The 56,155-nt window shown below is 65.3% G+C and carries 51 protein-coding genes (1 of these 51 cut by a window edge); 19 read left to right on the top strand and 32 right to left on the bottom strand.

All coding sequences use genetic code 11. From position 1 onward, the window contains the following. Window positions 1–119 carry the 3' portion of an acyl-CoA dehydrogenase family protein gene (locus AC1D1Y_RS02705; protein ID WP_477681001.1) on the top strand. The gene continues 997 nt to the left of window position 1, outside the view, so only the last 119 of its 1,116 coding nucleotides appear in the window; its start codon lies beyond the left edge, outside the window; its stop codon occupies window positions 117–119. A gap of 15 nt (window positions 120–134) precedes the next feature. Here AC1D1Y_RS02705 and AC1D1Y_RS02700 read toward each other — a convergent pair whose 3' ends face one another. Next, the gene (locus tag AC1D1Y_RS02700) at window positions 135–692 is read right to left on the bottom strand and encodes an HNH endonuclease (protein ID WP_436153452.1); all 558 of its coding nucleotides are present in this window, start codon (window positions 690–692) and stop codon (window positions 135–137) included. Window positions 693–854: 162 nt separating this feature from the next. Here AC1D1Y_RS02700 and AC1D1Y_RS02695 point away from each other — a divergent pair, with 162 nt between their 5' ends. The 4 genes from AC1D1Y_RS02695 to AC1D1Y_RS02680 all read left to right on the top strand — a co-directional run bounded on the left by AC1D1Y_RS02695 (window position 855) and on the right by AC1D1Y_RS02680 (window position 6,008). Continuing rightward, window positions 855–1,964 (top strand): bifunctional riboflavin kinase/FMN adenylyltransferase, encoded by a 1,110-nt coding sequence (locus AC1D1Y_RS02695; protein ID WP_477681000.1) that lies wholly within the window; start codon window positions 855–857, stop codon window positions 1,962–1,964. A gap of 108 nt (window positions 1,965–2,072) precedes the next feature. Then, on the top strand, window positions 2,073–4,904 hold the full coding sequence (gene ileS, locus AC1D1Y_RS02690; RefSeq protein WP_477680999.1) for an isoleucine--tRNA ligase: 2,832 nt from the start codon (window positions 2,073–2,075) through the stop codon (window positions 4,902–4,904). Further along, window positions 4,904–5,404 carry a signal peptidase II gene (lspA, locus tag AC1D1Y_RS02685; protein WP_477680998.1) on the top strand — a complete coding sequence of 167 codons (501 nt, stop codon included), beginning with the start codon at window positions 4,904–4,906 and terminating at the stop codon, window positions 5,402–5,404. Before ileS ends, lspA begins: the two co-directional genes overlap by 1 nt. A gap of 16 nt (window positions 5,405–5,420) precedes the next feature. Next, a complete protein-coding gene (locus tag AC1D1Y_RS02680) occupies window positions 5,421–6,008 on the top strand; it encodes a hypothetical protein (RefSeq protein ID WP_477680997.1) in 588 nt (195 codons plus the stop codon). 18 nt (window positions 6,009–6,026) lie between these two features. On the opposite strand, the gene AC1D1Y_RS02675 is transcribed toward AC1D1Y_RS02680, so the two are convergent. The 8 genes from AC1D1Y_RS02675 to AC1D1Y_RS02640 all read right to left on the bottom strand — a co-directional run bounded on the left by AC1D1Y_RS02675 (window position 6,027) and on the right by AC1D1Y_RS02640 (window position 15,320). Then, entirely contained in the window at window positions 6,027–6,989 is a 963-nt protein-coding gene (locus AC1D1Y_RS02675; protein ID WP_477680996.1) for a tripartite tricarboxylate transporter substrate binding protein, read from the bottom strand. A gap of 63 nt (window positions 6,990–7,052) precedes the next feature. Further along, window positions 7,053–8,660 carry an alkaline phosphatase D family protein gene (locus tag AC1D1Y_RS02670; protein WP_477681046.1) on the bottom strand — a complete coding sequence of 536 codons (1,608 nt, stop codon included), beginning with the start codon at window positions 8,658–8,660 and terminating at the stop codon, window positions 7,053–7,055. 16 nt (window positions 8,661–8,676) lie between these two features. Beyond that, entirely contained in the window at window positions 8,677–9,450 is a 774-nt protein-coding gene (locus tag AC1D1Y_RS02665; RefSeq protein WP_477680995.1) for a 5'/3'-nucleotidase SurE, read from the bottom strand. An 8-nt stretch (window positions 9,451–9,458) separates the two neighbouring features. Then, entirely contained in the window at window positions 9,459–10,742 is a 1,284-nt protein-coding gene (locus AC1D1Y_RS02660; protein WP_477680994.1) for an acetoin dehydrogenase dihydrolipoyllysine-residue acetyltransferase subunit, read from the bottom strand. A 2-nt stretch (window positions 10,743–10,744) separates the two neighbouring features. Continuing rightward, a complete protein-coding gene (locus tag AC1D1Y_RS02655) occupies window positions 10,745–11,743 on the bottom strand; it encodes an alpha-ketoacid dehydrogenase subunit beta (RefSeq protein ID WP_477680993.1) in 999 nt (332 codons plus the stop codon). Next, window positions 11,736–12,761 (bottom strand): thiamine pyrophosphate-dependent dehydrogenase E1 component subunit alpha, encoded by a 1,026-nt coding sequence (locus tag AC1D1Y_RS02650; protein ID WP_477680992.1) that lies wholly within the window; start codon window positions 12,759–12,761, stop codon window positions 11,736–11,738. The genes AC1D1Y_RS02655 and AC1D1Y_RS02650 overlap by 8 nt, the downstream gene beginning before the upstream one ends. Next, window positions 12,758–14,086 (bottom strand): NAD(P)H-dependent oxidoreductase, encoded by a 1,329-nt coding sequence (locus AC1D1Y_RS02645; RefSeq protein WP_477680991.1) that lies wholly within the window; start codon window positions 14,084–14,086, stop codon window positions 12,758–12,760. Before AC1D1Y_RS02645 ends, AC1D1Y_RS02650 begins: the two co-directional genes overlap by 4 nt. Window positions 14,087–14,273: 187 nt before the next feature. Then, the gene (locus tag AC1D1Y_RS02640; RefSeq protein ID WP_477680990.1) at window positions 14,274–15,320 is read right to left on the bottom strand and encodes a sugar-binding transcriptional regulator; all 1,047 of its coding nucleotides are present in this window, start codon (window positions 15,318–15,320) and stop codon (window positions 14,274–14,276) included. A 133-nt stretch (window positions 15,321–15,453) separates the two neighbouring features. Between AC1D1Y_RS02640 and AC1D1Y_RS02635 the strand changes: the two genes are divergently transcribed. The 3 genes from AC1D1Y_RS02635 to AC1D1Y_RS02625 are packed head-to-tail and all read left to right on the top strand — an operon-like array spanning window position 15,454 to window position 19,171. Next, entirely contained in the window at window positions 15,454–16,308 is an 855-nt protein-coding gene (locus tag AC1D1Y_RS02635; protein ID WP_477680989.1) for a hypothetical protein, read from the top strand. Further along, window positions 16,308–17,516 (top strand): AGE family epimerase/isomerase, encoded by a 1,209-nt coding sequence (locus tag AC1D1Y_RS02630; RefSeq protein WP_477680988.1) that lies wholly within the window; start codon window positions 16,308–16,310, stop codon window positions 17,514–17,516. Before AC1D1Y_RS02635 ends, AC1D1Y_RS02630 begins: the two co-directional genes overlap by 1 nt. Next, entirely contained in the window at window positions 17,513–19,171 is a 1,659-nt protein-coding gene (locus AC1D1Y_RS02625) for a Na/Pi cotransporter family protein (protein ID WP_477652656.1), read from the top strand. Before AC1D1Y_RS02630 ends, AC1D1Y_RS02625 begins: the two co-directional genes overlap by 4 nt. 17 nt (window positions 19,172–19,188) lie before the next feature. On the opposite strand, the gene AC1D1Y_RS02620 is transcribed toward AC1D1Y_RS02625, so the two are convergent. The 4 genes from AC1D1Y_RS02620 to AC1D1Y_RS02605 form a co-directional block, all read right to left on the bottom strand. Beyond that, window positions 19,189–20,010, bottom strand: coding sequence for an NUDIX hydrolase (locus AC1D1Y_RS02620; protein WP_477680987.1), 822 nt, complete (start codon window positions 20,008–20,010; stop codon window positions 19,189–19,191). A gap of 675 nt (window positions 20,011–20,685) precedes the next feature. Then, a complete protein-coding gene (locus AC1D1Y_RS02615; RefSeq protein ID WP_477680986.1) occupies window positions 20,686–22,047 on the bottom strand; it encodes a DUF1501 domain-containing protein in 1,362 nt (453 codons plus the stop codon). 18 nt (window positions 22,048–22,065) lie between these two features. Then, entirely contained in the window at window positions 22,066–23,511 is a 1,446-nt protein-coding gene (locus AC1D1Y_RS02610) for a DUF1800 domain-containing protein (protein WP_477680985.1), read from the bottom strand. An 84-nt stretch (window positions 23,512–23,595) separates the two neighbouring features. Next, entirely contained in the window at window positions 23,596–24,591 is a 996-nt protein-coding gene (locus AC1D1Y_RS02605) for a quinone oxidoreductase family protein (RefSeq protein ID WP_477680984.1), read from the bottom strand. A 137-nt stretch (window positions 24,592–24,728) separates the two neighbouring features. Between AC1D1Y_RS02605 and AC1D1Y_RS02600 the strand changes: the two genes are divergently transcribed. From AC1D1Y_RS02600 to AC1D1Y_RS02580, 5 genes are all read left to right on the top strand, one after another. Then, window positions 24,729–25,628 (top strand): DMT family transporter, encoded by a 900-nt coding sequence (locus tag AC1D1Y_RS02600; protein WP_477680983.1) that lies wholly within the window; start codon window positions 24,729–24,731, stop codon window positions 25,626–25,628. 122 nt (window positions 25,629–25,750) lie between these two features. Continuing rightward, window positions 25,751–26,194: a hypothetical protein gene (locus AC1D1Y_RS02595; RefSeq protein ID WP_477680982.1), complete on the top strand. Its 444-nt coding sequence runs from the start codon at window positions 25,751–25,753 to the stop codon at window positions 26,192–26,194. 153 nt (window positions 26,195–26,347) lie between these two features. After that, entirely contained in the window at window positions 26,348–26,680 is a 333-nt protein-coding gene (locus AC1D1Y_RS02590) for a hypothetical protein (RefSeq protein WP_477652649.1), read from the top strand. A gap of 404 nt (window positions 26,681–27,084) precedes the next feature. Continuing rightward, window positions 27,085–27,276: a hypothetical protein gene (locus tag AC1D1Y_RS02585; RefSeq protein ID WP_477680981.1), complete on the top strand. Its 192-nt coding sequence runs from the start codon at window positions 27,085–27,087 to the stop codon at window positions 27,274–27,276. 322 nt (window positions 27,277–27,598) lie between these two features. Further along, window positions 27,599–29,590 (top strand): AAA family ATPase, encoded by a 1,992-nt coding sequence (locus tag AC1D1Y_RS02580; RefSeq protein ID WP_477680980.1) that lies wholly within the window; start codon window positions 27,599–27,601, stop codon window positions 29,588–29,590. A 102-nt stretch (window positions 29,591–29,692) separates the two neighbouring features. Here the strand turns inward: AC1D1Y_RS02580 and AC1D1Y_RS02575 are convergent, their stop codons facing one another. The 10 genes from AC1D1Y_RS02575 to AC1D1Y_RS02530 form a co-directional block, all read right to left on the bottom strand. Continuing rightward, window positions 29,693–30,562, bottom strand: coding sequence for an ABC transporter permease (locus tag AC1D1Y_RS02575; RefSeq protein WP_477680979.1), 870 nt, complete (start codon window positions 30,560–30,562; stop codon window positions 29,693–29,695). Next, on the bottom strand, window positions 30,559–31,446 hold the full coding sequence (locus AC1D1Y_RS02570) for an ABC transporter permease (RefSeq protein ID WP_477680978.1): 888 nt from the start codon (window positions 31,444–31,446) through the stop codon (window positions 30,559–30,561). Before AC1D1Y_RS02570 ends, AC1D1Y_RS02575 begins: the two co-directional genes overlap by 4 nt. A gap of 1 nt (window position 31,447) precedes the next feature. Beyond that, entirely contained in the window at window positions 31,448–32,551 is a 1,104-nt protein-coding gene (locus AC1D1Y_RS02565; RefSeq protein ID WP_477680977.1) for an ABC transporter ATP-binding protein, read from the bottom strand. Between the two features lie 157 nt (window positions 32,552–32,708). Next, window positions 32,709–33,863, bottom strand: a complete 1,155-nt coding sequence (locus tag AC1D1Y_RS02560) for an ABC transporter substrate-binding protein (protein ID WP_477681045.1) — start codon at window positions 33,861–33,863, stop codon at window positions 32,709–32,711. A gap of 98 nt (window positions 33,864–33,961) precedes the next feature. Then, window positions 33,962–35,242 (bottom strand): glucarate dehydratase family protein, encoded by a 1,281-nt coding sequence (locus AC1D1Y_RS02555; RefSeq protein ID WP_477680976.1) that lies wholly within the window; start codon window positions 35,240–35,242, stop codon window positions 33,962–33,964. An 11-nt stretch (window positions 35,243–35,253) separates the two neighbouring features. Beyond that, on the bottom strand, window positions 35,254–36,270 hold the full coding sequence (locus AC1D1Y_RS02550; protein ID WP_477680975.1) for a Bug family tripartite tricarboxylate transporter substrate binding protein: 1,017 nt from the start codon (window positions 36,268–36,270) through the stop codon (window positions 35,254–35,256). 18 nt (window positions 36,271–36,288) lie between these two features. Continuing rightward, window positions 36,289–37,404 carry an SMP-30/gluconolactonase/LRE family protein gene (locus tag AC1D1Y_RS02545; RefSeq protein ID WP_477680974.1) on the bottom strand — a complete coding sequence of 372 codons (1,116 nt, stop codon included), beginning with the start codon at window positions 37,402–37,404 and terminating at the stop codon, window positions 36,289–36,291. Between the two features lie 134 nt (window positions 37,405–37,538). Further along, a complete protein-coding gene (locus tag AC1D1Y_RS02540; protein WP_477652640.1) occupies window positions 37,539–38,582 on the bottom strand; it encodes a LacI family DNA-binding transcriptional regulator in 1,044 nt (347 codons plus the stop codon). A 37-nt stretch (window positions 38,583–38,619) separates the two neighbouring features. After that, window positions 38,620–38,994: a hypothetical protein gene (locus AC1D1Y_RS02535; RefSeq protein ID WP_477680973.1), complete on the bottom strand. Its 375-nt coding sequence runs from the start codon at window positions 38,992–38,994 to the stop codon at window positions 38,620–38,622. A 17-nt stretch (window positions 38,995–39,011) separates the two neighbouring features. Further along, window positions 39,012–39,806 carry an SDR family oxidoreductase gene (locus AC1D1Y_RS02530; protein WP_477680972.1) on the bottom strand — a complete coding sequence of 265 codons (795 nt, stop codon included), beginning with the start codon at window positions 39,804–39,806 and terminating at the stop codon, window positions 39,012–39,014. A gap of 70 nt (window positions 39,807–39,876) precedes the next feature. On the opposite strand from AC1D1Y_RS02530, the gene AC1D1Y_RS02525 reads away from it, so the two are divergent. The 3 genes from AC1D1Y_RS02525 to AC1D1Y_RS02515 are packed head-to-tail and all read left to right on the top strand — an operon-like array spanning window position 39,877 to window position 43,025. Beyond that, window positions 39,877–40,443 (top strand): SH3 domain-containing protein, encoded by a 567-nt coding sequence (locus AC1D1Y_RS02525; protein ID WP_477680971.1) that lies wholly within the window; start codon window positions 39,877–39,879, stop codon window positions 40,441–40,443. Window positions 40,444–40,474: 31 nt separating this feature from the next. Beyond that, window positions 40,475–41,521 (top strand): M48 family metalloprotease, encoded by a 1,047-nt coding sequence (locus AC1D1Y_RS02520; RefSeq protein ID WP_477680970.1) that lies wholly within the window; start codon window positions 40,475–40,477, stop codon window positions 41,519–41,521. A gap of 43 nt (window positions 41,522–41,564) precedes the next feature. Then, complete coding sequence (locus AC1D1Y_RS02515) at window positions 41,565–43,025, top strand: tetratricopeptide repeat protein (protein ID WP_477680969.1); 1,461 nt, start codon at window positions 41,565–41,567, stop codon at window positions 43,023–43,025. 19 nt (window positions 43,026–43,044) lie between these two features. On the opposite strand, the gene AC1D1Y_RS02510 is transcribed toward AC1D1Y_RS02515, so the two are convergent. The 9 genes from AC1D1Y_RS02510 to AC1D1Y_RS02470 form a co-directional block, all read right to left on the bottom strand. Continuing rightward, window positions 43,045–43,962, bottom strand: a complete 918-nt coding sequence (locus tag AC1D1Y_RS02510; protein WP_477680968.1) for a DMT family transporter — start codon at window positions 43,960–43,962, stop codon at window positions 43,045–43,047. A 10-nt stretch (window positions 43,963–43,972) separates the two neighbouring features. Beyond that, complete coding sequence (locus AC1D1Y_RS02505; protein ID WP_477680967.1) at window positions 43,973–45,583, bottom strand: gamma-glutamyltransferase family protein; 1,611 nt, start codon at window positions 45,581–45,583, stop codon at window positions 43,973–43,975. A gap of 102 nt (window positions 45,584–45,685) precedes the next feature. Beyond that, on the bottom strand, window positions 45,686–46,666 hold the full coding sequence (locus AC1D1Y_RS02500) for a Bug family tripartite tricarboxylate transporter substrate binding protein (RefSeq protein ID WP_477680966.1): 981 nt from the start codon (window positions 46,664–46,666) through the stop codon (window positions 45,686–45,688). 113 nt (window positions 46,667–46,779) lie between these two features. Then, a complete protein-coding gene (locus tag AC1D1Y_RS02495; RefSeq protein WP_477680965.1) occupies window positions 46,780–48,291 on the bottom strand; it encodes a tripartite tricarboxylate transporter permease in 1,512 nt (503 codons plus the stop codon). A 13-nt stretch (window positions 48,292–48,304) separates the two neighbouring features. Beyond that, window positions 48,305–48,790, bottom strand: a complete 486-nt coding sequence (locus AC1D1Y_RS02490; RefSeq protein WP_477680964.1) for a tripartite tricarboxylate transporter TctB family protein — start codon at window positions 48,788–48,790, stop codon at window positions 48,305–48,307. Window positions 48,791–49,011: 221 nt separating this feature from the next. Continuing rightward, window positions 49,012–50,811: a type IV pilus assembly ATPase TfpB gene (gene tfpB, locus AC1D1Y_RS02485; RefSeq protein WP_477680963.1), complete on the bottom strand. Its 1,800-nt coding sequence runs from the start codon at window positions 50,809–50,811 to the stop codon at window positions 49,012–49,014. A gap of 55 nt (window positions 50,812–50,866) precedes the next feature. Next, window positions 50,867–51,664, bottom strand: coding sequence for a class I SAM-dependent methyltransferase (locus AC1D1Y_RS02480; RefSeq protein WP_477680962.1), 798 nt, complete (start codon window positions 51,662–51,664; stop codon window positions 50,867–50,869). Further along, a complete protein-coding gene (locus AC1D1Y_RS02475) occupies window positions 51,664–52,173 on the bottom strand; it encodes a DNA-deoxyinosine glycosylase (RefSeq protein ID WP_477652627.1) in 510 nt (169 codons plus the stop codon). The genes AC1D1Y_RS02480 and AC1D1Y_RS02475 overlap by 1 nt, the downstream gene beginning before the upstream one ends. Continuing rightward, the gene (locus tag AC1D1Y_RS02470) at window positions 52,170–53,015 is read right to left on the bottom strand and encodes a TatD family hydrolase (RefSeq protein WP_477680961.1); all 846 of its coding nucleotides are present in this window, start codon (window positions 53,013–53,015) and stop codon (window positions 52,170–52,172) included. The genes AC1D1Y_RS02475 and AC1D1Y_RS02470 overlap by 4 nt, the downstream gene beginning before the upstream one ends. 209 nt (window positions 53,016–53,224) lie before the next feature. On the opposite strand from AC1D1Y_RS02470, the gene AC1D1Y_RS02465 reads away from it, so the two are divergent. The 3 genes from AC1D1Y_RS02465 to AC1D1Y_RS02455 all read left to right on the top strand — a co-directional run. After that, window positions 53,225–54,301 carry an extracellular solute-binding protein gene (locus AC1D1Y_RS02465; protein ID WP_477680960.1) on the top strand — a complete coding sequence of 359 codons (1,077 nt, stop codon included), beginning with the start codon at window positions 53,225–53,227 and terminating at the stop codon, window positions 54,299–54,301. Window positions 54,302–54,322: 21 nt separating this feature from the next. Continuing rightward, a complete protein-coding gene (locus AC1D1Y_RS02460) occupies window positions 54,323–55,423 on the top strand; it encodes an ABC transporter ATP-binding protein (RefSeq protein WP_477680959.1) in 1,101 nt (366 codons plus the stop codon). Between the two features lie 10 nt (window positions 55,424–55,433). After that, on the top strand, window positions 55,434–56,155 hold a 722-nt coding region (locus tag AC1D1Y_RS02455; RefSeq protein ID WP_477680958.1), incomplete at its 3' end, for an ABC transporter permease.

Genomic DNA, 56,155 nt, shown 5'->3' with positions numbered 1-56,155 from the left:
ACATCGTGAGCCACTACTTCAAGAAGCTGACCCAGCTGGAAATGACGTTTGGCGACACGCTGCACCACCTGGGCGAGGTATCGAGCCGCATGCAAGAGACGGCCGGCGTATTCGCCTGAGCCGGCCCGGGACCGTCACGCGTGCAGGCGTGACGTTTTCGGGATATGCGCCATCAAAAACTCCATCTGGTCCGCCAGGATGCGGCGGTTGCGCAGGATGAAGTCTTCCCAGAGGCTGGGCACATAAGGCGTGTACAGCAGCGGCATGTGGGCCTGTTCGGGCGTGCGGCTGCTTTTGCGATGGTTGCAGGCGCGGCAGGCCGTCACCACATTCATCCAGGTGTCTATGCCGTTCTGCGCGAAGGGGATGATGTGCTCGCGCGTCAGGTCTTCCTCATGGAAATGCCCGCCGCAGTAGGCGCACACATTGCGGTCACGGGCGAACAGCTTGCCGTTGGTCAGGCCCGGTTTGAGGTCAAAGGGGTTGATGTTGGGCACGCCCTTGGTGCCGATGATGCTGTTGACCGTGATGATGGACTGCTGGCCCGTGATCGCGTTGTGGCCGCCGTGGAAGACCACCACCCGCGCGCCCATCTCCCAGCGCACCTCGTCGGCCGCGTAGTGCAACACGGCTTGTTCAAGGCTGATCCACGACTGTGGCAATCCCTGGGCTGAGAGCTTCAAGACCTTCAAAACGAACCTCCATCAAGGTGGACGACGCATGGAAACGCGGTAGTGGGCTAACTGTGTATCAATATACAGTGAAATCATGAAAAACGCCCCCAAATCCCCCATTAACCACGTTCAAGCCCCGTTTGGCCGGGCTCAGGCGCTACAAAAACGATAATTGCCCCCATGAAAGTTTTCCGTGGCTACCACCATCCCCAGCTGGCCGAACACTGCGCCCTGACCATAGGCAACTTCGACGGCGTGCACCGCGGCCACCAGGCCATGCTGGCACTGCTGAAAAACGAGGCCCAGCACCGGGGCGTGCCCAGCTGCGTGATGAGCTTCGAACCCCATCCGCGCGACTATTTCGCGGCGGTGGCGCGCAAGCCGGAACTGGCGCCGGCGCGTATCGCCACCCTGCGCGACAAGCTCACCGAACTCGCGCGCTGCGGCATAGACCAGTGCGTGGTCCTGCCCTTCAACGCCGCACTGGCCAGCCAGCCGGCCGAGGCCTTTATCCAGGACGTGCTGGTGCGCGGCCTGGGCGTCCAGTACGTGCTGGTAGGCGACGACTTCCGCTTCGGCGCCAAACGCATGGGCGACTACGCCATGCTGGATGCCGCCGGCGAACGCCTGGGTTTTGACGTCGCCCGCATGAACAGTTATGAAATATCGGACCCCCACGCTCGGACCTACCTCGCTGCCCCCCAAGGGGGCGTGCCCGCCTTGGGGCGGCCCGGCGCCGGGCGCAGCACCCGCGTCTCCAGTTCCGCCGTACGGGAGGCGTTGGCCCAGGGCCGCATGGACCGCGTCGCCGGCCTGCTGGGCCGGCCTTACAGCGTCTCCGGCCACGTGGTGCACGGCCGCAAACTCGGGCGCGACCTCGGTTTTCGCACCCTCAACCTGCGCTTTTCGCACTGGAAACCGGCGGCCGGCGGGATTTTCGCGGTGCAGGTGCACGGCCTGGGCGACAAGCCCATCCCGGGCGTCGCCAACCTGGGCATACGGCCCTCGCTGGACCCGGCCGACGTCAACGGCGGGCGCGTGCTGCTGGAGACCCATTGCCTCGAATGGCCCGCCGGCCTTGGGCCCGAGGGGGCATACGGTAAAATCATCCGCGTGGAACTGCTGCACAAACTGCACGACGAACTGAAATACGACAGCCTGGAGAGCCTGAAAACAGGCATCGCCAAGGACTGCGACGAGGCTCGGGCGTTTTTTGCCCAGGCACCGCAGTCGTTTTCAGCCGCCATGCACACGGAAACCAGCCGCCAGACCACGCGCGACCGAATTTAGACGATCTCGTCGCCTCTGGCCCCGCCCTGCTCCCACGGCGGATGGCTTTCCTCCCCACCGTATTGCCGGCGGCCCCGCTTTCCCAGGCCGCCCTAACAAAAGCATCCCATGTCCGAGACCAAAACCGATTACCGCAGCACCCTGAACCTGCCAGACACCCCGTTCCCCATGCGCGGCGACCTGCCCAAGCGCGAGGCCGGCTGGGCCAAGGAATGGGACGACAAAGGCATTTACAAAAAGCTGCGCGACGTGCGCGCCGGCAAGCCCAAGTTCGTGCTGCACGACGGCCCGCCCTATGCCAACGGCAAGATCCACATCGGCCACGCCGTCAACAAGGTCCTCAAGGACATGATCGTCAAGGCGCGCCAGCTCAAGGGCCTGGACGCGATCTACGTGCCCGGCTGGGACTGCCACGGCCTGCCGATCGAAAACGCCATCGAAAAACTGCACGGCCGCAACCTGCCGCGCGACGAGGTGCAGGCCAAGAGCCGCGCCTTCGCCACCGAACAGATCGAGGGCCAGAGGGCCGACTTCAAGCGCCTGGGCGTGCTCGGCGAATGGGACAACCCCTACCGCACCATGGATTTCGGCAACGAGGCCAATGAAATCCGCGCGCTCAAACGCATCATGGAACGCGGCTTCGTCTACCGCGGTCTCAAACCCGTGTACTGGTGTTTTGACTGCGGCTCCTCGCTGGCCGAGTTTGAAATCGAATACGCCGACAAGAAGTCGCAGACCCTGGACGTCGGCTTCAAATGCGCAGAGCCGCAAAAGCTGGCGCTGGCTTTCGGCCAGGCCACGCTTAGCAAGGATGCCTTCGCGGTCATCTGGACGACCACCGCCTGGACCATCCCCGCCAACCAGGCGCTGAACCTGAACCCGGACCTCGAATATTCGCTGGTCGACACCGAGCGCGGCCTGCTGGTGCTGGCCTCGGTGCTGGTCGAAAAATGCCTGGAGCGCTTCCAGCTGGAAGGACGCGTCATCGCCGTCACCAAGGGCGAAAACCTTGCAAAGATCAACTTCCAGCACCCCTTCTACGACGTCGACCCAGGCTACCAACGTTTCAGCCCGGTGTTCCTGGCCGACTACGCGACCGCCGACGACGGCACCGGCATCGTGCACTCCTCGCCCGCCTACGGTGTAGAGGATTTCAACTCCTGCGTGGCCAACGGCATTGCCTATGACGACATCCTCAACCCGGTGCAGGGCAACGGCCGTTATGTCGACGAGCTGCCCATGTTCGGTGGCCTCAACATCTGGAAGGCCGCGCCGCTGGTCATCGAAAAGTTGCGCGAGCACGGCCGCCTCTTCGCCACCCAGGACATCTTGCACAGCTACCCGCACTGCTGGCGCCACAAGACGCCGGTGATCTACCGCGCGGCGGCCCAGTGGTTCATCCGCATGGACGGCGAAACCGCCGGCACCCAGGGCGTGTTCGCCAGCGACAAGGCCGGCAAGACCCTGCGCGAGCTGGCCCTGGCCGCCATCGAGGAAACCAGCTTCTACCCTGAAAACGGCAAGGTCCGCCTGCGCGACATGATCTCCGGCCGGCCCGACTGGTGCATCAGCCGCCAGCGCAACTGGGGCGTGCCCCTGCCCTTTTTCATCCACACCGCCACCGGCGAGCTGCACCCACGCACCATGGAAATCATGGACCAGGCCGCCCGCATGGTGGAGGCCGGCGGCATCGAGGCCTGGAGCAAGGCCAGCGCCGAATCCATCCTGGGCGCCGAGGCGGCCGACTACATCAAGAGCACCGACATCCTCGACGTCTGGTTCGACTCCGGCACCACCCACGACCACGTGCTGCGCCACAGCCACGCGGCGCAGTCGACCTGGCCGGCCGACCTCTACCTCGAAGGCCACGACCAGCACCGCGGCTGGTTCCATTCCTCGCTGCTCACCGCCTGCGCGATGTACGACCGCGCGCCCTACAAGGGCTTGCTCACGCACGGCTTCACCGTGGACGGCAAGGGCCGCAAGATGAGCAAGAGCGAAGGCAACGTCGTGGTGCCGCAGGAAGTCAGCGACAAGCTGGGCGCCGAGATCATCCGCCTGTGGTGCGCCTCGACCGACTACTCGGGCGACCTGGGCATCGACGACAAGATCCTGGCCCGCGTGGTCGACGCCTACCGCCGCATCCGCAACACGCTGCGCTTCCTGATGGCCAACGTCAGCGACTTCGACCCGGCAAAAGATGCCGTGCCGCTGGAGCAGATGCTGGAAATCGACCGCTACGCGCTGAGCCGCGCGGCGCAGCTGCAGGCCGACATCCTGGCGCACTACGAGGTCTATGAATTCCACCCGGTGGTCTCCAAGCTGCAAATCTATTGCAGCGAAGACCTGGGCTCCTTCTACCTCGACATCCTGAAAGACCGGCTCTACACCACCGGCCCCAAATCGCTGGCCCGCCGCAGCGCGCAGACCGCGCTCTGGCGCATCACGCACGCCATGCTGCGCTGGATGGCGCCTTTCCTGAGCTTCACGGCGGAAGAAGCCTGGAAGGTCTTCGGCGCTTCGGAATCCATCTTCATGGAAACCTATGCCGAGCTCCCCGCACCCGACGCGGCGCTGCTGGCCAAGTGGGCGCGCATCCGCGAGTTGCGCGATGCGGTCAACAAGGACATCGAAACCCTGCGCGCCGACGGCAAGGTCGGCTCCTCGCTGCAGGCCAATGTGGTGCTGGAAGTGCCGGCCGAAGACCACGTGTTGCTGGCCGGCCTCGGTGAAGACCTGAAGTTCGTCTTCATCACCTCCGCCATCGAAGTGGCCGCCGCCGGCGCGGTGTCGACCAAGGTGACGCCCAGCAGCGATGCCAAGTGCGAGCGCTGCTGGCACTACCGCGCCGACGTGGGCCACGACCCGGCTCACCCGACGATTTGCGGCCGCTGCACCAGCAACCTGTTCGGCGCAGGTGAAGATCGGAAATTCGCCTGATGCCAAAAACCACCTTCACCCGCTCCCCCAGCTCGCTGCTGCCCTGGCTGGGCCTGGCGCTGATCATCCTCATCGCCGACCAGTTCACCAAGGTGCTGATCCTGGGCTACTACCGCCTGGGCGACTCCACCTATGTGACCAGCTTCTTCAACGTCGTGCGGGTGCACAACACCGGCGCGGCCTTCTCCTTCCTGGCCGAAGCGTCGGGCTGGCAGCGCTGGTTCTTCACCGCCATCGGCGTCGCCGCGGCGCTGTTCATCATCTGGATGCTGCGCTCGCATGCCGGGCAAAAGCTGTTCTCCTTCGCGCTGGCCTGCATCCTGGGCGGCGCGCTGGGCAATGTCATAGACCGCACGCTGCACGGCTACGTCGTGGACTTCCTGCAGTTCCACTGGGCTGGCTGGTACTTCCCTTCGTTCAATATCGCCGACAGCGCGATCACCATAGGCGCGGCCTGCCTGATCCTGGACGAGTTGCTGCGGGTTCGCGGCACCCGGTAAACGCCGGCGGCACGTCATGAAGGCCTCCATCCTCGACCAGCTTGCGGCGGAATGGGCCGGCGAGCCCGCCCTGCATTCCAGGGCGCAGAGCTGGAGCTGGTTCAGGCCGGCCTTCGGCCAGGCGCTGCAAAGCCATGCCGTAGCGCCTTCCACCAGCTGGGCAGTGGATGAAGAAAGCCTGGCGAAGGCGTTTTTTTCCTGGGCTGAGCTGGTCGAGCTGTATGCGCCTTACGAGGCACTGGACGCCGCCGATTTCCGGCATTTCATCCTGGGGCTGCTGCTGCAAAAACTGCTGGAAGCCCAGCCGCCCGTGCTGCGTGATGTACCCGCGGCCGCCGCGGCCATTCCCCTCACAAGCTTTGTGCTGACCTTGCTGCAGGCGCTGCACAAAAACGCCGGCACGGCCGCGCTCACGCTGGATGCGGCCGCCCTCAGCGGCCCGCGCTGGGACAGCTTCCTGGAAAACATCGCCGAAGACAGTTCAACCGCAACCTGTTTTCTCGACCAGATGACCGGCCTGCAACCAGCCTGGCAAAGCCGCTCGCTGATAGAGCACAGGCCGGCCATGCAAAAAGCGCTGGCACTCGCGCGCCAGCGCTCTTGAACCCGGGCACCTCTCGGCTCAACCTAGCTTCATATTGGTCGAGGTGATCAGGTGCTTCCAGCGCTGGTAGTCGGCCGCCACATAGGCTGAGATCGCCGCGCCTTCGAGCAAAGTCGGCTCGGTCGCGTCCTGGCGCAGCCGGGCGGCGACGCCTGGCTGCGCGATCAGCTTGTTGATCGCGGCGTTGAGCTCCGAGGTGATCGCCGCCGGCGTGCCCGGGGGTGCCATCAAGCCCCAGTAGTTGTTGACGTCGAAGTCCTTGAAGCCGAGCTCTTCCATGCCCGGCACGCCGGGAACGCTGGGCGCGCGGTCTTTCGAAGTCAGCGCCAGGGCCTTGACCTTGCCGTCCTTGATGTAGGGCATCAACGCCGGCACGCTGCCGGTCATGAACTGGAGCTGGCCGGCCAGCAGGTCGGTGGTCGCAAACGCAATGCCGCGGTAGGGGATGTGAACAATGGCAGTGTGGGTGCGCTGCTTGAGCAGTTCCACCACCAGATGGTTGATGCTGCCGTTGCCGGCCGAGCCGTAGTTGTACTTGCCCGGGTTGGTCTTGATGTGGTCCATCGCCTCGCGCAGGTTGTTGCCGGGCAGGCTGGGGTGCGAAGCAAACAGCAGCGGGCCCGCGCCCATGATGGCCACCGGGGCGAACTGCGTCGGGTCGTATTTGGGCGTGCCGCCCGAGGCCGCCACCGTGGTGAAAGGCGAGGCGATGAACAGCAGGGTCTGCCCGTCGGGCGGCGCCTTGGCCACCAGATCGGCGCCCACCGCGCCGCCGGCGCCGGTGCGGTTGTCGATCACGAACTGCCGGCCCATGGACTTGCTGAGTTCGGAGCCGAAAAACCTCGCCATCGCATCGCTGCCCGCGCCGGGCGCGAAGGGCACGATGATTTTGCAGATCGCCGAAGGCTGGGCCCGCAGCTGCGCCACAGCGCAAAACGCGGCCAGCCCACCGGCCGCCTGGATCAGGGAACGTCGTTTCATCTTTGTCTCCTAGCTATCTATTTAGTTATCAAATACGGTCACGGAAAAACCTGGCAACTTCGGCTATTGGGGCGCTATGACCTCCGTATGGAGCACGACCCCCTCAAGATCACACAGCTTGACGGTCAGGCAGCGCGAGACGGGATCAATCTCCACCTCGCCAAAAAACTGGTAGCCGGCGGCTGGGCTGGCGCCGCGCACCGGTGAGGCGCGCGAGTAGCGCACCTGGTTGCCGAAAGTCGCATCGGGGTTGAAGGGCCCGTAGGAGCCCGCGTGCAGCGGCCCCGAGACAAACTCCCAGAAGGGCAGGAAGTCCTTGAACACCGCCTGCTCGGGATCGAAATAATGCGCGGCCGTGTAATGCACGTCGGCGCAGAGCCAGACGATGTTGTGGATGGCATTGGTCTTGATGAAGGACAGCAGGCCGGCCAGTTCGATCTCGCGGCCGCTGGGCTCGCCGTCGTCGCCGTTGGCCACGCCCTGCCACTTGACCCGTCCGTCGGCGTCATGGCCGTCGGCGACGTTGGTGCCTATGGGCATACCCGCCGCGATGACCTTCCATTGCGCGGTGGACGCGAGCAGTTCCTGCTGCAGCCACTGGACCTGCGCTTCACCGAGGAAAGCCGTACCTGGGCCCTCGGTCTGCGTGTTGTGCGAATTCGGCCCGCGGTGCGTCTGCATGTCGACGACAAACACGTCGAGCAGCGGCCCGTACTGCACGCGCCGGTACAGCAGGCCGGCGCCGCCGAAGCCTTCGAGCGGCATGGGCGAGTATTCGCGGAAGGCGCGGGCGGCCGTCGCGGCCAGCAGCTTGAGGTCCTTGCCCACATAACGCTTGTCGCGCATCAGGTCCAGCGAGGGCGACCAGTTGTTGACGACCTCGTGGTCGTCCCACATGATGATTTGCGGCACCTCGGCGCAAAACTTCGTGAAATGCGGATCCAGCCAGTTGTAGCGGAAGTTGCCTCGGTAGTCCTCAATGCTTTCGGCGACGCGGGTCTTGGCCAGGGTCACCACATTGGTCCAGCTGCGGCCGCGTTCGTCGTCGACGCGGTGCTGCAGCGGATGGTCGGCGTAAATCGTGTCGCCGCAGTGCACGAAAAAATCGAGTTCGCGCCGGCGTATGGTTTCAAACATTTTCAGGCCGCCCCACTCGGGGTTGATGCCGAAACCCTGGCCGTTGACGTCGGCCGACCAGGCAAAACGGATGGGCCGCGCGGTATCGGGCGCGGAGCGGAAGCTCGAGCGCCGCACCCAGGGCCCGGCATGCGCGGCCTCCAGCCCGTGGGCGGTCACGACCAGCGAAATCGTCGCATTGCGCGGCAGGCCCGAGAGCGCCAGCCGTGTGGTGTAGTCGGTCACTTCGAGTGCCTGCGGCGCGCGCAGCGTGTGCCACGGGCCGGCCTCGCCGTCCGCGCTCCAGGCGATCTCGACGTCGGCCGCATAGGGCAGGCGCGCCCAGACAATGGCCGCGTCGCCGCTGACCTCGCCTATCTGGATGCCGCTGACCTGGCTATCGTCGACCAGCGGCAGGTGCTTCTTGGCGGTGACCGCCGGCCGGGGCCCGACCCGCGCGCGCATGCCGTCCGACAGCTCCTTGAGCGCCAGGGGCAGGTCCAGCGGGCTTGGCAGGTGGCGCAAGACCTTGAGGGGCAAGTCGAAGGGGTTCATGGCCAAAGCGGTCTCGTCATGAGTGGGTGGTGGATAACAGGGCGGCGTCGTTGATGCCGTCCAGCAGCGAGTCTTCCAGGCTAGCGTAGCCATTCCAGCGCAGTCGGTAAACCGTCGCAAACCCTGCTTCGAGCTGCGATTGCTCGTCGCCAGCCAGCGTTGCACCGGCACGGCCCTTGTCGTAGCGCAGGACCGTCGTGTCGGGCCCGGCTTTCTCGGCGCTGATCGCGGCCGCGATCTTGGCCCGGCCCGGCGCCGCATGGCGCAGGGGCGCGGGCAGCACGGCCGGCAGGTTGATGCTGAGCCAGGTGTCGGGATGGTGCCATTCGTCCAGGGTTTCGCCGAAATGCCGCACCAGGCGCTCCAGCCAGGCGGCGACCTCGGGCGCTTCAAAATCACTGCCCTTGGGCGCGGAGAAGCCTATGGCGGGCACACCCCAGAAGCTCGCCTCGCGCGCAATCGCCATGGTGCCCGAGTAGGCGATGTCCTCGGCTATGTTGCGGCCGTCGTTGATGCCCGAGAGCACCAGCGTGGGTTTGTGCGAGTCGGCGAACAGCCAGGCAAAGGCCGCGATCGCGCAGTCGGCCGGTGTGCCCGAGCAGGCATAGCGCCGCACACCCAGGCGAGTCATGGTGAAGGGCTCGTGCAGCGAAATGCTGTGGCCCTTGCTGCTGCGCTTGTCCTGCGGCGCGACCACCCAGACGTCGTCGCTGAGGCTGGAAGCGGCGCGCTCCAGGGCGGCCAGCCCCGGCGAGAAATGTCCGTCGTCGTTGCTGACAAGAATTCGCATGGCCGTTCTCACGTGGGGTGGAGGGAAGATGCGGCGAAAGCCGCCGCGCCCAGCTGCTGCCGCACCAGGGCCGCGACCAGCGGCGCCGCCTCGATCTGCGGCAGATGGCCTGTCGCCGGCAAGGTGTGCAGCGCCACGTTGCCCGGCAGGCCCTCGGCCTGGTGTATCGGCAGCACGCGGTCCAGCCTACCCCAGAGCAGTTTCACCGGCATGACAAGCCCCTCCAGGCGGCTGCGCAAGGACTCGGCCTGGGTGCCGTCGGGCAACAGGCTGGCCGCCATGGCGGTCAGGCCGGCGCGTTTGGTCTCGTTGCCGAGTTCCTGCAGGGCCGTCGCGACAAAAGAGCCGCTCAGGCGCGAGGCGTCGCCGAACAGCTGGGCCAGCCAGGGGCGCAGGCTGGCTTCGCTGTTCGCGCGCAGGATGCCGTCGACAAAAGCGCCATTGATCTCGGGGCCCAGCCCGGCCGGGGCCAGCAGGGTCAGGGAGCGCAGGCGGGAACCGAGCAGGCCTGTGAGTGCCAAGGCCGTGCCGCCCCCCATGGAATGGCCCAGCAGGTGGACTTCGTTGATGCCTTCGCTGTCCAGCCGGTCCAGCACGGCTTGCGCGACGGCGGCGAAATTGGGCGTCTCCGCGCGCAGCGACTTGCCGTGGTTGGGCAGGTCTATGCCCAGCACCGGAAGGTCGCGCAGCTGGTCGGCCAGCAGGCGCCAGGACCCCTGCGAGGTGCCGAAACCGTGGAGCAGCACCAGGGGCGCACCCTCGCGGCGTGAAAACCAGTGCAGGTTCAGGGCGCCTGTGGAAGCCTGGCCTGCGGGGCGTTTGGTGCCGGCAAGGTCGGCGGCCAGCACACGGCCTTCGGGGCCGGAGCCGCTGACTTTGGTCAAATCAATGCCGCGCTCACGCGCGAGGCTGCGGGCCAGCGGTGTGGCGCGCAGCAGCGTGGATATTCCCGCGGCAGCCACTGTGGGCGCAGCTTGAGCGACAACCGGCACAAGCGCTTCAGCCACGGCCTGCGGCGCATCGGGTGCCACACCGGCAGTGGGCACCGCCTCCCCAGGCTGCAGGATCCAGCCGACGATCTGCCCGACCGGCATGGTCACGCCGACCACGCCATCTATGCCTTGCACAATGCCGTCGGCCGCCGCGTCAATCTCCATCGTCGCCTTGTCGGTCTCGATCTCGAACACGACCTGGCCCTTGGTGACGGTGTCGCCGTTCTTCACATACCAGTGCGCGATCTTGCCTTCGCTCATGTCCATGTCGACGCGCGGCAGTATCAGTTCCACCGCCATGCTCAGGCCCTCACCAGCAGTGAACGTTTCACCGCCGCGACAATGTCGGGCACCTGGGGCACCGCGGCTTTTTCGAGTTCGGGGTTGTAGGGCAAGGGGCAGTCGGCGCCGCCCAAGCGGATGATGGGCGCGTCCAACCGGTCGAAGGCCGAACTCTCGGCGATCATCGCGCTGACCTCGGCGCCTATGCCCAGCTGCTTGGTGCCTTCATAGACACAGACCAGTCGCGTGGTCTTGCTCACACTCCTGATCAGCGTGGAATGGTCCAGCGGACGCAGCGAACGCAGATCGACCACCTCGGCCGAAATACCCTGCGCCGCCAGCAGCTCGGCGGCCTCCAGCGCGCGGTGCACCATGATGGCGGTCGCGGCAATCGTGATGTCGCTGCCTTCGCGGCGCACCCGCGCCTCGTGCAGCGGCTCGGTGTAATAGCCTTCGGGCACCGGACCCTTCATCTTGTAGAGCAGCTTGTGCTCGAAGAACATCACCGGGTCCAGGTCCTCGATGGCGGCCAGCAGCATGCCCTTGGCGTCATGCGGCGTCGAGGGCTGCACCACCTTGAGGCCGGGCACGTGGGCAAACCAGGCTTCCAGGCTCTGGCTGTGCTGGGCCGCGGCGCCGGTGCCGGATCCGCTGGGGAAACGCATGACCAACGGCACCGAAGCCTTGCCGCCCAGCATGAAACGCATCTTGGCGGCCTGGTTGACGATCTGCTCCATCGCCAGCGAGGCGAAGTCGGAGAACTGGAATTCATAGACCGGCCGGCGCCCCATCAGGGCAGCGCCCACCGCGACGCCCGCGCCGCCGAGTTCGGAGATCGGCGTGTCCATCACGCGCTCCTCGCCGAAGCGCTGCACCAGGTCGCCGGTGACCTGGAAGGCGCCGCCGTAAACGCCGATGTCCTCGCCCATCAGGAACACGCGCTCGTCGCGCTCCATCGCGATGCCCAGGGCTTCCTGGATGGCCTGCGAATAAGTCAGTTCACGCACTGCTTCAGCCATGGGCGGCCTCCGCCACGGGCGCGGCATAGACAAAATCCGTCAGGCTGGCGATGTCGGGCGCCGGGCTGTCTTTCGCGAACTCCACCGCGTCCTCGATTTCCTGTTCCACGCTTTTCACCAGTGCATCCACTTCATCCTGTTCAATCATTCCGTGCCTGAGCAAGTCCTGCTCGAAGAGCACGATGGGGTCGCGTTCAACCCAGGACTCGATCTCTTCTTTGGTCCGGTAGCGGTTGCGGTCGCTCTTGGAGTGGCCGCGGTGGCGATAGGTCAGGCATTCGATCAGGGTCGGGCCGCCGCCGCTGCGCGCGCGTTCAATCGCCGCGTGCGCCGCTTCGGCGACGTCGGCAAAGCTGTTGCCGTCGACCGTGAGGCCGGGCATGTCGTAGGCCAGCGCGCGCGTGGCGATCTTCTTCACCGCGGTGGAGCGCTCGGTCGAGGTCGACATGCCGTACTTGTTGTTCTCGCAGACAAAGACCACGGGCAGCTTCCAGATCGCCGCCATGTTCAGGCCTTCGTGAAAAGCGCCTTCGTTGTTGGCGCCATCGCCGAAGAAGCAGACCACGACGTTGGGCTTTTTCATCTGCTTGAGTGCCAGTGCCGCGCCGACCGCGATCGGGATGCCGCCGCCCACGATGCCGTTAGCGCCCAGGTTGCCGCCCGCCACGTCGGCGATGTGCATGGAGCCGCCGCGGCCGCGGCAGTAGCCGGTGTCCTTGCCGAAAAATTCGGCGAACATGTATTTGGGTTCCGCGCCCTTGGCAATGCAGTGGCCGTGGCCGCGGTGCGTGGAGGTGATGCAGTCCGCCGCGCCCAGGTTGATGCCGACGCCGACGGCGCTGGCCTCCTGGCCTATCGACAAGTGCATGGTGCCGTGCACCAGGCCGCGCATATAGGCTTGCTCGGCGCCTTCTTCAAAGCGGCGAATCAGCACCATCTGGCGCAGCGCCTTGTGCAGGGCCGCCTTGCCCAGGCGCGTGTAAGCCTCGGGGACAGTGGGTTTGAGCACGGCGTTCATGCGTGCTCCAGCACGCCGTAGACCAGCTCGTCCTGGCGACGGCGCAGCTCGACGATGCGCGAATCCGGGTCGACCGCGACATTCGCGTAGGTCAGCAGCTCGCCCTTGCGGATGTGCGCCGTCACCGTGCCGCGCTCGATCAGGCCGCAAGGCACAGCGTTCTTGGCGCGCGCGTCGCCGGCCGCCATGGCCCAGGCGCGGTAGGTGTATTCGCCGATCGCGTCCAGCCGGTCGCCGGGCTTCAGGTCGCACTTGGCCAGCGCGCAGACCTCGGCCGTGGGCCTGGGCAGCGGCGCCATGTCGGCGCGGCCGTAGAGCACGGCGCGCGCGCAGGTCAGCGGCACTTCCAGGCTGCACAAGTGGTAAGGCCGGTAGAAGGTGTAGTAGGGGCCGGTGCCGAGCTTGAGGTAGTCCATGCGCTCGCGCAGGCGCGGGTGCGCCATCTCGGCGACCACAAACACGCCGGGCGCCACGCCCTTGCCGACGGTGTAGTCGACCACGCCCTTGCGCGTGAGGATGCCGCCGTCGGCGACCGGGCACAGCACCTTGTGCAAATCTTCCAGGGAGGCATTGGGGCCGTGCATGCCGGCAATATCGGGCACCAGCCCGGTCGCGTTGGCGATCGCCGACATCTCGACGGCCGTCTTGGAGCCGTCGACGAACTCGACCAGCATGCGCGGGTTCAGCCCCTTGCCCAGGGCTTCCTCGGTGTAGTCGTCGGGCGTCGCGTCGACGTTGAGCGGGTTGTTCTTGCCCTTGCCGGCGGCAATCACCGGATAGCCCAGCGCCGAGACGAAGTTGATCAGCTCGATGGCCGCGCTCGGCTCGTCGCCCGCGCCCAGCGAATAGATCACGCCCAGGCGATCGGCTTCGTGCTTGAGGTAGGCGCCTATGGTGACGTCGGCCTCGACGTTCATCATCACCAGGTGTTTGCCGTGCTCCATGGCGGTCAGGCCGATCTGCGCGCCGACGGCGGGTTTGCCGGTCGCGTCGACGACCACGTCGATCAGGCCACAGGCGCAGACCAGCTGCGCGTCCTGCGTGATGGCGACGCGGCGCTCGCGTATCGCCTGCTCCAGCGCGCTGGCCGTGTTGACGACGCGGTGCGCGTCGGCGGTGTGGCCGGCCGAGGCCAGCGCGGCGACAGCGGCCGGCACGTTGATGTCGGCAATCGCCGCGACCACGATGCCGCGCATCTGCAGCACCTGGGTCACGATGTCCGTTCCCATCATTCCCGAGCCGATCAGGCCTATGCGCACCGGTTTGCCCGAAGCCTCGAGCCTGAGCAGGTCAGCGGCCAGGCCGCTGGGCGTAAAACCATTCATCCAATACCCCATTTCGTCGATTTGAAAGACCGGTACGGCGCTAGTTCAAATCCCGCGCTTGTGTACATTTGATCTTAATCTTATACTTATGTACATCATGAGCGCAAGCAAAAACCACCGGCCGATGTCGAATCAGCCGCGATTTAGGGGTAATCCCCGAGAGGTGGGAGAAGCCTGGGCCGGCGCTTCAGCCGGCCTGGCCGGCGAGCTTGATCAGCGCGCGAGCGGCATGTTCATCGGTGATCAGCGTGGTGGGCTTGATCAGGCGCAGCGCGCCCAGCAGGGCCTCGGCCTTGCCGACGCCGCCCGAGGCCAGGATGCGCTGCGGCACGGCCTTGAGCGTCTCGACGGGCACCGACATCACGCGGCCCTGGACAGGGTCATTGATGAGTTCGCCCTTGCGGTCGTAATAGTGGAACAGCAGATCGCCCACCGCACCCATTTTGACGACGCGGCGGCGCAGGTCTTCGGGCATCACGCCGTAGCGGTAGGCCGTGCCTTCGGGCGACACGTCGCCGACGCTCACCAGCACGGCGTCCAGCAATTTGGCGTTGTCGAAGACCTCGCCCAGGCCGCAATGGTCGATGAGCGTCTGCCGCGTCTGCGGCGAATCGACGACGGCAGGCGCCGTCATCAAATAGCATTCGGCCTGGAACAGGCTGGAAAACCGCCAGGCGAACTCGGAAGGGTTGAAGCGCCTGACCTTGGTGATGCCGCCCAGCAATGAGATCACGCCGAGGTCGGCAACCGGCGCCTCGCTCATGAAGCGCAGCGATTCATGCAGCGTGCGGCCCCAGCCCAGGCCTATGCGCATGCCGGGGCGCAGCAGGCCGGCCATGTACTGGCCGGTGGCCGCAGCGATGGGAACGGTGGCATCGACATCGGCATCCGACACCGGCGCCACCACCGCCTCGCCCAGGCCGAAGAGTTTTTCGAGCTCGCGCTCCAGCGCGATGCATTCGGGCACACCGGTCTCTATGCTGAACTTGATTTCGTTGCGCTCGCGCAGGTCGGACAGCAGCCGCACCACGGTGACCCGGCCTATGCCGAGCCGCTGCGCGATCTCGTTTTGCGTCATCTCCTCGACAAAATACATCCAGGCCACGCGCAGGCGCATGCGCTTGTTGCGCTGGCTGGGCCCCGCACCCGCGAGCGGCGCGTCCGCTTCGGCCGCGGCGGTTTGCGGCTGCGTGGCGGCTTTGCCTTCGGCTGGGGTTTTCGCGGGTTTGGGCAAGGCGGCTCCTGATTCTGGGGAAGTGACCGATTTGGCCAATTTGGTCAATTTAGGCCGGTTTGGGGTGCAAAATCAGGCTTCAGGCCCTCTCCGTCCGGCTGTCATGCTAACGTAAACCATTGATGGGATTTTCATGACACACAACATATTGCCCACCGCCCGCCCGGCCCGCAGCGTCCAGCCGACGCGCACCGCTGTGCAGCTGGCGCTCAAGGACGAACTGCGCACCTTCGGCTTCAACCTGCAGCGCGGCGCGCACTGGCTGCTGCAGGATGTCGGCAGCAGTCTGGTCAAGCAGGCCGAGCCGCGCAACGAGGCCGGCACGCTGCACAAGCTGCACCACCTGATCGACTCGACGGCCCAGGCCACCTTCTCCACGCTGCAGGTCGCGCAGCAAGCCGCGGCCGTCGCCGTGCTGCCGGACGCCGCCTACCGTACCCTGCACTTTGAACTGCAGCCCCTGGCTGATTTTTTCCGGCAGAGCGACGCGAAGAATCCGTCGCAGCATTTCACCAATGCCTTTTACTGGCTGTTGCGCCACGCCCTGGCCGGCAAGGCCGGCAGCGCGCTGATCGCGCGCCAGCAGGCGATCGACGAGGCTTTCTGGCAGGTGCTGGAGCAGCATGCCGGACTGGTCGCCCGCGCGCAGGAGGCCAAAGCCTCGCCGCGCGACCACGCCGCGCTGTGCGCCGCCGTGCTGCGGGCCCTGGTCGCGGCGCGCCCGGTGCGCGACGCCAGCCTGCCGCCCTGGGCCGGCCAGCCGGCGCAGCAGCCCGAAGCATCCACGGCCCTGCCCGAGCTGCTCACGGTCGTGGTCGCCGTCGGCCTGGCGAAAAGCGGCGACAATCCCACCCCCGACGTCGGCGAGCGCCTGCGCCTGGCCGCACAACTCGTCACCGCGCGCCTGCCGCTGCTGGAGGCCGCGCTGCAGCAGCCCGACGACCAGCACCTGACCGCTGAACTCGCTTTTTTATTCCGCCACGCTTGATGCCCCCAGAGTCCTTCCCTTCCTTTCTTGCCGACACGCGCCGACACGCAAAACACTGGCTGTTTGAGTCTGCCCTGCCCCTGTGGTGGGAGCGCGGTGCGGACCATGAGGGAGGCGGCTTCCATGAAAAGCTGGGCCAGGACGGCCAGGCCATCGGCAAGCCGGTGCGCGTGCGAGTGCAGGCGCGGCAAACCTATGTCTATGCCCGCGCCGGCGCCCTCGGCTGGACCGGCCCCTGGCAGGCGGCCATGCGGCACGGCCTGTCTTTCACGCTGTCGCGTTATCCCCGGCCCGACGGCCTGTTCCGCAGCACGCTGGACACCACCGACGAAAGCGTGGACCTCTACGACCAGGCTTTTGTGCTGTTCGCGCTGGCCCATGCCTACGAAGCCGAAGGCCGGCCGCCGGAATTGCTGGACACCGCGCAAACCCTGCTTCGGCGGATCGATGCCGCGTTGGCGCATGAGGGCGGCGGCTATTACGACGGCTTGCCGCATCAGCCCATCCTCAAATCCAACCCGCTCATGCATTTGCTCGAAGCCCTGCTGGCCTGGGTGGCCCTGGGGATTGAGGGCGGGTTCCGCGCGGCGGCCCTGGCGCTGTGCAAGCTGGCCACCACACGGTTGATCAACCCCGCCAACGGTGCGGTCGGTGAACTCTTCACCGCCGGCTGGGCCCCGCTGGGCGAGCCCCATGAGCGCATGTACGAGCCCGGCCACCAGTTCGAATGGGCTTACCTGCTGCTGCAAGCCGAAACTTTGCTGGGTATTGACGCACGCCGCGAAGCCATCGCGCTTGAGGCCTTCGGCCGCGGCTTCGGCATTGATTCCGCGCGGCAAGTCGCATTGTTCGCCGTCAACGAAGCCGGCCACCCCGTGGACCGCCGGGCGCGGCTGTGGGCGCAGACCGAGAGGCTCAGGACTTCGCTGCTGTTCGCCGCGCAAGGTATGGGCGACACGGCCGGGACCGAGGCTTTCCAGGCCGCCGCGGCCGGCAGCTTTGCCGGCTTGATGCGTTTCCTCGCCACCGACGTGCCCGGCCTCTGGCATGAATGGCAGCGGGAAGACGGCGGCTTCGAGCTCGCGCCCTCGCCGGCCTCCTCGCTTTACCACCTGATGACCGGCCTCGAAGGCCTGTTGACTCCCCTGGCTCCCCTGACACCTGCGGCACATCGCCCGGGCCCTGTAGAACGGACAATCACCGCATGAAGCATTTGTTGAATCTCCTGGCGGCCATCGCGCTGCTGGTCTGGGGCACCCACCTGGTACGCACCGGCATCCTGCGCGTTTTCGGCGCCAACCTGCGCCACGTGCTGGCCGTCAGCATCAGCAACCGGCTTGCCGCCGCGGTCTCGGGCATAGGCGTCACGGCGCTGGTGCAGTCCAGCACCGCCACCTCGCTGATCGTCTCCTCCTTCGTCGGCCAGGGCCTGGTCACCCTGCCGCTGGCGCTGGCCGTCATGCTGGGCGCGGACGTGGGCACCAGCCTGATGGCCGTGGTGTTCTCCTTCGATCTGTCCTGGCTGTCGCCGCTCTTCATCTTTGTCGGCGTGGTGCTGTTCATCTCGCGCCAGGACACCAACGTCGGCCGCGTGGGCCGCGTGCTGATAGGCCTGGGCCTGATGCTGCTGGCGCTGCGCCTGGTCACGGCCTCCACCGAAGTCCTCACGCAGGCGCCGGCCGTCAAGGCCCTGCTGGCCTCGCTGAGCAGCGACCTGCTGCTCGAGATCACCGCCGGCGCCTTCCTGGCCGTGGTGTCTTATTCCAGCCTGGCCATCGTCCTGCTCACGGCCACGCTGGCCGCCTCGGGCGTGATCCCCATCGACGTGGCGCTGGGCCTGGTGCTGGGCGCCAACCTCGGCAGCGGCCTGCTGGCCGTGCTGACCACGTTGCGCTCACCCGTGGAAGTGCGGCAGGTGCCCCTGGGCAACCTGCTGTTCAAGCTGCTGGGCATCGTGATCGCCGCGCCCCTGATCGGCCTGTGGCTGCGCCATGTGCGGCCCTACCTGGGTGAGGCGGCCACCGTGGTCGTGTTGTTCCACCTGGCCTTCAACATGCTGGTGGGCGCGGTCTTCATAGGCTGGACGCAGGTGATCGCGCGCTGGGTCGAAAAACTGCTGCCCAAGCCCGAAAAGAACAAGGCCGGCGGCCGGCCCCAACACCTGGACCCTTCGGCCCTGGCCACGCCCTCGCTGGCGATCTCCTGCGCGGCGCGTGAGGCGCTGCACCAGGCCGACGTGGTGGAAAGCATGCTGCTGGGCGTGCTGCAAGTCATACGCAACAACGACCTCAAGCTGGCCGAAGACCTGCGCAAGATGGACGACGCCGTCGACGAGCTGTATTCGTCGATCAAGTACTACCTGACCAAGATCTCGCGCGAGGCGCTGGCCGAAGAGGAAAGCCGCCGCTGGACCGACATCATCAGCTTCACCATCAACATGGAGCAGATCGGCGACATCATCGAACGCGTGCTGATCGACATCGAAGACAAGAAGATCAAGCCGGGCCGCAGTTTCTCGGAAGCCGGCATGGCTGAGATCGTCGAGCTGCATGAACGCCTGGTGGACAACCTGCGCCTGGGCATGAGCGTGTTCCTCAACGGCACGGTGCGCGACGCGCAAAAACTGCTCGAGGAAAAAGCCCGTTTCCGCGACCTGGAGCGCGCCTACGCCACCACCCACCTGGGCCGGCTCTCGGCCAACACGGTGCAAAGCCTGGAAACCAGTTCGCTGCACATCGACCTGATCAGCGAACTCAAGCGCATCAACTCGCACATCTGCTCGATCGCCTACCCGATCCTCGACTCGGCTGGTGCGCTCGCGCCCAACCGGCTGCGTGCTTCCGCGCTGACCGACCAGGTCTGAGAATTTTTTCTAACGCCTCAGGCCGTGAGGCCCATGGCGTCTGAAAGAATCAGCGCCGCTTCGGTCGTGAACTCGCCGCGTTGCAGGGCCTCGAGCAAGTCTCCAGCCTCCATCAGGCGGAACTGCTCGACCTCGCCGTCCTGGTTGTCCGGCGCCATGCCCTCGGGCACGGTGCAGACATACCAGTCGATGTCCTCCACCACATAACCCGCGCCGTTGCCGTCCGTGGCCGGCCGCCGCGTCGCCAGGCGCCCGCCGTAGCGCATGGCCTGCAGTTGGGCCGTGTGCAGGCCGGCTTCTTCCCAGGTCTCGCGCACCAACGCGGTTTCCACCGTATCGACCGCCGACACCATGCCGCCCATCAGCGTGTCCCACAGGCCCGGGTCGTTGGATTTATTGAAGGCGCGCTGCTGCACCCAGAAGCGCCCGTCCGGCGACTGCCCCACCAGGTGCACCGCCAGCGTGGTGATGCCCAAAGGCCGCACCGCCGCGCGCTCCACCGTGCCCTTGCGGTGGCCGAACTGGTCGGGCACCGCGAGCTGCTCGTCACGCCAGGCACCGGCCAGGCCGGCTTCATGCAGCGCGACCGCGATCTTGTTCAGGCTGGTCGTGACGTCCCCCATCACGCGCCAGCCCAGGGTTCCGGGGCGCTCTTCCTTGAGGAGGGGGTGGTCACCGTCGGTCATGGTGTGGAGGGCCAGCTTGTGGAAGAAGCCGGGTTCTACTGAGCCGATCATGGATTCGCCGGCCCACAACGGCACTCGTGGGCGCAGCGGCGGCACGGTTGCGCCTGCGCGGAGGTCGCGCAACCAATGCGGGTTGTGATTTGGGTTTGTCATGGTTCTTGGGGGTGGGTTTTAGTTTACTTCGGTGGGCTTGTTGTGGGTTAGGGGTTTTGCTGGGTTCTGCTGGCCGGGGGTTGCCCGGCGGCAACTCACTTTTCTTTTGCTTCGCCAAAAGAAAAGTAAGCAAAAGAAAAGGCGACCCTGGTTGCTGCGTCCCTCCGCTTCGCTGCGGGCAACCTGCGGTGCTCGGTTCAGGCGGGGTCTCGCTAAACTCGCTACGCTGCGCTTCGCTCAAACAACGCGATCCCTGATCCGCCTGAACCTCCGCTCCTCGGCGCATCCACAAGGGTGGGAGCGGGGAGAARAAATACCAAACAGCCGAATACCAATACCGAATACCTGAAGAAACAAGGACTCGCCGTGGCGAGTCCTTGTTTGTCTTGGTTGTTTCTTTGTCTTTTGTCCCCGCTCCCGATTGCCCCGTCCTGGCTGGGCCGAGGAGCGCAGAGACAAGCGGATCAGGGCTGGCGTTGTCTGAGCGAAGCGAGTTTAGCCAGACCCCGCTTGGCTCGAGCACCGCAGGTTGCCCCGTAGCGCAGCGCAGGGGCCCCAGACTGCGGGTCGCCTTTTCTTTGGTGACTTTCTTTTGGCGAAGCAAAAGAAAGTTACTTGCTGCCGGGCAATCCCCGGCCAGCCGTCTTCAGCGAAGAGCACTCCTCCCAATCCCAATCAAGCCTTATTAAACAACCCATCCAAACGTTTATCCCACTTGGCCCCGGGTAACACCTCGGAAAGTTGCGAATCCCCAAACGCAAAGGTCCCGCGAAGGACCTGCGCCAGCACCGCCCGATAGTCATGATGCGCAGGCAGATCCCGCCCTTCATTAAGCTGAGAAAGACCTGTCCATTGCCCATGCCACCGCCCACCAGCAACCCGACTCCCCATAAGCCACATAGCGTTACCGAAGCCGTGGTCGGTACCACGCGTACCGTTCTCCCCACTGGTGCGGCCAAACTCGCTCATCACCACGACCACATCACCGGGTTCGGAAAAATCCTGCCGTAGTTGCGCAATGCCGCGTGCCAGGTTGCCCAGGTTGTTGGCGAGCTGGCCGGTGGCCGCGCCCTGGTTGGCGTGGGTGTCCCAGCCGCCGGCTGATAAAAAACCGAGCCGCAGCTTGCGGTCGTTGCGCATCAAGGTGCCGAGGTGCTGAGCGTCCAGCTGCAGGCCCACCGGGTCGGCCGCACCGTTGCTGGCCGCCAGCATCTGGGCATTGAGAGCCTGCTGGTTGGCGGGCGTGCCGTCGCGGTCCAGGTTTCTGTCGGCCATACGCCTGGCGTCCTGCGCCATCTTTTCGGCCCTGGCGGTTCTTTGCTCGGTGAGCTCCTGCGCGCTCTGCATGCGGCTGCCCGCGCCTTGGCGGAAGGCTTCGCTGAGCTTGTCGTCGCCGCCGTACAAATCCATCAGCGCCTGGCGGGTCTTGTCGTTGGCCAGCACGCCGGTGCGCTCGGCCGACTGGCCGCGCGGGATCAGCCTGACGGCGGCGGCCTGGCCGGCCAGGATGGCGGGATTGGCCTCGCCCACGCCCAATGCGACCGCACCCGGTGCGGCGCTTTTGCCAACACCCGCCGTGGTGTTGAGCCAGCCGGGCGCGCTGCTGGTCTTGCCGCCTTGCGCGATTTCCATCTGGTACTGCGCGTCGAAGTGCGAACGGTTCGGCGCGGGCAGGCCGGCCGCGGGCACAAAGCTCAGCACGCCTTGTTGCCACAGCGGCAGCAGCGGGGCCAGCGCGGGGTGCAAGGCAAAGGTCTTGTCGAGCTTGATGGCGGTCTGCGCAGTGCCGTCGGGTGCCGCAATCGCGATGCTGGGACGCAGCGCGTAATAGTCCTTGTCGGCATAAGGCACAAAGGCCGAGAGGCCGTCGTACGCGCCGCGCAGGAAAACGACGATGAGGCGCCCGTTGTTCAGGCTCCCGGGCACGGCTTGCGCCCACACGCCGGGCGCGGCCAGAGACAAGGCGGACAAGGCGCCCATACCAAGCAGGCCGCGGCGTTGCAGCAGGTGGGGCGATGAAGAATGGTTTGAACTCATGGGGGTTCTCGCTGCCGTTTATTTACGCATGAAATCGGGGCTTGCCAGCATCAGGCCGGTACGCATTTGCGCAGGCTCCTGCGCGATGCGTTCGCGCGTCGCGACACTGAAAAAAGCATTGAGGTAAGCCGGCTCTACCATGCGCTGGCCCAGGCCCATCGCGTAGTCGGCGCGCCGCGTGAGCGCCTCGGGCGCGAGCCAGGTGTTCGCATCGGTCTTATAGCCGTCSGGCGTTTGCCAGCCGTGCATGGGCTGGCCGGCCTGGGCGAGAAAGCCCAAAGTTTGCACGATGTCGCGGCGCTCCTTCACGCCGCCGGCCGCGGTGAGCGCCGAGCAGGCGAAGTCCAGCGGCGTCTTGAACAGCTGCTTGTCTTTGGCCCAGAATTCCGGCGACTCGATCAAGGCACGCATCACCACGCGGATGTCGCCTTGCGTGTCCGTGAAAGTGGCGGCCAGTTTGTCGACCAGTGCGGCCGGGGGTTTGTCGGCGACAAAAAAACTCACCAGCCGCGTGGCCACGCGCCGCGCGGTCTCGGGCCGGCGTGCCAGGTAGCGTATGGCCTCCTCGCCCTCGGCCACGCTTTGGTTGCCGAAGGTGCGGCCCAGCAGCACCTTGCCTTCCTTGTCGTGCAGGCGCTCGGCAAAGCGGAAGCCTTCGCCGTCCTTGAGGTTGACGGTCCAGCCGGTCAGGATGCGCGCCAGCTCGCGCACGTCTTTCTGCGTATAGCCGCTGTTCACGCCCAGCGTGTGCAACTCCATCAGTTCGCGCGCATAGTTTTCGTTGAGGCCGCGGCTGTTGCTCTGCGCCTGGTCCAGGTAGAAGAGCATGGCCGGGTGTTTGGCGCTGGCCAGCAGCAGGTCTTCAAAACGGCCCAGGGCATTGGCGCGTATCACGTTGACCACATAGTGGCCGACAAAGGGGCGCACCGGGCCCTTGCCGACAAAGACGTTGAGGTGGTTGAACCAGAACTCGGTCATGCGCGCCAGCAGCGGGTTTTCGAGTGCCGGGTCGCTGCAAGACATCAGGCGCCAGGCGGCGGCGTCCTGGGCCATCTCGCGGCTGAATTTTTCATCGCCCGCGCCCGCCGCGGCGGCCATACCGGGCTTGGCGGTTTTTTCACGCGCGATCCTGCGCGCCTCTTGCTCAGTCCGGAAGCTGCGCGCGATGTCGTTGAGCGGTGCGTTGATGCCGGCGAGTTCGGCGGGAAGCGTTGGCGGGCGTTTGCTGGCGGCATAAGCCGCGTCCAGCTGCCGCAGCGCCCAGGCGCGGGGCGAGGCCGCGGCGGCCTGCGCCGAGTCCGGCGTGGGCGCATAGCCCAGCCGCGAGGCGGCGCGCCAGGTGTCGGCCATCCTGGCCGTCGGGGGCGCGGCTTCAAGCTGCCCCTCGGCCTGCGCCGCGGGGCCGGCCAAGGCAGCCAGCAAGGCCGCGAACAGGCCGGCCTGGGTGATCGTCGCTGTGGGCATGTTTTTCTCCTGCGACTCCTTGTAACGCATGCACCGCGGCTTGCGTTGAACGCGGCCCCCGGCTTTACACAGGTTTTTTTCCGCTTACAGCGTCAGGATGGTGCAGCCCGTGGTCTTGCGGGCTTCCAGCGCGCGATGTGCTTCGGCCACGTCGGCCAGGGCAAAGCGCTGGTCGATCGGGATGTTGACCTGGCCGTTGGTCACCATGGCGAAGAGTTCGTCGGCCATTTCCTGCGTGACCTCGCGGGTCGCGATGTGGGTGAACAAGGTGGGCCTGGACACATACAGCGATCCCTTGGCGGCCAGCAGGCCGATGTCCAGCGGCGGCGTCTTGCCCGAGGCATTGCCGAAGTTGGCCAGCAGGCCGAAGGGGCGCAGGCAGTCCAGCGACTTGAGGAAGGTGTCCTTGCCGACCGAGTCATAGACCGCCTTCACGCCCTTGCCGCCGGTAATCTCCTTGACGCGGGCCACAAAATCTTCCTTGGCATAGTTGATCGCGAAGGCCGCGCCCTGCGACAGGGCCAGCGCGCATTTTTCGTCGGAGCCGGCCGTGCCTATCAGCTGCAGGCCCATGGCCCTGGCCCACTGGCAGGCGATCAGGCCCACACCGCCGGCCGCCGCGTGGAACAGCACGAAGTCGCCGGCCTGCAGGCCGCCCTGCGGCTGCGTGCGGCGCAGCAGGTACTGCGTGGTCAGGCCTTTGAGCATCATGGCCGCGCCGGTCTCGAACGAGATTGCGTCGGGCAGCTTGCACACGCATTTGGCCGGCATCACGCGCAGCTCGCAATAGCTGCCGGGCGGTTGGCTGGCGTAAGCCGCGCGGTCGCCGGCCTTGAGGTGGGTGACGCCTTCGCCCACGGCCTCGACGACACCCGAGGCTTCCATGCCCAGCTGCAGCGGCATGGCAAACGGATAGACGCCGCTGCGCTGGTAGACGTCGATGTAATTCAGGCCCACGGCCTTGTGGCGTATGCGTATTTCGCCAGGGCCGGGCTCGCCCACCGTCACGTCCACCAGCGTGAGTTCTTCGGGGCCGCCGTGCTGGTTGATGTGTACGGCTTTGGAGGGATAGGAGGCCATGGGTGTTCCTTGCAGAGGGAGATGTAAAAAACAAAAGCGAAAAGCGTGGCCGCCATGGTGCCATGAATCCGAAGAGGCCGCAGGGACTAAGGCCGGCCCGCACGCGGCAAAAGGTGGCGCTTGGTAAAGTCGACCGCATGACTCAACGCCTGACGCCCGCCACCGCCTCGCTGCTGGTGATCCCTCCGATGCTCTGGGCCGGCAATGCCGTGGTCGGCAGGCTGGTCACCGGCCTGGTGCCGCCCATGACGCTGAATTTCCTGCGCTGGGCGCTGGCCTTTGTGATCCTCCTGCCGCTGGCCTGGCGCCTGCTCCAACCCGGCAGCAGCCTGTGGCCCCACTGGAAGCGCTTCGCGGTGCTGGGCCTGCTGGGCGTGGGCTGCTACAACGCGCTGCAATACCTGGCGCTCAAAACCTCGACCCCGCTCAACGTCACCTTGGTGGCTTCCAGTGTGCCGATCTGGATGCTGGTGGTCGGTGCGCTGTGCTTCGGCCAGGCCGTGTCGCGGCGCCAGGTTGCCGGCGCCGTGCTGTCGATTGCCGGCGTGCTGGTGGTGCTCTCGCGCGGCCAGTGGGAGCTCTTGATGCAGGTGCAGCTGGTACCCGGCGACCTGTATGTGCTGCTGGCCACGCTGGCCTGGGCTTTCTACAGCTGGCTGCTGTCGCAACCGAAGGAGCCCGCGGAAATCCGCAGTGACTGGGCGGCTTTCCTGCTGGCGCAAATCGTCTTCGGCCTGGCCTGGTCGGGCGCTTTCGCGGCCGGCGAATGGGCCGTGACGGACGCGCACATCCAATGGGGCTGGCCGCTGGCCGCGGCCTTGGCCTACGTGGCCGTCGGGCCCGCGGTGATCGCCTACCGCTGCTGGGGCATGGGCGTGCAGCGCGTCGGGCCGGCCATCGCGGGCTTCTTTTCCAACCTCACGCCGCTGTTCGCCGCCCTGCTCTCGGCGGCCTTTCTCGGCGAGCTGCCGCATCTTTACCACGCATTGGCATTTGTGCTGATCGTGGGCGGCATCGTGGTGTCGTCGCGGCGCTGAGGCGCGCGAAAAAGCCGAATCAATGGCTGTCGTTTGCCCGCAGGCCGGTTTTGGATTGACCCGATGTCCGGATCACTGCAGGAGCCAGATTAAATTGCATATTGCGGCATACATTACGCTAGATGGAATCGTTAAATTACAGTCAATTTCCCCAGCCCGAGTCCAACGACGAGGATAGCGTCCAAGGCGCAATTGAGGCACTTCGCAATGCCCACGACCAACAGTCTGCGGAAGAGGCCTGCGACGAATTCCTTTGGGCAATGGGAAATAATCACTCAGGCACTTTTTATCCGGTCGTCCTGGCTGCCTTGCCGCAGATCCAACAAATCCTGAGGGACGGCGACCCCTGGTCTCAACGCGCGGCGATGGAATCACTCATCGACCTTGGCGGGTCGTTCGTTCCGGAAAAAGGACACGAGTTGTACCTTGGGGCCTCAGTTCAAAAAATGCTTCAGGCATTTATCCATTCAATGCGGCCCAAAGTTGCGCTGCTGGCGCAGGGGACTGGCGCAGTCTCCAGGAGCGCAGGCGAGTTGCTCGAGCTCATCGATGATCAAGCCGTCTAACCCCTCCGTCGAAGAAGTGGCCACAGGCAGCCTGCTCACGACCAGCAACGTCGCATCGCAATGATCCCACTCGGCCTCACCATCAAGACAATCTGGCTCGACGAGTACATACTTGAGTTCCAAATACAAGCCGGCAACGACTAGCCATAAACAATGCGCGAACACTTGAAGTCCGACAAGGCTCAGGCCAACGATTCCAACGAATTTAGTCTGTTGGGCTTCGCGGCTTTTCTTGTGGTCGTTTTGCTATTTTTGTTCGTGAGCACCAAAGCCGGAACACGCGGAGTCGGCGTCTACATGATGGTGGGCGCGCTAATCCAGCAATTTTCCGGCCGGATCGAATACGGGTGGGAGGGCCGCCCGCCTTCCGGCTACATCACGGGATGGACAGCCTTGGTGTTGAACCTTATCTTCGGGATGTGCGGCTTGGCCACAGTTATCTGGCCCGACATTGCCATGGGCATTCTGGGGTGGGACAAAAAGTGACGCATTTTGACAGGTGTCGCAGCGGCAACGCCAGGCATTTGGAGCTCGTAATCAACAAGCCCAATCCTCTACCTGCACTCGCCGCCCATGGTTTGATTTTCACAACACATTGCGAAAAACCATCGCATAAAACTTGCCAAGCCCGCGCGGCCTCTTCAGAATCCGTTCCTTGCTTTGAGCCGCCGCGTAACGAATAACCTTGCGCGGTAAACACCTTGAAGCCACCAAGACCCATGACTTTGTTCACTCACACCTGACGCACCCTCCACTGCCCCCGGCTGGATGTGGTGCCAACCATACCCAGCCCTGCGGGCAGTCGGTGTCGTGCCTTCACGTGTGAAGCGCGCTCCGCGAACCCCAGGCTGATTTTTTCGCCGGGGTTTTTTGCTTTCTGGAGCGTGCACATGAGTGCCAAAACATTTTCCCGTGACTTCGCCGACGGCAAGGTCAAGCATTTGCGGCGCATGAAGCAGCCGCTCGCCTTGACATTGCAACTGCCCGCCCCGCGCAACCCCGTGGTGCGGGCCCTCGCCCAGCGTGCCATCAGAACCTGTTTACGGCCTAAACGGGGCCGCGTTGGGGTGCAATCGGGATGAGTGGGTCGCCCGGGAACGCTGCATGGGCTAATGCCCATGCAAGGGCCTGGGTGGCTCAATCGCCCGATTTCACCCCAACCCGGAGGGCAAGCGCCTTCTCGGGCGGTCTGCGGCGTTGCGGCGCTAACCCATAGCGGTGCTATGGGCAGCGCACCGCGCCTTGCATCCCATCCCGAGAAGGGGCTTGCGCGGCCCCGTTTAGGCCGTAAACAGGTTCTCAGCGCGGGCAAACACATTCGCAGCACCGGCGCCAACCGCCGTGCTGAAACCGTGGCCCTGCACAAGGCCCTTAAAAAATTGATTGACTGACATGAAGAACGATATGACAACCGAGACGGTGGCCGCAGCCCGCGTGCCGCCCGAAATCATGCGAGAACGCAGTGCCCACCTGGCACTGGTTGCCGCCGAACTGAAGACCGAGCTGTTCGGCATTGACGACATCATCGACCGGGTGATCGAATCGATCCGCGCCTGGTATGTGCTGCCGCACATCATTCGCCGCCCGGTGATCGTCTGCCTCTGGGGCCTGACGGGCACCGGCAAGACGCAGCTCACGCGCCGCCTGGCGCAAAAGCTGGGTTTTTACGACCGCTTTGTCGAAGTGCAGATGGACGGCTTCAGCAACGGCAGCAGCTGGCGCAGCGCCGACTCCATCAGCGCCATGCTGGCAGAGTCAGGTGTCGCCGAGAGCGAGCCCGGCATGCTGGTGCTGGACGAATTCCAGCGCTTTCGCACCGTCGACGAGAAAGGCAAGGACGCCGCCGTCAAGCGCTACCAGGATGTCTGGCAACTGCTGTCCGACGGACGCCTGCCGCCATCGCTGTCGTTTCTGCAGGAACTTGATGAGTCACTGGCTTTCTCGCAGTACGAGCTTGAACGCGAGGAGCAGGCGGATGAAAAGCCCGCAAAGGATGGTGCTCCACCCAAAAAAATGAAGTTCAAACTCTCGCCCTACCAGGCCCAGGAGTTCAAACAAAGCCTCAAGATCAATGAGCCGCTGCAGGAAGTGATGACCTGGACGCCCCAGCAACTGCAAGAGCGGATGCTGGCGTTCAGGGCATCCACCGACTCGTGGGAAACGGATTACAGCCGCCTGCTTATCATTGTCTCGGGCAACCTGGACGAAATGTACGAAGGCACTGCCAAACGCGTGGAAGACTGCGACACCGACGCAGACATTTTTCATGCACTGACAAAAAAGCTGTCGCTCATCGACGTCAAAAAGGCCCTGGGAGAGCGCTTCAAGCCCGAGCAGATCGCCCGGCTGGGCAACAACCATGTGATCTACCCGTCGCTGAGCCAGTCTACGTACGAGCGGCTGATCCGCAGCACCTGCGCCAAATATGTTGATGAAATGCAGGCGAGCGCCGGGCTGTCGTTTGACCTGCATGAGTCGGTGTACCAGGGCATTTATGCCAACGCGGTGTTTCCGGCCCAGGGCACACGCCCGCTGTTCTCGTCCATCCATGCCATCCTGAGCGCGCCGCTGGTCAATGCCGTGCTGTGGGCTTTCGAGCACGGCGTGCCGGATGGTGCGACGCTGCAGGTCAGCCTGGACACGGCCACACAATCGCTGCGCATCGACCTCGGTCAGGCCGGCGGCCCCGGCATCGCCTACCCGGTGCCGCTGGACCTGAACCAGCTCAAGCAGCGCGCCAGCCCGGACTTCCGCGCCCTGCTGGCCGTGCACGAGGCCGGCCACGGCCTGGCCTACGGCCGGCTGTTCGGCCACGCGCCGCAGGAGGTGAAGATCAACGTGGCCTCTTTCGAGGGCGGCTACAACAGCTATGTGCGCCTGAAAGCCGAATCCCGGCAAAGCTGCCTGGACCGCCTCTGCGTGGGCCTGGCGGGCCGCGCTGCCGAAACCCTGGTGTTCGGCGAGGACGCCAGCACCACCGGCAGCGCAAGCGACTTCAAGAACGCCACCGCCCTGGCCGCGCGCTTTGTGCGCCACTTCGGCTTCGGCAACCGGCTGAGCCGTACCGACGTGACCGACAGCACGGACGAAAACCTCAACACGGACGTAGCACCGACCAACGCCGAGATCGAAGCCCTGCTGGCGCAGGCCTACGCACGCGCGCAGGCGCTGCTCAAGGCCGATTCGGCCCTGCTGCTGCGCATCGTGGACGAACTGCTGGCGCAGGGCCAGGTGAGCAAGGAAAAAATGGCCGGCCTGCTGGGCGTGGGCATTGCGACGGAAGAAAAGATGCTCATGCATTATGCCGAACAGCTCCAGGTGTTCAGCCTGCAGCACGGGCTGATGCAGCGGGTCAGTGGGACGGCGGTGGAGGCTGCCGAACCGGCGCTTGAATGATCTTCCCGGGCAAAAAAAAGCACGGAGAACAGCCCATGCTGTTTCCGTGCCCAATTTCCACCAACGGAAATCTTGACGGCGAGCCGTGGCTCTTGGTGATGCTCAAGCCTTGCCTGGATGCTCCTTGACGCGGCTGACCAGTTGCGTGGGATTGACGAAACGCAGTGCGATCAACAGCCACAGCACGGTGATTGCCATATAGATCATGGCCATCGCGTCCACCGACTGCCCGGCGCGCACGCCCGCGGCGAACACCGCGTAATACAGCGCGACGACCAGCGTCTGGGTGTCGGGGCCGGCGACCAGGAAGGTCAGCTCGAACATCGCCACCGTGCGCACCAGTACCAGCAGGCCGGCCGCCAGCACGCCGGGGGCCAGCAAGGGCACCAGGGTGTAGAGGAACATCTGCCGTGTATTGGCGCCAAAGACGCGCGCGGCCGATTCGATGTTGGTGTCCACCTGTTCGACGAAGGGCGTCATCACCAGGATCACAAACGGCAAGGCCGGGATCATGTTGGCGATGATCACGCCCGGCAGAGTGCCGGCCAGGTGCAGCTGGTACATCACCGTGGCCAGCGGAATGCCGTAGGTAATCGGCGGCACCATGAGCGGCAGCAGGAACAGCAGCGTGAGCAGCTTCTTGCCGCGAAAGTCCTTGCGCGCCAGCGTGTAGGCAGCCGGCACACCGATCAGCAGCGACAAGAAGACCACCGAGAACACCACGACCACCGTGACCACCAGCACATGGCCGAGCTGGAACTCCTTCCAGGCCGAGACGTACCAGCCGAGGGTGTAAGCCTCGGGCAGCCAGGTGCCCAGCCAGCGTGTGGCGACCGAGTTGGTGCCCACGGCCAGGATCATCATGCCGACGTTGACGAGGAAGAAGGCGATCAGCCCCCAGACCAGCGCGCGCCAGGCGCGGTCGCGTAGCGGGTCTTTCTCGTGCATCTGTTGCGTGTTGATCGCGCTCATCCCTTGCCTCCCGCCACCGGGCCGCGGTAGAACAGCGAGCGCAGGCCCAGCGCCGCGACCACGATGGCCAGCTGGACCAGGCCCATGATCATGGCGACGGCCGAGGCCAGCGAATAGTCGTATTGCTCAAAGGCTGCTTCATAGGCGGCGATCGCGATCACGCGCGTGGCGCCGGCCGGCGAGCCCAGCAGCACCGCCGAAGGGAAGACCGAGAAGGCCTGCACAAAACACAGGCAGAAGGCCATGACCAGGCCCGGCGTGAGCAGCGGCAAATAGATGTGGCGAAAGCGGTTCCAGCCGTCCGCGCCCAGCGTCGCCGCGGCGCGCGGCAGCGCCGGGTCTATCCCAGTGATGTAGGACAGGATCAGCAAATAGGCAAACGGAAAGCCGGTGATGATCAGCGAGATCAGCACGCCCCAGTAGTTGTGCGTGAGGCGTATCGAGCCCTCATACAGATGCAGCCAGCGCAGCGTCTGCGCGAGCCAGCCCTGCGGGCCGAAGTAGGTCAGCATGCCCTCGGCGATCAGCACCGTGCCCAGGGTCAGCGGCACCACCAGCAGGGTGGACAGGAAGCGCTGGTAAGGGCCTTTGGCGCGCGTGGCGTAGGCAATGCCCAGCGCGCAGGCGATGTTGATCAGCGTGGCCGGCAGCGCCAGCTGCATGGTGTTGCCTATGGTCTTCCACAAATCCTGCGTCTGGAAGAAATGGATGTAGTTCTCAAACACCCCGCCCTGCTGCGGCTGGAAGGACAGCAGCAGGCCGTAGGCGAAGGGGTAGACGAAAAACATCACCATCAGCGCGGCGGCGGGCGCCACCAGCATGACGGCCGGGTCGAAAGGCGGGCGCCGCGCGGCGCCTTGCGGCGGCAGGGTCATCGCGCTCATCTCACGCATCCCCTGCATAGACCAGCACGCGCTCCGGCGGGGCCGAGAGCATGACCTGGTCGCCTGGCGCAACGACGCGCGAGGAGCGTACGTAGAGCAGGTCTTCGAACGAAGTCCTGACCTGTAGCAACCATTCGCGGCCGCCGTACTCGGCGGTTTCGACGACGCCGGGAAAAGCCTGCGGACCGTCGCCTATCAGCAATTCATCGGGCCTTATCGCTGCCATCGCGGCCATGGCAGTGCCGGGCTGCAGCGTGTGCATGGCGGTGCCGGCCAGCTGCACACCGCCGGGGCCTTCGAGGCTCAGCCCCGCGCCGTTGGCCGAAGCCACCCGCACCGGCAGCACATTGCGATAGCCCATGAAGCGCGCGATGTCCAGCGTGGCCGGCCGCGCGAACACCTCTTGCGGCGTGCCTATCTGCTGCACCACACCCAGCTTCATGACCACGATGCGGTCGGCCATGGCCAGGGCTTCGTCCTGGTCGTGCGTCACGTAGACGGTGGAGCAGCCCTGGGCGCGGTGGATGCGGCGGATCTCGGAACGCATTTCAATGCGCAGCTTGGCGTCCAGGTTGGACAGCGGCTCGTCCATCAGGATCAGCGGTGGCTCGATGACGATGGCGCGCGCGATCGCCACGCGCTGCTGCTGGCCGCCCGACAGCTGGCCGGGCAGCTTGTGGGCATGCGCCTGCAGCTGCACGGTGTCGAGTGCCGCGGCGACGCGCTGGTCGATCTCGGCCGCCGGCACGCCGCGCATCTTCAGGCCGAAGCCCACGTTGCGGCTGACCGACAGGTGCGGGAACAGCGCGTAGTTCTGGAACACCATGCCGAAGCCGCGTTTTTCCGGCGGCAAGGTGTCTATGCGCCGCTCGTCCAGCCAGATGCTGCCGTCCGACAGCGGCATCAGGCCGGCCATGCAGTTGAGCGCGGTCGACTTGCCGCAACCCGAGGGGCCCAGCAGCGCGATGAATTCGCCGCGCTCTATGGTCAGCGAGAGTTTTTCGAGCGCGTGCGCGCCGCCGAAGCTGCGGCTCACGCCGTCCAGGCGCAGCTGCCTGAACTCGTTTTTTCCCGCGGGCCGTCCCGCGGTGTTGGGCATCACCATGTCAGAAACCTTTTATATGCCCGCACCGCGGGTCTGCTTGTTATTTAGAGTTGCTCATAAAACCCAGCGAAGCGGTCCTGGCTAGGCGCGCCGCCGCAGACAGTGCTACAGCACGGCAAGGCGGCGCAACAACGCCAGGAGGGTTTTTGAGCGACTCTTACTTGCCTTTGCCGGAACCGATCTCTTGATCCCACTTCTTGAAAGCCGCCACCATGGCCTTGTCTTCCAGCGGTTGGACGTGCGGCTGTTTGGCGATCCAGTCTGCGTACTCGGGGCGGCCGTATTCCTTGATGATGTCCTGGCTCTTTTGCGGCGCCGAAGTCAGCGGCACGTTTTTCACGGCCGGGCCGGGGTAGAAGTAACCGGAGTCATAGGTCAGCGCCTGCTGCTCGGGTTTGAGCAGGTAAGCCATCAATTCCATCACGGCCGCCTGGCGGGCGGCGGGCAGGCCCTTGGGCATGGCCATGTAGTGCGCGTCGTTGACCCAGGTGAAACCGTTGAGCGCCGCCACCTTGAACTGCTTGGGCACCACGCCCAGCGCGCGCGGGTTGATGTCCCAGCCGGTCACCGTCACCGTCATGTCGCGCGAGCCTTCGCCGAGTTCCTTCATCACGGCGCCCGTGCCTGTGGGGTAGTACTCGATGCAGCTGTTGAGCTCTTTCAGGTAGGCCCAGGTCTTGTCCCAGCCGGCCAGGGGATCCTTGGGATCCTTGTCGCCCAGCAGGTAGGGCAGGCCCATCAAAAAGGTGCGGCCCGGGCCCGAGTTGGCCGGTCGCGCGTAGATCAGCTTGTTGGGATTGGCCTTGCACCAGGCCAGCAGCTCGGCCGGCGTTTTAGGCGGCGCCTTGACCTTGTCGGGGTTGTACTCGAGCAGCGGGCCCGCGGGCATATAAGTCACCATGACGGCCTGGCCGTTGGCCAGGTCCTGCATCTTGCGGGCGCTGGGCAGGTAGTTGTCCATCAGGTTGGGGAACTTCGCGGCGTGCGCCGGCAACAGCGGCTCCCAGAGGTTGAGCGCCATGCCCGCGGCCAGCGCGTCGGTGCCGGTCAGCACCAGGTCGATGTCGGTGCGGCCGGCGGCCTGCATGGCCCTGATTTTTCCGGGAAGCTCGGGCGCGGGCGCCTTGGTGAAGGTGACGCGCGAAACCAGGTTGGGGTTTTTCGCGGCAAAACTTTCCAGCGCCTCCTGCGTCAGTGCCAGGTTGCCGGCCACGTCGACGACGTTGAGGGTCACGGGCTGCGCATGCGCCGCAACGGCCGCGAACGCCGCCAGAATGCCGGCGGCCCGCAGGCCCTGGGCCAGGCGGGACATCAAATGCTCGAACTTGATCATGATCTTGTCTCCTTCATTGTTGGTGTGAATAGCGAACGATGAACTGTCAACGGAAATGCGAGGCTGCTGCCGGCCTCTTAAAAACGCGGGCTGATGCCGGAAAATTCCGGCTGGTACTTGCGCATCTGCGCCAGGTCGTTGCGGTTGCGGATGCCGCAATCCAGGTATTGCCGGTGCAGTTCGGCCAGTTTGGCCGGGTCGAGCTCGACGCCCAGGCCGGGCGCCGTCGGCACCTTGACGGCGCCCTGGTCGAACTGGATCCGCCCGCCCTTGATGACCTCCTCCTCCTGCCACGGGTAATGCGTGTCGCAGGCATAGGTCAGGTTGGGAATCGCGGCGGCCGCGTGCGTCATGGCCATCAGGCTGATGCCCAGGTGCGAGTTGGAATGCATGGACATGCCCATGCCGAAAACGCCGCACATGCGCGCCAGTGCGGCGGTGGCTCGCAGGCCGCCCCAATAATGATGGTCCGACAGCAGGATGCTTACCGCATGCGTGGAGGCATTGCGCTTGAACTCCTCCATCGTGGTCACGCACATGTTGGTCGCCAGCGGCATGCGGCAGTGTCGGGCCAGCTCCGCCATGGCCTCCTGGCCGGGTGCCGGGTCCTCGTAATACTCCAGCAAGTCGTCGAGTTCTTTTGCGGCGGCAATGCTGGTCTCCAGCGTCCAGTTGGCGTTCGGGTCCAGCCGCAATGGCACACCGGGGAAGGCCCTGGACAGCGCCTTCATGGCGGCGATTTCTTCAGCCGGCGGGAACACGCCGCCCTTGAGCTTGATGCTCTTGAAGCCGTAAAGGCTCACCATGCGCTGCGCCTGCTTCACAACCTGCTCAGGCGTGACGGCTTCGCCCCAGGCGTCGGGCGCATAAGGTTTGCCGGCGTGCTCCGCGTATTTGTAGAACAGATAGGCGCTGTAAGGCACCTCGGTGCGCACGGCGCCGCCCAGCAAGTCGCACACGGGCATGCCCAGGATCTGTCCTTGCAGGTCGAGCATGGCGACTTCCATCGCGCTGATGACCTTGTCGGCATTTTTGGCGGTGTGCGAACCCGGCGCAAGCTCGAACTGCACGCTGCCGTCGCTGGCGTGTCCTGGCTTGATGGCTGCGCGTACGCGCTCTTCCATGACGTTCAGCTCAAACGGGGACAGGCCGAGGACCAGGGCACGGGCCTGCTCCAGCACTTTCACCATGGGCTCGTCGCCGTAGGTTTCAGAGATGCCAAGGCGCCCGTCCGAAGTTTCCAGTTCGACAATGCTGCGCAGCGCCCAGGGCTCGTGGATACCGCTGGCGTTGAGCAGCGGTGCATCGCGAAACGCGATGGGCGTGATCCGGACTGCGCTGATTTTGATATTTTTCATCCGCCCAACCATTATTCGCCCTTGATTCCGGCGATCTTGATGACCCGCGTCCAGCGGTCCAGCTCCCGTGCCACGAACTGCGTGTATTCGGTACTGCCCTGGGCCGGCACCACAAAACCGTTGGCCTCCATCCGCGCGCGGATGGCGGGGGACTGCATCGCCTTGACGGCGGCGGCTTCTATTTTTTCCACAATGGGCTTGGGCGTGCCTTTGGGGACGGACAGGCCGGACCACGACAAGGCCGAGAAACCGGGGTAACCCGATTCGTGAATGGTGGGCACATCCGGGTACAAGGGATTGCGCGCCAGACTGGTCACAGCCAGGGCCCGGAGCTTGCCCGCCTTGATATGCGGCAGCGCCACGTCCTGGTTGATGAACATGAAGGGGATTTGTCCGCCGAGAAGGTCCGTCAGCATGGGGCCGCCGCCCCGGTAGGGAATGCCCACCATGAACAGGGGCTTGCAGTTTTCTTTTTTCACGCCCGAGCAGGTGCCGGCGGTTTGCTTGAGCAGCTCCATCGCCATGTGGCCGGAGGCCGCGGGGACATAGCCATAGCTCAGTTTTCCAGGATTCGCTTTTCCGTAAGTGATGAGTTCCTGGAACGTGTTGAAGGGCACGGAAGGATGGACCACCAGCACGTTGGGTCCCGAGTGGACTTGCGTGATGTGGATGAAATCCTTGAGGGAGTCGTAGCCGAGCTTGGGGTTGAGGCCGTGCGCCACCGCATTCTGGCCCACACCTGTCTGTACCAGCGTATAGCCGTCGGGCACCGCTTTGGCGCCCTTCTCCGTGCCGATCACCCCGCCCGCGCCGCCGAGGTTCTCCACGATCACGGGCTGCTTCAGGGCTTTGGTCAGCTCTTCCGCAATCATGCGTCCCATCACATCGCTGGTGCCGCCCGCCGGAAACGGAACGATAAGCTTGATCGCCCTCGACGGGTAGTCGGTCTGGGCCTGAACCGGAAGGGCCTGCAGGCCGGAGGCCGCAGCCACGCACGCAAGCACGGCGGAAAATATTTTCTTGGTCATTTCTGCTCCTTGTCGGGGTTAGACGGCTCCGTGCGATTCCACATAAAGCGCATAGAGAGAGTGGCTGCTGGCCATATAGAGGCGGTTTCGCTTCGGGCCACCAAATTCCAGGTTGGCGCAGCGCTCGGGCAGGCGTATGAAACCGATGGGTTTACCAGCGGCATTGAAGACTTTGACACCGTCAAGGTCTTCGGTTTTGGCATTTTGCAGATGCGCTTTCATGCCGCCGCCCACGTCGGTTGCCGTCTGCTGGAACGACCCGTTGTAGCCCCAGCCGCACCAGAGGTTGCCGTCCCGGTCAACGCGGAAACCGTCGAGCGATCCCGGGCCGTCCGCGTCGATCAGCTTGGTCTTGTTGCTGCACGATCCGTCGGCGGCAACGTCGTAGCTCCAGATGCTGCGGTTGGGCGTGCCCCGCCATTCGACGACATAAAGCTTTTTTTCGTCGGGCGAAAACGCCAGCCCGTTCGGGTTGCCCAGGTCGGTGATGACTGCCTGGAGCTTGCCGTCCGCCCCCATACGGAAGACATTGGTAGAGGCCTGCTCGGGCTTGGCGCGTGAGCCTTCCCACTCGCCGTTGATGCCGAATACCGGGTCGGTAAACCAGACGCTGTCGTCGGACTTGACGACGACGTCATTGGGCGCGTTGAGGCGCTTGCCTTCAAAACTATCGGCCAGCACGGTCATGCGGCCATTTTTTTCGGTCCGCACTACCCGGCGCGTCACCGAATGCTCACAGGTAACCAGGCGTCCCTGGCGGTCCCGGGTGTTGCCGTTGGCGTAGTTCACGTTTTCCTTGTGCACGGTAAAGGCGTTGGTGGCCTCGTCGTACTTCATCAAGCGGTTGTTCGGAATATCGCTGACCAGCAGATAGCCCGGCCTTCCGGCGACTTCATTGGGGAAATAGACCGGGCCTTCCGCCCAACGCATGCCGGTGCCCACCTGCTCCAGTGTGCTGCTGTAGATGCGGTATTTGGCGAATGATGGATCCAGGATCAGCACAGCCGGGTCCGGATAGCGCTGATAGGGCTTGAAATCAAACGACTGGGCGAACGCGGAAGCGGCCATCGCCGCCCCGGCACCGGCAGCGGTTTTGAGAAACCCGCGGCGCGCGCGCATAGTGTCCTGATGCATGGTTTGTCTCCTTTTTTATTTGCCGACGGCGAGGTCGACGGCCTGCATTGACAGGAAATCAATTCGCTGGGGCCTCAACCAATTTGTTAGCGCTAACAAATTAATGTTAGAGCAAAGGCCAGCCTTGCGTCAAGTCAGGCGCTGGCTCTTTTTACTATGAGAAACCCTAGGTCTCGCACCCGCGCGCCGACGTCGCGGTTTTCAGCGACGTCGAGGATGAATCGGGCCGCCTGGCGACCTATGGAGGTGCCGTCGATACGCACCGTGCTCAGGGAGGGATGGGTGAAAGCAGCAAACGGAAGGTCACCAAAACCCATGACCGCCACATCACCCGGCACAGACAGGCCCAATGCCTGGGCCTCGGTGATGACGCCGTGGGCAATGACGTCGGAACCACAAAAAACCACATCAATATCAGGATGGCGCGCACGCAGGTCGGCGAAACCGGCTCTGCCGTTGGCCAGCGATGAAGGCGCAGGCACGGTACAGACCGGGATGCCGTGCACGTCCAGCTCGGCCAGCCGCGCCTCAAATCCGGCGCGGCGGCGCATGGCGCGCTGGTCTTCCGCGATGACCACGCCTGGCCGACGGAAGCCCTGGCCGTACAGGTAGTCCGCTACCGCCGCACCGACTTTCTCGTGGGAGAAACCCACGATCATGTCGATGGGCGTGGGCGTGATGTCCCAGGTCTCGACGACGGGAATGCCCGAGGCCAGGAGGCGGCGGCGCCCTTCCGGCGAATGCATGATGCCGGTCAGCACGATGCCGTCGGGCCGCCGGCCGACGATGGCGTCTATCAGCGCATCCTCGCGCGCGCCGCTGTAGCCGCTCTGGCCCAGAATCAACTGGCAGCCGGCCTCGGCCAGCGCGTCGGTCAGCGCCTGTATGGTTTCCAGGAACACCGGGCCGGCGATGGTGGGCACCAACGCCGCCACCAGCCTGCTACGGTTGGAAGCCAGGCCGCCGGCCACCAGGTTGGGCACATAGCCGCTGCGCGAAATCGCGCTGCGCACGCGCTCCAGGGTTGCGGGTGAAACGGCCGCCGGCGTGTTGAGCGCGCGCGACACCGTGATGGCCGACACGCCGGCCAGGCTGGCCACGTCGCTGAGGGTGATGCCGCCGGTTCCGGGGCGCGGGGCGCGCTTGGCCTTGCGCAGCATCTCTGTGGGTGACTTCATGCCCGGATGTTAACGCTAACTTGAGCGTCGCCGGCGTTCAATCCAGGTCCAGGCCGAAGTGCCGCCTGAAGGCATCGCAAAATTCCGCGGTCCCGCTGAGGGACAAGGTGAGCGTATGCCGCGGCTTGCCGGGCGTGCCGGCTTCCACCTTGAGGCGATGCGCCGCCTCGTCATAAAGCAAGGCCTCGGGCGCCGTCAGCTCCTGCATGCCGTGCAGGTCGTAGTCCCAGTCAAAACCGTCCTCGAGCGGGCCGCGCCGCCCGGCAAATTCCGCCTGGGCCCAGGCCAGCACCTGCACCACTTCGGCATGCACGGCTGGTACTTGGTCCGGCCAGGTGGAAGCCATGGCCTCCAGCGTGCCTGTTCCGTCGCTGCCTTCCGCGTAATCGAAGTGGAGGTAGTCCAGGCTCAAGGGCGCGCGCTCAATGCTCAGTAAGTGCCCGGATAGGCCCCGCCGTCGGCCAGCACGTTCTGCCCCGTCATGTAGGCGGCATGCGTGCTGCACAGGAAGGCGCAGATGGCGCCGAACTCTTCGGGCGTGCCGAAGCGCTGGGCCGGGATGTTCTTGCGGCGCGCGTCCATGATGGCTTCCAGCGGCTGGCCGGTTTTTTGCGCCGCGCCGTTCATGGTGCCGCGCAGGCGGTCGGTGTCGAAAGCGCCCGGCAGCAGGTTGTTGATGGTCACGCCTTGCGCCGCGAGCTTGGTGCGCGCCACGCCGGCCACGAAGCCGGTCAGGCCGCTGCGTGCGCCGTTGGACAGGCCCAGGATGTCGATGGGCGACTTGACCGAACTGGAGGTGATGTTGACGATGCGCCCGAAGCCGCGCGCCGCCATGCCATCGACCGTGGCCTTGATGAGTTCGATCGGGGTCAGCATGTTGGCGTCCACCGCCTTGAGCCAGGCGTCGCGGTCCCAGTCGCGGAAGTCGCCGGGCGGCGGGCCGCCGGCATTGGTCACCACGATGTCGAAGTCCTTGCGCAGCGCGAACACCGCGGCGCGGCCTTCGGGTGTGGTGATGTCGGCGGCGACGTACTGGACGCCGGCGCCTGCGGGTTTGCCCTTGTCCGCCTTCAGTTTTTCAGCCGCGGCCTTCAGCGTTTCCTCGCCGCGCGCGACGATCAGCACATTGACGCCTTCGCGCACCAGCGCCTCGGCGCAACCCAGGCCCAAACCTTTGCTGGCGCCGCAGACCAGCGCCCATTTGCCTGCAATACCCAAATCCATAATAATTCCTCATTACAACCACGGGGGAGATCGGCTCATGATACTGAGTAAATACAAAACACAGGCGGGGATGGTTATCGCTCCGCTGCTCACATCACTGCTGGTTTTCAGCGCCGCGGCACAGGCCCAGGAAGCCGTACTGATCAAGCGCGAGGCGCAACTGCGCGACGCGCCCGGCGACGCGGCCCGCAGCCTCGCACCGCTTCCCGTGCAGACCGCCGTGACGCGCCTGGGCGAGCGCCAGGGCGCCTGGATCAAGGTGCGCACGGCCGACGGCACCAGCGGCTGGGTCCACATGTTCGACATCACCTCCGCCAGTGCGCCTTCGGGTGGCGCCGCCGGCGGCGCGCTGCGCAGCCTCTCGAGCTTTTTCAACAAGGGCAGCGCGCAAGCGCCTTCGAGCACCGTCTCCACCTCCACCGTCGGCATACGCGGCCTGGGCGCCGAGGACCTGGCCAACGCACAGCCGAATATGGCGGCCGTGGCGCAGGCGGATGCCAACCGCGCGAACGCCGCGCAGGCCCGGCAGTTCGCCGGCGGCGCCTCGCTGAACAGCCGGCAGGTCGAAGCCCTGCCCACACCCGCCCCGCCGGCCCCCGCGCCCGGCAGCGCACCGGCAGAGCAGTACGGCCGTTAAGCCGCCACAAGAGACAACAAGAGGCCACGCCATGAACCTTCATCACCTCCCCCAACCCGCACGCCATGCGGCCTGTGCCCTGGCCCTGCTGGCCGGCCTGCTCCCGCTCGGCGCCCACGCCCAGGATGCCGGCAAGGCACTGGGCGGCCTGTTCCAGTCGCTGATTCGCCCCAACCAGCCCGCGCAGCCGGCGCAGGCGCAACCCAATTCGGCTGCCGGCCTGGCCGGCGCGCTGCTGGGCGCCAGCCTCACGCCGGGCGGGCAGCAGGCGGCCCAGGGCGGCGACCTGTTCAAGCTGCTGTCGCAGTCACTGGACCAGATCGACGAACCGCGCGAAATCCAGATCGGCCAGCAACTGGCCGCCGTGCTGCTGGGCAGCAAGCCGCTTTACCCCGACGTCGCCATGCAGCGCTACCTCAACCAGCTGGGCCGCTGGATCAGCCTGCAGTCCTCGCGCCCCGACCTGCCCTGGACCTTCGCCATCCTCGACGATCCCGGCTTCAATGCTTTCGCCACGCCGGGCGGTTATGTCTTCGTCACCAAAGGACTGATGGACCGCGTCGCCGACGAGGGCGAGCTGGCCGGCATCCTGGCCCATGAAATCACCCACGTCACGGCCAAGCACCACTTGATCGCGCTGAACAAGAGCGCGCGCGCCGGCCTGCTGACCCAGGTCATCGGTTCGCAGCTCAAGAACGACCTGGGCGGCATGGTGTCCGCGCAACTGCTGGCACTGGGCCGCAACATGTACACCAAGGGCCTGGACCAGCAGGACGAATTCGACGCCGACCGCACCGGCGTGGCCCTGGCCACGCGTGCCGGCTTCGACCCCTACGGCCTGGTGGGGGTGCTGCAGCAGCTTCGCACCGCCGCGCCCGACGACGCGCTGTTCGCCCTGTCGCTGAGCACGCACCCGCCCGCACAAACCCGCTTGAACCAGCTCGAGCAAGCCATGGGCACACGCCTGGACGCGTATGCCGGGCAGCCTGCCGTCACCGTGGCGCAGCGCCTGGGCGCCGCGAACCGCCGGCCTACGGCGCAGGCGCCGGCAGCAGGGAAAGCACCCGCCAAAAAATAGGCCGACAATCCGGCTCTGATTCACGGGCAGGACAAAGGGCGGTATGGGATTCTGGAGCCGGCTGGGTAAGCTGGGTAAGCAACAAAAGGCGGAAGAACGGAGCGCTGCGGATCAACAGCCGCCGCCTCCCGTCGGCGCGGCCGGTTCCGCCGAGCTGAAAAAACAGGGCAACGCACTGCTGGCCAGGGGCGATCTGCAGGGGGCCGGCTTGCGCTATCGCGCCGCCACCCTGGCGGACCCGCATGACGCTGCCGCCTTCGTCAACCTGGGTTACGTCCTTTGCGAACAGCAGGACTTCCGCGAAGCGCAGCTTGCGCTCGAACAGGCGCTGGTTCTCGACCCGTCCCAGTTCGACGCTCATTTCATGCTGGCGACCCTGGCGCAAGACCAGGGCGACATGGCCCTGGCGGCCTCCCACCTTCGGGAGGTCCTGCGCCTTCGGCCCGACTTCGACTTCATGACACAGGCGTCCTACGAAGGCCAGTACGACAAAACGGTTGAGCGCTACAAGGCCATCCTGGAAATAGACCCCCACAATGCCCCGGCGCACTGGGGCCTGGGTTTCGCCAGCCTGCTGCTGGGTGACTATGAACGGGGCTGGACGGAATGGGAGTGGCGCTCCAGGGTGAGCCACGGCGCCTACGACCGCCACTTTGCCCAGCCGCTGTGGCTCGGGGCCGAACCGGTCGCCGGAAAAACCGTCCTGCTCCATTTCGAATACGGTTACGGCGACACCCTGCAGTTCTGCCGGTACGCGGCCGATGTCGCCGCGCTGGGCGCGCGCGTGGTCATGCAGGTGCAGCGCGGGCTTGGCGACCTGCTCTCGGGCCTGGCCCCAGGCGTGCTCATCGTCGAAGAGGGCGAGCCGCTGCCGGCGTTTGATCTCCACTGCCCCTTGATGAGCCTTCCGCTGGCGCTCGGTCTCCACACCCGCGAAATCATGACAGCGCCCGGCCCCTACCTGCGGGCCGCACCCGCGCGTGTCGAACACTGGCGCAAGCGGATGGACTCCCCCGCCATGCCGGCCCCGCGCATAGGCCTCGTCTGCTCCGGCAATCCCGCGCACAGGCGCGACCAGCAACGCTCCATTCCCATGGGCCACTTTTTGCACGCCCTGCCGGACGGCATGAAAGCGGTATGCCTTCAGCCCGATTTACGCGAAACCGACGCGGCGGCACTCGAGGCCGATGGCCGCGTCAGCTTCCCGGGCCGGGAACTGGCCGATTTCGCGGACACCGCCGCACTCATCTCCACGCTGGACCTGGTCATCAGCGTCGACACCAGCACCGCGCACCTGGCCGGAGCCCTGGGCAAACCGGTCTGGATCCTGCTGCCCCATGCGCCGGACTGGCGCTGGCTGCTCCAGCGCGAGGACAGCCCCTGGTATCCAGGCGCGCGACTGTTCAGGCAGGAACAAGCCGATGACTGGAGCGCTCCCCTGGACAGGGTCAGGCAAGCGTTGAGCCAGATGCAGATGCACGAGCACTCCACGACGCCACAGTAAGGGCCCGGGCTATCCCCGGCTATCTAGTTCTGGTGAAGACAAAGATGCCGGCGATGACCAGCACAGTCCCAGCCGCTACCCAGGCAGTGAACGGCTCACCGAGGATCAGCACGCCCATCAGGATGGTGGACATGGGCCCCACCATGCCGGTCTGCGCGGCCATGCCGGCGCCTATGCGTTCGATGGCCATCATCACCATCAGCACCGGCACCGCAGTGCACAGCGTGGCATTGAGCAGCGACAGCCAGATCACCTCGGGCGCGACGGCGGCCGCACTCAGCGGCCGCAGCAACACGAACTGCAGCAGGCAGCACAGGCAGGCCACCGTCGTCGCCAGCCCCACCAGGCGCAGCGCGCCCAGGCGCCTGACCATCTCGCCGCTGTAGACCAGGTAGAGCGCGTAGCTCACCGCGCTCAGGAACACCAGCAGCGCGCCCCAGGCCGCGTCCGAGCCTTGCAGCGTGATCTCGTGGCCGAACACCAGCACCACGCCGCAGTAGCTGATGGCCATGCCGATGATTTGCGGCGCCTTGACGCGGCGCTTGTACATCACCAGGCCCAGCAGCAACACCAGCGTCGGGTTCAGGTACAGGATCAGGCGTTCGAGCGAGGCGCTGATGAAGGCCAGCCCCGCGAAGTCCAGGAAGCTCGCCAGGTAATAACCCGTGAAGCCCAGCCACAGCACACCCAGCCAGTCCTTGCGCGTCAGCGGCGCCTTGCCGCGGCTGGCCCACCAGGCCATCAGCGCGAAGATCGGCAGCGCGAACAGCATGCGGTACATGATCAGCGTGACCGCGTCCACGCCGTAGCGGTAGGCCAGCTTGACGATGATGGCCTTGCCGCTGAAGGCGATGGCGCCGAAGGTCGCCAGCAGCAGGCCGGGCGCGAGGCTTTTGGGGGCGGCCGCAGGTGTGGGAGCGTCGGGTGGAGAGCTCAAAATCGCCCGCTTAAAAACCCACGGCCTGGCCGTCGCGCCGCGCATCGCTGGCCGCCACGTAGCCTTCGGCCTGGGGATTGCCGGCACGCCAGATGAACTGGCCCGCGCCGAAATCCTGGTAGGAATCGTTGATGACTTCCACGCGGTGGCCGCGCTCGGCCAGGCCCTGCACGGTGCGCGCGTCCATCGCGGCCTCGACGTTGATCTCCATGCCGGCGTTGTAGCGCCAGCGCGGCGCGTCGCAGGCGGCCTGCGGGTTCTGGCCGTAGTCCAGCATGCGCACCAGGGTCTGCATATGGCCCTGCGGCTGCATGTTGGCGCCCATCACGCCGTAGCTCATCACAGGCTGGCCGTCCTTGCTCAGGAAAGCCGGGATGATGGTGTGGAAGGGGCGCTTGCCCGGCGCGACCTGGTTGGCGCCCGGCTGCAGGCTGAAGCCGTGGCCGCGGTTCTGCAGGCTGATGCCGAATTCCGGCTCCACGCAGCCCGAGCCGAAGCCCATGTAGTTGCTCTGGATGAAGCTCACCATCATGCCGTTCTCGTCGGCCGCCGTGAGGTAAATCGTGCCGCCCTTGACGGGGTTGCCCGCGCCAAAGTCCTGTGCCTTTTTCATGTCTATGAGTTTGGCACGGGATGCGAGGTAGGCGTCATCGAGCATTTGCTCGGCCGTCACCGCCATTGACGAAGGCTCGGCCACGTATTTGTAAGTGTCGGCAAAGGCCAGCTTCATGGCCTCGATCTGCAAATGCTGGGAATCCACGCCGTCCACCGGCAGGCCCGCCACGTCGAACTTGTCCAGGATGCCCAGCGCGATCAGCGCGGCGATGCCCTGGCCGTTGGGCGGGATCTCGTGCAGGGTGTAGCCGCGGTAGTCCTTGCCTATGGGCTTGACCCATTCCGGCTTGTAGCTCGCAAAATCTTTGGCCGTGATGCTGCCGCCGTTCTGCGCGGAGAACTTTTCAATCGCGCTTGCAATGGCGCCGCCGTAGTAAGCGCTGCCTTTGGTTTCGGCGATGGCACGCAAGGCCTTGGCGGCTGCCTTGAACTGGAACAGCTCACCGACATTCGGCGCCCGGCCCCAGGGCAGGAAGGACTGCGCGAAGCCTGGCAGCGACTTCAACTCATCCGTAGCGGCCGCCCACTTCTGCTGCACCACAGTCGGCAGCAGGTAGCCGCGTTCGGCGATCTCGATGGCCGGCTCCATGAGGTCGGCAAAGGGCAGCTTGCCGAAACGCTCACTCAGCGCCGTCCAGCTCGCGACCGCGCCCGGCACGGTGACCGAATCCATGCCGCGCTTGGGCGGCGTGGATGCATCCGCGCCGCACTTGCGGCTGAAGTAATCCGGCGTCCAGCTCTGCGGCGCGCGGCCCGAGGCGTTGAGGCCGTGCAGCTCCTTGCCGTCCCACAGCAGGCAGAAGGCGTCGCTGCCCAGCCCGTTGCTCACGGGCTCGACGATGGTCATGGCGGCTGCGGCCGCGATGGCCGCGTCCACCGCGTTGCCACCCTTGAGCAGCATGCGCAGGCCGGCCTGCGCGCCCAGCGGGTGCGAGGTCGACACGACGTTGCGCGCGAACAGCGGCAGGCGGGTGGAGGTGTAGGGGTTGCTGTAATTGAAGTTCATGATGGGATGACCTGGTGAGGGCAAACAAAGAGCGGCCGCACGCCGCCAGCCTGAAAGCGAAGACGCACCGGCCGGGGGTCGGGCCTGGCGCGCGCAAAGGCATCAATCAGCCGTGATTTTCCGCTCGGCGATGATTTTTTTCCACTTGGCGGTATCCGCCTTGACCATGGCCGCGAAGGCCGCCGGGCTGCCGCCCGTGGGCTCCGCGCCCAGCCGGGCGAAGCGGTCCTTCACGTCGGCTTCGGCCAGCGCAGCGTTGACGGCCTGGTTGACCTTGGCCGCCAGCTCCTGCGGCAGGCCCTTGGGGCCGTACACGCCGAACCAGGTGACCGACTCGAAGCCCGGCAGGGTTTCCGACACCGTCGGCATGTCGGGCGCGAGCGAGGTGCGCTTGAGCGTGGTGACCGCCAGCGCCCGCAGCTTGCCGTCCCGGACATGCGGCATACCGGTGACAAAAGAATCGAACAGCACGTCGACCTTGCCGCTGATCAGGTCCGGCATGGCCAGCGCAGTGCCGCGGTAGGGAATGTGCAGGATGAAGGTGCCCGACTGGGCCTTGAAATACTCGCTCGTCAGGTGGACGATGGTGCCGTTGCCGCTGGAGGCGTAGTTCAGGCGTCCCGGGTTCTTGCGCGCGTGGTCTATGAACTCCTTCATGTTTTTGGACGGCGAGGAATTGGGCACCAGCACCACGTTGGGCGAACTCGCCACATAGGCGATGGGCGTGAAGTCGGTGTCGGCGTTGTAGGGGATTTTCGGGTTGATGGCCGGGCCTATGCTGTGCGTGCTCGAGGTCGCCAGCAACAGTGTGTAGCCGTCGGCCGGCGACTTGGAGGCCGCATCGGCGCCTATGGTGCCGCCCGCGCCCGGCCGGTTGTCGACCACCACCGTCTGGCCGATTTTTTCGCCCAGCTTTTGCGACAACGCGCGCGCCAGGATGTCGGTCGCGCCACCGGCCGGGAAAGGCACGATCATGCGGATGGGTTTGGAGGGATAGGCTTGGGCCATGGCGGGCCCGCTGAACGCCGTGGCCAGAACCGAGCTAAAAGCCGCCGCGAGCTGAATGATATGTTTACGTTTCATTCAGCGATTGTGCAACGGTTTTGAAGGCCGATTACGCTGCGAACAGGCAAAACAAAAGGCACCCGAAGGTGCCTTTTGCATGGACGGAGCCGGAGCTCCGAAAGGGTTCGCGATCACTCCTCGACGAAGGCTTCCTCGCGCTTGTTCTTGACCGAGGGCAGCAGCACGATGATCAGCAGCAGCAGGGCGGCGCCCAGCAGGCCGGCCGACAGCGGACGCGTGACGAACACGCTCCAGTCGCCGCGCGACAGCAGCAGGGCTCGGCGCAGGTTTTCTTCCATCATCGGGCCCAGGATGAAGCCCAGCAGCAAGGGCGCGGGTTCGCAGCCCAGCTTGACGAACAGGTAGCCAATCACACCGAAGATGCCGACCATCCAGATATCGAAGGTGTTGTTGTTGGTCGAATACACGCCGATCGCGCAGAACAGCACGATGGCCGGGAACAGGTAGCGATAGGGCACGGTCAGCAGCTTGATCCACATGCCGATCAGCGGCAGGTTCAGGATGATCAGCATCGCGTTGCCGATCCACATCGAGGCGATCAGGCCCCAGAACAGYTCGGGGTTGCTGGTCATGACCTGCGGGCCGGGCTGGATGTTGTGGATCGTCATGGCGCCCACCATCAGGGCCATCACGGCATTCGGCGGGATGCCCAGCGTCAGCAGCGGGATGAAAGAGGTCTGCGCGCCGGCATTGTTGGCCGACTCGGGCGCGGCCACGCCGCGGATGTTGCCCTGGCCGAAAGCCACTTCGCCCGGCTTCATCTTGATCTTCTTTTCCAGCGCATAGGCCGCGAAGGCCGCCAGCAGGGCGCCGCCGCCCGGCAAAATGCCCAGCGCCGAGCCCAGGAAGGTGCCGCGCAGCACGGCGGGCAGCATGTTCTTGAAATCTTCCTTGGTCGGGAACAGGCCCGAAACCTTGGCCGTGAACACTTCGCGTTCGTGCTCGGGCTGCGCCAGGTTGCTGATGATTTCACCGTAGCCRAACACRCCCATGGCGATGGTCACAAAGCCGATGCCGTCGGTCAGTTCGGGAATGTCGAAGGAAAAGCGCGCGACGCCCGAGTTCACGTCGGTGCCGACCAGGCCCAGCAGCAGGCCCATCACGATCATGGCGATGGCCTTGAGCAGCGAGCCCGAAGCCAGCACCACGGCGCCGATCAGGCCCAGCACCATCAGTGCGAAGTATTCGGCGGGGCCGAACTTGAAGGCCAGTTCGGTCAGCGGCGGCGCGAAAGCGGCCAGGATCAGCGTACCCACGCAACCGGCGAAGAAGGAGCCCAGGCCGGCCGCGGCCAGCGCCGGGCCCGCTCGTCCTTTTCGCGCCATCTGGTAGCCGTCAATACAGGTGACCACCGACGAGGATTCTCCCGGCAGGTTCACCAGGATGGCGGTGGTGGAGCCGCCGTACTGGGCGCCGTAGTAAATACCGGCCAGCATGATCAGCGCCGACACGGGCGGCAGCGCATAGGTGGCAGGCAGCAGCATGGCGATGGTGGCGACCGGGCCGATGCCGGGCAGCACGCCGATCAGCGTACCCAGCAGGCAGCCGATAAAGGCATACACCAGGTTGATGGGCGTGAAGGCCACGCCAAAACCCAGCGAGAGATTTGCAATCAGATCCATTTTTTATATCTCCTTAGCCGATGAAGAAAGGCCACACCGGGAACTGCAGCTTGAGCAGGACGACAAAGGCGAGATAACTGCCGATGGCCAACACGGTCGCAAGGATGAGGGTGTTTTTGAACTTCCAGCCGTCTTCGGCCATGCTGGAAATAAAGGTGAGCGCGTAGATGGCGACGATCATGCCCATGGGGGGCAGCTTGATGCTGGGCAGGCCGCCCAGCAGGACGCCGAAAATCAGGTTGGCCAGGATGATGAAGGCCAGGGGCTTCCATGCCCACTTGCCGATCTTGTCGCCGCCCACGGTTTCCACGACCAGCGCCTTGAAGGTGATGCCGGCGCCCAGGATGGCCATCAGCACGCCCAGCATCAGCGGGAAATAGCCGGGGCCCATGCGGGCGCCTTCGCCCACGTTGTAGGTGGTAGCCCCCCATGCGAACGCCACGCCGACGCCCATGAACATGAGGCCGGAGAAAAAGTCTTTCTGACTCTTGATATTCACGGCTGTCTCCTCAATACATAAAAGAAAGAATCGGTGGATTGTGCATTCAATCCCCCAAGGCCGACATGTGGCTTTCACTTACCTTTCATCAATCTTTCACTTACCCCTCACTTACATGAAGGCAGGGTGCCCTGAAAGAGTGCTGAAAATCCGTGAAAACCCGCAGTCCAGGACCTGTTTACGGCCAGAACAGGCACCGTATTGAGGCCCTGAACAGGCTCTCAAGACAAAGGCGGGGTGGATGCGAGTATTTCTTCGATGGTTGTCAGTCCCTCTGCCACCTTCAGCGCGCCCGCCAGCCGAAGCGGGCGCATGCCTTCGCTGACCGCCTGGCGGCGCAGCGCGTCGATGTTCGGCTCCTTGGAGACCTTTTCCTTGAAGCCTTCGGTGACCGTCAGCAATTCATAGAGGCCCATGCGGCCCCGGAAACCCGTCATGCGGCAGTCTACGCAGCCCACCGGTTTGTAGGGCCGGTAGCCGCCGCTGATCTGCCAGGGCTTGACCAGTTCGGCCAGGGTTTCGCGCGCGGCGCTCTCGTCGGGTTCGCGGCAGCTGGGGCACAGGGTGCGCACCAGCCGCTGGGCCAGCACGCCCAGCATGGTGGCGTTGATCAGGTAAGAAGGAACGCCGAGCTCCATCATGCGCGAGACCGCCGACGGCGCGTCGTTGGTGTGCAGCGTGCTGAACACCAGGTGGCCGGTGAGCGCCGCCTGCACCGCCATCTCGGCGGTCTGCAGGTCGCGGATCTCGCCCACCATGATGATGTCCGGGTCCTGCCGCATCAGCGCGCGCAGGCCTTCGGGGAAATCGAAATCCAGGTGCGCCTGCACTTGCGTCTGGTTGAAGGAGGCCTCGATCATCTCGATCGGGTCCTCGATGGTGCTGACGTTGACCTCTTCGGTCGCCAGGCGCTTGAGCGTGGAATACAGCGTGGTGGTCTTGCCCGAGCCGGTCGGCCCGGTGACCAGGATGATGCCGTGCGGCCGCTTCACCAGGCTTTCCCAGCGGTCGGCGTCGTGCTGCGAAAAACCCAGCGCGTCGAGGTTCTTCACCGTGGTGTCCGGGTCGAAAATCCGCATCACCATTTTTTCGCCGAAGGCCGTGGGCAGCGTCGACAGGCGCATTTCGATCTCGTCGCCGCGCGGGTTGCGCGTCTTGATGCGGCCGTCCTGCGGGCGGCGCTTTTCCACCACGTCCATGCGGCCCAGCAGCTTGATGCGCGCCGTCATCGCGTTGTGCACGCCCATGGGCAGCTGGTAGACCGGGTGCAGCACGCCGTCGATGCGAAAACGGATCACGCCCTGCTCGCGGCGCGGCTCCAGGTGGATGTCGCTGGCGCGCTGGTCGAAGGCGTACTGCCAGAGCCAGTCCACCACCTGCACCACGCCCTGGTCGTTGGCGTCCAGCTGCTTGTTGCTCTTGTTGAGCTCCACCAGCTGCTCGAAACTCGCCGAGCCCGACGCGCTGCCCGATTTGACCGCCGCCTTGACCGATTTGGCCAGCGCGAAAAACTCGGCCGTGAACTTGGTGATCTCCTGCGGGCTGGCCACCACCAGGCGCACGCTGCGCTTGGCCTGGCGCTCCACTTCCTGCACCCAGTCGGTGATGAAGGGTTCGGAGGTGGCGATCACCACCTCGCTGGGCGTCACCTGCACCGGCAGCACCTTGTGGCGCTCGGCATACATGGCCGACATGGTGTCGGCCACCTTGCCCACGTCCACCTTGAGCGGGTCTATGCGCAGGTAGGCCAGGCCGGCCCGGCCCGCCAGCCACTGCGACATGGTCTCGATGTCCAGCGGCTTGCCGTCGGCCAGCCGTGTCATGCCGACGCTGGCCAGCCGCATCAGCGGCGGCTGCGCGCTCTGCACTTGCGAGCAGCGCGCGATGGTGCGTTGCGCTTCGGCGGCGCTGATCACGCCGTCGTCGCCCAGCCACTCCACCAGGATGCGCCAGTCCAGGGGACCGGCGTGGCCCTTTTTCGCATGCTCCCGATGGGGCTTGGTATGGGTCACTGCGTTCATGGGTGGCACTGTACCCCATCCACCGCGGCTTTCGCCACCCTGCCCGGCATCAGCATCAGGCCACCGGTTTGAACAGCCGCAGCCACTTTTTGGCCGGCAGGTCCCAGCGCGACTCGATCACGCCGGCCTGCAGCAGCAGCGCGGCGCGCTCGGGCCGCGTGGGCTCGCGCTGCGCCAGCACCACGGTGTTGCCTTCGCGCGTCGGCGTGAAGGCCCACACCGCTTCGGGGCCGAAGGCTTCGGCGATCTTGGTCAGCGACTGCAGGTAGCTGGAATCGCGGCCGAAGAGGTTTACCGTCATCACGCCGTCCTCGGCCAGCAGCGCGCGGCAGTCGGCGTAGAAATCGGCGCTGTCCAGCACCGGCGCCGCCGCCTCGTGGTCGTAAAGATCCACGTGCAGCAGGTCCACCGTTCCATGATGGGCCGGCTTCTTGATTTCAGCGGCGGCATCGGCCTCGATCACATGCAGCCGCAGGTCGTCGCGCGGCAGCTTGAACCAGACCCGGCAGGCCGTCACCACCTGCGGGTTGATCTCGACGGCCGTCACCTTCATGCGCAGCTTTTTGTAGCAGAACTTGGTCAGCGCGGCCGAGCCCAGGCCCAGCTGCATGGCGTGTTTTTTGGGCATGGCCGCGGCGTCCATGAACAGCAGGCCCGCCATCATGCGCTGCACATACTCGAGCTCGATGTCGTAGGGCGCGTCGCGCAGCATGGAGCCCTGCACCCATTCGGTGCCCAGGTGCAGAAAGCGCACGTCGCCGTAGTCCGAAAAATTGACCTCGGGTAACTCCAGTTCCGCGCTCACTTTGGCCACCTGTTTGGCCATTTCTTTGGCCGTATCTTTTCTTTGCATCAAACCAGTCCGTGTTTTTCAAATACTTCCCGCCAGGCCGCGAGTTTGCGCTCAAAACTCCAGGAGGCGTTCGCCGGGCTGGTCGAGGGTAACTTGTAGACCGGCAAGCCCAGCGCCAGTGTGTGCTTTGAATGCTTGAAGCTTTCGCCGCCGTTGTGGGCGATCGCTTCCAGCGCCGGGCACAGCCGGCGCAGGCTCGCCAGGTCGTTCACTTCCGCGTTGCGGATCGCGCTGTCCAGGCTGCCCTCGCGCTCGCAGGCCGCGTACACGTCCCACAAGCCCAGGCCTTTGGACAGCAGCCATTCGCGGCGGACCTTATAGCCATCGGGCCCCGCATCCGAAGGGCCGGGCGGCCAGAGCGCCTTGAGGATTTTCCAGAAATGGTTTTGCGGGTGGCCGTAGTACTGCTGCGCCGCCAGCGAGGCCGCACCCGGAAAGCTGCCCAGGATGAGCAGGCGCGTATTGCTGGAGACCAGCGGCGCCAGGCCTTCCAGAGGCACCGCCTTCATGCGAGCAGCGCCCCAAGCTTGGGCAGGGCGTGCCGCGCATTGGCCGTGGTCGCGGCCGCCAGCGCGTCCACGCTGATGCCGCGCAGTTCCGCCACCTGCTGCGCGATGCGCGGCAGCTCGCCCGGCTCGTTGCGGCCTTGCGGCTTGCCGGCCTCGCGCTCGGCCGCCGTCGTATAGATCCAGTGCGGCGGGATGTCGGGCGAATCGGTTTCCATCACCAGCGCCTCCAGCGGCAGCTCGCTCGCCAGGCGCCTGAGCTGCAGTGCCGGCTCGAAGGTCACGGCGCCGCCGAAACCTAGCTTGAAACCCAGCTTGAGGAACTCCTCCGCCTGCTGCGCGCTGCCGTTGAACGCATGGCCTATGCCGTGCCAGCCGCCTTCGGGCGCCAGATCGCGCAGGTGCTTGAGCAGCTTGTCGGCCGAGCGCCGCACATGCAGGATCACCGGCAGGCCGTGCTTGCGCGCCAGCTTGAGCTGCTCACGGTAAAAGTGCTCCTGGCGCTCGCGCTGGGGGCTTTGCGTGAGCGCCGGCACGAAGTAGTCCAGGCCGATTTCACCGACCGCCACCAGCCGCGGGTCCTCACGCCTGAGCGCGAGTTCCGCGTCCAGCGCCTGCAGGTCCTCATCACGCGCCTGCGGTACGCACAGCGGGTGTATGCCCAATGCATAGCTGTCCGAGAAGCGGTGCGCCAGCAGCCGCACCGCCTCGAAGTTGAACACACCCACCGCCGGCAGCACGCAGTGCGCCACGCCGTTTGCGGCGGCCCGCGCGCGCACCTCGGCAACGTCGGCGGCCAGTTCCCCGGCGTCCAGGTGGCAATGGGTGTCTATCCAGAAAGTCATGCGCTACGTAGAGGATAAGTAGATGGTGGAAGAAAAAACAACAACGTCGGACTAGTCGCCAAAGATGTTGACACAGAAATGAAATCGGGACACCCTATGCTTTTTTCAGGCGGAACACCCCTTCATGGGTTCCGGTTTTCGCCCCGGTTTCTTTTCAGCTGATCTCCCTACGTCAACCCGTCCAACTCGACATAACAAAGGAAAGCCAAATGAAATTATCCCGCCTGATGAGCCAGATTCTCGGCGCCGGCCTTGTTGCCTCCAGCCTCGCCGGCACCGCCTGGGCGCAAGACCAGAAGTTGCGGCTGATCACCTGGGCCGACTATGTGCCTGCCGACGTGGTGGCGCAGTTCAAGAAGGAAACCGGCATCGACGTCGAGCTGACGCTCTCGAACAACGAGGAAATGATCTCCAAGCTGCGCGCCACCGGCGGCGCCGGCTTCGACCTGGCCCAGCCCTCGCAGGACCGCATCACCGGCCCGCAGCAGGAGTTCGGCATCTACAAGCCCATGGACCTCAGCAAGATCAAGTCCGATCTCTTCATCCCCTCCATGCTGGATGCCACCAAAAAGAACACCACGCTGGACGGCAAGGTCTACGGCCTGCCGCACATCTGGGGCACCGACGGCCTGGTCGTCAACACCAAGCTGGCCAAGATGGCCGACTACCCCGACCTCTGCAAGGCCGAGTTCAAGGGCAAGACCGCCGTGCGCCTGAAGCGCCCCACCCTGCTGGCCTTCGCCTTCGCTTCCGGCAAGGACCCCTTCGCGCTGTACAAGGACCCGAAAGCCTACGGCGCGCTGATGGACGAAGTCGGCAAGACCATGATTGCCTGCAAGGGCAACATCAAGTTCTACTGGGACAACAAGGACCAGTTGCTCAACGGCATGCGCGCCGGCGAAGTCGTGGGCGCCATGATGTGGGACACCGGCGGCTGGAAGCTCAATGGCGAGAAACCCGAAATCCAGTTCATCGCGCCCAAGTCCGGCGCCCTCGGCTGGATAGACACCTTCGCCATCCCCGCCAAAGGCCGCAACGATGCCGCCGCCTATGCCTGGATCAACTTCAACATGCGCCCTGAAATCGCCGCCAAGGTCGCGGGCTCGGCCGGCAACTTCACCGCCTCCAAGGGCGCCGACCAGCTGGCCGACCCCAAGCTCAAGGCCCAGTTCGCCGCCAGCTTCCCTGAAGCCGCGCTGAAAAACGTCAAGTGGTATCCCGCAGTGCCCGCCGGCATCGAGGACATCGAAGGCCGCGTGCTCGACCGCATCAAGGCAGCGCAGTAAACCGCCACCTCCGCGCCCACGGTGCACGCAGACCTGCAAGCCGAGCACGTCGGTRAAACCTACGCCGGCCAGCCCGCCGTGAAGGATTTGTCCTTCACGGTGGAGCGCGGCAGCTTCTTCTCCATCCTCGGCCCCTCGGGCTGCGGCAAGACCACGCTGCTGCGCATGATCGCCGGCTTTCTGTCGCCCGACGCGGGCCAGATCCACATCGGCGGCAAGCCCATGAACGGCGTGCCGCCCAACCAGCGGCCCGTCAACATGGTGTTCCAGCACCTGGCGCTGTTTCCCATGATGTCCGTCGGCGAAAACGTCGGCTACGGCCTGGCGCGGCGCGGCCTCTCGCGCACCGACATCGCTACCAAGGTCGGCGCCATGCTGGAGCGCGTGAGCCTGCCCGGCATGCAGGACAAGCGCGTCGACCAGCTCTCGGGCGGGCAGCGCCAGCGCGTGGCCATCGCGCGCAGCCTGGTGCTCGAGCCCACGCTGCTGCTGCTCGACGAGCCGCTGGGCGCGCTCGACCTCAAGCTGCGCGAGCACATGAAGGTCGAGCTCAAGCAGCTGCAGGCCGCCTTCGGCACCACCTTTGTTTACATCACGCACGACCAGTCCGAGGCCCTGGTGCTGTCCGACCACGTCGCGGTGATGAACGCCGGCAGCTTCGAGCAGGTCGGCACGCCGCAGCAGCTGTATTACCAGCCGCAAACCCCGTTCGTCGCCGGCTTTGTGGGCGCCAACAACAAGCTGGCCGCCAGCACCGGCGCCGCCGGCGCGGAGGCCGGCAGCGTGGTCAAGCTCACCACCGGCGACGGCCTGGCCCTGCGTGCCCGCGCCGCCGGCCGGCTGCAGCCCGAGCAGGCGGTGCAGGCCTTTGTGCGGCCCGAGGCCATCAACCTGGCGCGCGACGCGACCGAGCTGCCGGCCAACCACACGGTCTACGCCGGCCAGGTCGAAAGCCTGTTGTTCGACGGCGCCAACTCCGCCGTGCTGCTGCGCGAGACCGCCAGCCGCACCGAGTTCCGCATCGCGCTGCCGCAGACCGGGCGCTTCGCCGACCTGCGCATCGGCGAGACAGTCGCCTTCAGCTTCGACCCCGAGCAGGCTGTCTGCTTCGGCAATACCTGAGGCCGCAGCCATGCAAGCCGCGGCCGTCCTGCCCTCCACCGGTGGTTCGGGTTCGGGCCCCTCGCAGGCCAGGCTGATCCTGTTGCTGCTGCTGGCGCCGGCCCTGGTCTGGCTAATCGGCCTGATCGTGCTGCCGCACATAGACCTCGCCGTGCTGTCGCTGCGTGAGCGCGTCGCACCGCGCCAGTACGCGCCCAGCTTTGCGCAGTACCGCACCTTTGTCGAGGAACCGCTGTACTGGCACACCTTTGTGCGCACGGCGCTGATGTCCATCCTGGCCACCGGCATCACGCTGCTGCTGGCCTTCCCGATTGCGTGGACCATCGCCAAGCTGGTGCGCGGCCGCGCCAAGTCGCTGCTGCTGGTGATGTGCCTGATCCCCTTCTGGGTCAGCGAAACCGTGCGCACCCTGGGCTGGATGATTTTGCTGCGCGAATCCGGCGTGCTGCCCGCCGTGCTGGTGCAGCTGGGCATCACCGGCGCGCCCGTCGAGCTGCTCTACCGCGACGCCACCATCCTGGTCGGTCTGGTCTACACCTCCATGCTCTTCATGGTCGTGCCGCTGATCAGCGCGCTCGAAAGCCTGGACGACACGCTCATTGAAGCCGCCTACGACCTGGGCGGCAACGGCCCGTCCATACTGCGCCAGATCRTCATCCCGCATGCCGCGCCCGGCATCCTGGCCGGCTGCATCGTGGTCTTCATGCTGACCCTGGGCAACTACCTCACGCC

This window comes from Polaromonas sp. P1_G1, assembly GCF_056405595.1.
The sequence above is the reverse complement of the archived record's forward strand: the minus strand, read 5'-3'. Positions and strand labels throughout refer to the sequence as shown.

Excerpts from the sequence above, each read along its gene's own strand:
- AC1D1Y_RS02695 (WP_477681000.1), top strand. The coding sequence starts at position 855 with ATGAAAGTTTTCCGTGGCTACCACCATCCCCAGCTGGCCGAACACTGC.
- ileS (WP_477680999.1), top strand. The coding sequence starts at position 2,073 with ATGTCCGAGACCAAAACCGATTACCGCAGCACCCTGAACCTGCCAGAC.
- lspA (WP_477680998.1), top strand. The coding sequence starts at position 4,904 with ATGCCAAAAACCACCTTCACCCGCTCCCCCAGCTCGCTGCTGCCCTGG.
- AC1D1Y_RS02680 (WP_477680997.1), top strand. The coding sequence starts at position 5,421 with ATGAAGGCCTCCATCCTCGACCAGCTTGCGGCGGAATGGGCCGGCGAG.
- AC1D1Y_RS02675 (WP_477680996.1), bottom strand. The coding sequence starts at position 6,989 with ATGAAACGACGTTCCCTGATCCAGGCGGCCGGTGGGCTGGCCGCGTTT.
- AC1D1Y_RS02670 (WP_477681046.1), bottom strand. The coding sequence starts at position 8,660 with ATGAACCCCTTCGACTTGCCCCTCAAGGTCTTGCGCCACCTGCCAAGC.
- AC1D1Y_RS02665 (WP_477680995.1), bottom strand. The coding sequence starts at position 9,450 with ATGCGAATTCTTGTCAGCAACGACGACGGACATTTCTCGCCGGGGCTG.
- AC1D1Y_RS02660 (WP_477680994.1), bottom strand. The coding sequence starts at position 10,742 with ATGGCGGTGGAACTGATACTGCCGCGCGTCGACATGGACATGAGCGAA.
- AC1D1Y_RS02655 (WP_477680993.1), bottom strand. The coding sequence starts at position 11,743 with ATGGCTGAAGCAGTGCGTGAACTGACTTATTCGCAGGCCATCCAGGAA.
- AC1D1Y_RS02650 (WP_477680992.1), bottom strand. The coding sequence starts at position 12,761 with ATGAACGCCGTGCTCAAACCCACTGTCCCCGAGGCTTACACGCGCCTG.
- AC1D1Y_RS02645 (WP_477680991.1), bottom strand. The coding sequence starts at position 14,086 with ATGAATGGTTTTACGCCCAGCGGCCTGGCCGCTGACCTGCTCAGGCTC.
- AC1D1Y_RS02635 (WP_477680989.1), top strand. The coding sequence starts at position 15,454 with ATGACACACAACATATTGCCCACCGCCCGCCCGGCCCGCAGCGTCCAG.
- AC1D1Y_RS02630 (WP_477680988.1), top strand. The coding sequence starts at position 16,308 with ATGCCCCCAGAGTCCTTCCCTTCCTTTCTTGCCGACACGCGCCGACAC.
- AC1D1Y_RS02625 (WP_477652656.1), top strand. The coding sequence starts at position 17,513 with ATGAAGCATTTGTTGAATCTCCTGGCGGCCATCGCGCTGCTGGTCTGG.
- AC1D1Y_RS02620 (WP_477680987.1), bottom strand. The coding sequence starts at position 20,010 with ATGACAAACCCAAATCACAACCCGCATTGGTTGCGCGACCTCCGCGCA.
- AC1D1Y_RS02615 (WP_477680986.1), bottom strand. The coding sequence starts at position 22,047 with ATGAGTTCAAACCATTCTTCATCGCCCCACCTGCTGCAACGCCGCGGC.
- AC1D1Y_RS02605 (WP_477680984.1), bottom strand. The coding sequence starts at position 24,591 with ATGGCCTCCTATCCCTCCAAAGCCGTACACATCAACCAGCACGGCGGC.
- AC1D1Y_RS02600 (WP_477680983.1), top strand. The coding sequence starts at position 24,729 with ATGACTCAACGCCTGACGCCCGCCACCGCCTCGCTGCTGGTGATCCCT.
- AC1D1Y_RS02595 (WP_477680982.1), top strand. The coding sequence starts at position 25,751 with ATGGAATCGTTAAATTACAGTCAATTTCCCCAGCCCGAGTCCAACGAC.
- AC1D1Y_RS02590 (WP_477652649.1), top strand. The coding sequence starts at position 26,348 with ATGCGCGAACACTTGAAGTCCGACAAGGCTCAGGCCAACGATTCCAAC.
- AC1D1Y_RS02585 (WP_477680981.1), top strand. The coding sequence starts at position 27,085 with ATGAGTGCCAAAACATTTTCCCGTGACTTCGCCGACGGCAAGGTCAAG.
- AC1D1Y_RS02580 (WP_477680980.1), top strand. The coding sequence starts at position 27,599 with ATGACAACCGAGACGGTGGCCGCAGCCCGCGTGCCGCCCGAAATCATG.
- AC1D1Y_RS02575 (WP_477680979.1), bottom strand. The coding sequence starts at position 30,562 with ATGAGCGCGATCAACACGCAACAGATGCACGAGAAAGACCCGCTACGC.
- AC1D1Y_RS02570 (WP_477680978.1), bottom strand. The coding sequence starts at position 31,446 with ATGAGCGCGATGACCCTGCCGCCGCAAGGCGCCGCGCGGCGCCCGCCT.
- AC1D1Y_RS02565 (WP_477680977.1), bottom strand. The coding sequence starts at position 32,551 with ATGGTGATGCCCAACACCGCGGGACGGCCCGCGGGAAAAAACGAGTTC.
- AC1D1Y_RS02560 (WP_477681045.1), bottom strand. The coding sequence starts at position 33,863 with ATGTCCCGCCTGGCCCAGGGCCTGCGGGCCGCCGGCATTCTGGCGGCG.
- AC1D1Y_RS02555 (WP_477680976.1), bottom strand. The coding sequence starts at position 35,242 with ATGAAAAATATCAAAATCAGCGCAGTCCGGATCACGCCCATCGCGTTT.
- AC1D1Y_RS02550 (WP_477680975.1), bottom strand. The coding sequence starts at position 36,270 with ATGACCAAGAAAATATTTTCCGCCGTGCTTGCGTGCGTGGCTGCGGCC.
- AC1D1Y_RS02545 (WP_477680974.1), bottom strand. The coding sequence starts at position 37,404 with ATGCATCAGGACACTATGCGCGCGCGCCGCGGGTTTCTCAAAACCGCT.
- AC1D1Y_RS02540 (WP_477652640.1), bottom strand. The coding sequence starts at position 38,582 with ATGAAGTCACCCACAGAGATGCTGCGCAAGGCCAAGCGCGCCCCGCGC.
- AC1D1Y_RS02530 (WP_477680972.1), bottom strand. The coding sequence starts at position 39,806 with ATGGATTTGGGTATTGCAGGCAAATGGGCGCTGGTCTGCGGCGCCAGC.
- AC1D1Y_RS02525 (WP_477680971.1), top strand. The coding sequence starts at position 39,877 with ATGGTTATCGCTCCGCTGCTCACATCACTGCTGGTTTTCAGCGCCGCG.
- AC1D1Y_RS02520 (WP_477680970.1), top strand. The coding sequence starts at position 40,475 with ATGAACCTTCATCACCTCCCCCAACCCGCACGCCATGCGGCCTGTGCC.
- AC1D1Y_RS02515 (WP_477680969.1), top strand. The coding sequence starts at position 41,565 with ATGGGATTCTGGAGCCGGCTGGGTAAGCTGGGTAAGCAACAAAAGGCG.
- AC1D1Y_RS02505 (WP_477680967.1), bottom strand. The coding sequence starts at position 45,583 with ATGAACTTCAATTACAGCAACCCCTACACCTCCACCCGCCTGCCGCTG.
- AC1D1Y_RS02500 (WP_477680966.1), bottom strand. The coding sequence starts at position 46,666 with ATGAAACGTAAACATATCATTCAGCTCGCGGCGGCTTTTAGCTCGGTT.
- tfpB (WP_477680963.1), bottom strand. The coding sequence starts at position 50,811 with ATGAACGCAGTGACCCATACCAAGCCCCATCGGGAGCATGCGAAAAAG.
- AC1D1Y_RS02480 (WP_477680962.1), bottom strand. The coding sequence starts at position 51,664 with ATGCAAAGAAAAGATACGGCCAAAGAAATGGCCAAACAGGTGGCCAAA.
- AC1D1Y_RS02475 (WP_477652627.1), bottom strand. The coding sequence starts at position 52,173 with ATGAAGGCGGTGCCTCTGGAAGGCCTGGCGCCGCTGGTCTCCAGCAAT.
- AC1D1Y_RS02470 (WP_477680961.1), bottom strand. The coding sequence starts at position 53,015 with ATGACTTTCTGGATAGACACCCATTGCCACCTGGACGCCGGGGAACTG.
- AC1D1Y_RS02465 (WP_477680960.1), top strand. The coding sequence starts at position 53,225 with ATGAAATTATCCCGCCTGATGAGCCAGATTCTCGGCGCCGGCCTTGTT.